The 57671-nt window shown below is 44.0% G+C and carries 48 protein-coding genes and 1 riboswitch (1 of these 49 running past the window's edge); of the genes, 28 read left to right on the top strand and 20 right to left on the bottom strand.

Annotated elements, in window-relative coordinates; translation table 11 throughout:
- Positions 1 to 711, top strand: the final stretch of a protein-coding gene (uvrA, locus tag ACO1R6_RS06460; protein WP_486263199.1) for an excinuclease ABC subunit UvrA. It extends 2196 nt beyond the left edge of the window; only the last 711 of its 2907 coding nucleotides appear in the window; the start codon falls outside the window, past its left edge; the stop codon is at positions 709 to 711.
- 651 nt (positions 712 to 1362) lie between these two features.
- Positions 1363 to 1656, top strand: a complete 294-nt coding sequence (locus ACO1R6_RS06455; protein WP_486263198.1) for a hypothetical protein — start codon at positions 1363 to 1365, stop codon at positions 1654 to 1656.
- A gap of 209 nt (positions 1657 to 1865) precedes the next feature.
- On the opposite strand, the gene ACO1R6_RS06450 is transcribed toward ACO1R6_RS06455, so the two are convergent.
- Positions 1866 to 2468, bottom strand: coding sequence for a DUF4142 domain-containing protein (locus ACO1R6_RS06450; RefSeq protein ID WP_486263196.1), 603 nt, complete (start codon positions 2466 to 2468; stop codon positions 1866 to 1868).
- Between the two features lie 146 nt (positions 2469 to 2614).
- Positions 2615 to 3394 (bottom strand): enoyl-CoA hydratase/isomerase family protein, encoded by a 780-nt coding sequence (locus tag ACO1R6_RS06445; RefSeq protein WP_486263194.1) that lies wholly within the window; start codon positions 3392 to 3394, stop codon positions 2615 to 2617.
- Between the two features lie 116 nt (positions 3395 to 3510).
- On the opposite strand from ACO1R6_RS06445, the gene ACO1R6_RS06440 reads away from it, so the two are divergent.
- Positions 3511 to 4953, top strand: a complete 1443-nt coding sequence (locus ACO1R6_RS06440; protein ID WP_486263192.1) for a DUF6056 family protein — start codon at positions 3511 to 3513, stop codon at positions 4951 to 4953.
- Positions 4954 to 4999: 46 nt separating this feature from the next.
- Here ACO1R6_RS06440 and asnS read toward each other — a convergent pair whose 3' ends face one another.
- Positions 5000 to 6388, bottom strand: a complete 1389-nt coding sequence (gene asnS, locus ACO1R6_RS06435; RefSeq protein WP_486263190.1) for an asparagine--tRNA ligase — start codon at positions 6386 to 6388, stop codon at positions 5000 to 5002.
- A 274-nt stretch (positions 6389 to 6662) separates the two neighbouring features.
- Between asnS and rpoN the strand changes: the two genes are divergently transcribed.
- Positions 6663 to 8180 carry an RNA polymerase factor sigma-54 gene (gene rpoN, locus ACO1R6_RS06430; protein ID WP_486263189.1) on the top strand — a complete coding sequence of 506 codons (1518 nt, stop codon included), beginning with the start codon at positions 6663 to 6665 and terminating at the stop codon, positions 8178 to 8180.
- Between the two features lie 175 nt (positions 8181 to 8355).
- The gene (locus tag ACO1R6_RS06425) at positions 8356 to 8976 is read left to right on the top strand and encodes a hypothetical protein (RefSeq protein WP_486263187.1); all 621 of its coding nucleotides are present in this window, start codon (positions 8356 to 8358) and stop codon (positions 8974 to 8976) included.
- A gap of 62 nt (positions 8977 to 9038) precedes the next feature.
- Here ACO1R6_RS06425 and ACO1R6_RS06420 read toward each other — a convergent pair whose 3' ends face one another.
- From ACO1R6_RS06420 to ACO1R6_RS06405, 4 genes are all read right to left on the bottom strand, one after another.
- On the bottom strand, positions 9039 to 9548 hold the full coding sequence (locus ACO1R6_RS06420) for a hypothetical protein (RefSeq protein ID WP_486263186.1): 510 nt from the start codon (positions 9546 to 9548) through the stop codon (positions 9039 to 9041).
- Positions 9548 to 10933, bottom strand: coding sequence for an FAD-dependent oxidoreductase (locus ACO1R6_RS06415; protein ID WP_486263184.1), 1386 nt, complete (start codon positions 10931 to 10933; stop codon positions 9548 to 9550). Before ACO1R6_RS06415 ends, ACO1R6_RS06420 begins: the two co-directional genes overlap by 1 nt.
- Before the next feature lie 488 nt (positions 10934 to 11421).
- Complete coding sequence (locus ACO1R6_RS06410; protein WP_486263182.1) at positions 11422 to 12636, bottom strand: family 1 glycosylhydrolase; 1215 nt, start codon at positions 12634 to 12636, stop codon at positions 11422 to 11424.
- 338 nt (positions 12637 to 12974) lie between these two features.
- The gene (locus tag ACO1R6_RS06405) at positions 12975 to 13571 is read right to left on the bottom strand and encodes an alpha-ketoglutarate-dependent dioxygenase AlkB family protein (RefSeq protein WP_486263181.1); all 597 of its coding nucleotides are present in this window, start codon (positions 13569 to 13571) and stop codon (positions 12975 to 12977) included.
- Between the two features lie 61 nt (positions 13572 to 13632).
- Here ACO1R6_RS06405 and ACO1R6_RS06400 point away from each other — a divergent pair, with 61 nt between their 5' ends.
- The gene (locus tag ACO1R6_RS06400; protein ID WP_486263179.1) at positions 13633 to 14130 is read left to right on the top strand and encodes a methylated-DNA--[protein]-cysteine S-methyltransferase; all 498 of its coding nucleotides are present in this window, start codon (positions 13633 to 13635) and stop codon (positions 14128 to 14130) included.
- Positions 14131 to 14266: 136 nt separating this feature from the next.
- Entirely contained in the window at positions 14267 to 16009 is a 1743-nt protein-coding gene (locus ACO1R6_RS06395; protein WP_486263178.1) for an ABC transporter ATP-binding protein, read from the top strand.
- Positions 16010 to 16132: 123 nt separating this feature from the next.
- On the opposite strand, the gene kynU is transcribed toward ACO1R6_RS06395, so the two are convergent.
- The gene (gene kynU, locus ACO1R6_RS06390) at positions 16133 to 17404 is read right to left on the bottom strand and encodes a kynureninase (RefSeq protein ID WP_486263176.1); all 1272 of its coding nucleotides are present in this window, start codon (positions 17402 to 17404) and stop codon (positions 16133 to 16135) included.
- A gap of 571 nt (positions 17405 to 17975) precedes the next feature.
- On the opposite strand from kynU, the gene ACO1R6_RS06385 reads away from it, so the two are divergent.
- The 12 genes from ACO1R6_RS06385 (at position 17976) to ACO1R6_RS06330 (ending at position 36102) form a co-directional block, all read left to right on the top strand.
- Positions 17976 to 20114, top strand: coding sequence for a nitrite reductase (locus tag ACO1R6_RS06385; protein ID WP_486263175.1), 2139 nt, complete (start codon positions 17976 to 17978; stop codon positions 20112 to 20114).
- A gap of 19 nt (positions 20115 to 20133) precedes the next feature.
- Positions 20134 to 20697, top strand: coding sequence for an NADPH-dependent FMN reductase (locus tag ACO1R6_RS06380; protein ID WP_486263174.1), 564 nt, complete (start codon positions 20134 to 20136; stop codon positions 20695 to 20697).
- A 118-nt stretch (positions 20698 to 20815) separates the two neighbouring features.
- Complete coding sequence (locus ACO1R6_RS06375; protein ID WP_486263172.1) at positions 20816 to 22366, top strand: TSUP family transporter; 1551 nt, start codon at positions 20816 to 20818, stop codon at positions 22364 to 22366.
- Positions 22367 to 22645: 279 nt separating this feature from the next.
- Positions 22646 to 22748: riboswitch (SAM riboswitch) on the top strand.
- 11 nt (positions 22749 to 22759) lie between these two features.
- Positions 22760 to 23926, top strand: a complete 1167-nt coding sequence (locus ACO1R6_RS06370; protein WP_486263170.1) for an O-succinylhomoserine sulfhydrylase — start codon at positions 22760 to 22762, stop codon at positions 23924 to 23926.
- A 427-nt stretch (positions 23927 to 24353) separates the two neighbouring features.
- Positions 24354 to 25256 carry a PhzF family phenazine biosynthesis protein gene (locus ACO1R6_RS06365; RefSeq protein ID WP_486263168.1) on the top strand — a complete coding sequence of 301 codons (903 nt, stop codon included), beginning with the start codon at positions 24354 to 24356 and terminating at the stop codon, positions 25254 to 25256.
- 179 nt (positions 25257 to 25435) lie between these two features.
- Complete coding sequence (locus tag ACO1R6_RS06360; protein WP_486263166.1) at positions 25436 to 26587, top strand: sensor histidine kinase; 1152 nt, start codon at positions 25436 to 25438, stop codon at positions 26585 to 26587.
- Positions 26588 to 26760: 173 nt separating this feature from the next.
- Positions 26761 to 27468 (top strand): LytR/AlgR family response regulator transcription factor, encoded by a 708-nt coding sequence (locus ACO1R6_RS06355; protein ID WP_486263164.1) that lies wholly within the window; start codon positions 26761 to 26763, stop codon positions 27466 to 27468.
- Positions 27469 to 27932: 464 nt separating this feature from the next.
- Positions 27933 to 28550, top strand: a complete 618-nt coding sequence (locus tag ACO1R6_RS06350) for a hypothetical protein (protein WP_486263162.1) — start codon at positions 27933 to 27935, stop codon at positions 28548 to 28550.
- Between the two features lie 380 nt (positions 28551 to 28930).
- Positions 28931 to 32338, top strand: coding sequence for a SusC/RagA family TonB-linked outer membrane protein (locus tag ACO1R6_RS06345; protein WP_486263160.1), 3408 nt, complete (start codon positions 28931 to 28933; stop codon positions 32336 to 32338).
- A gap of 92 nt (positions 32339 to 32430) precedes the next feature.
- Positions 32431 to 33885: a RagB/SusD family nutrient uptake outer membrane protein gene (locus ACO1R6_RS06340; RefSeq protein ID WP_486263159.1), complete on the top strand. Its 1455-nt coding sequence runs from the start codon at positions 32431 to 32433 to the stop codon at positions 33883 to 33885.
- Between the two features lie 24 nt (positions 33886 to 33909).
- On the top strand, positions 33910 to 34755 hold the full coding sequence (locus ACO1R6_RS06335) for a zinc-binding metallopeptidase (protein ID WP_486263157.1): 846 nt from the start codon (positions 33910 to 33912) through the stop codon (positions 34753 to 34755).
- 42 nt (positions 34756 to 34797) lie between these two features.
- A complete protein-coding gene (locus ACO1R6_RS06330; protein WP_486263156.1) occupies positions 34798 to 36102 on the top strand; it encodes a DUF4302 domain-containing protein in 1305 nt (434 codons plus the stop codon).
- Between the two features lie 120 nt (positions 36103 to 36222).
- Here ACO1R6_RS06330 and ACO1R6_RS06325 read toward each other — a convergent pair whose 3' ends face one another.
- Together ACO1R6_RS06325 and ACO1R6_RS06320 are read right to left on the bottom strand one after the other, a co-directional pair.
- Positions 36223 to 36651: an OsmC family protein gene (locus ACO1R6_RS06325; protein WP_486263154.1), complete on the bottom strand. Its 429-nt coding sequence runs from the start codon at positions 36649 to 36651 to the stop codon at positions 36223 to 36225.
- Positions 36652 to 36848: 197 nt separating this feature from the next.
- A complete protein-coding gene (locus ACO1R6_RS06320) occupies positions 36849 to 37379 on the bottom strand; it encodes a 3-hydroxyanthranilate 3,4-dioxygenase (protein ID WP_486263152.1) in 531 nt (176 codons plus the stop codon).
- A gap of 212 nt (positions 37380 to 37591) precedes the next feature.
- On the opposite strand from ACO1R6_RS06320, the gene ACO1R6_RS06315 reads away from it, so the two are divergent.
- Positions 37592 to 38380: an SDR family oxidoreductase gene (locus ACO1R6_RS06315; RefSeq protein WP_486263151.1), complete on the top strand. Its 789-nt coding sequence runs from the start codon at positions 37592 to 37594 to the stop codon at positions 38378 to 38380.
- A gap of 44 nt (positions 38381 to 38424) precedes the next feature.
- A complete protein-coding gene (locus tag ACO1R6_RS06310) occupies positions 38425 to 39291 on the top strand; it encodes a hypothetical protein (RefSeq protein WP_486263149.1) in 867 nt (288 codons plus the stop codon).
- 208 nt (positions 39292 to 39499) lie between these two features.
- Here the strand turns inward: ACO1R6_RS06310 and ACO1R6_RS06305 are convergent, their stop codons facing one another.
- Positions 39500 to 40951, bottom strand: a complete 1452-nt coding sequence (locus ACO1R6_RS06305; protein ID WP_486263148.1) for an OmpP1/FadL family transporter — start codon at positions 40949 to 40951, stop codon at positions 39500 to 39502.
- Positions 40952 to 40979: 28 nt separating this feature from the next.
- Positions 40980 to 42428: a hypothetical protein gene (locus tag ACO1R6_RS06300; protein ID WP_486263147.1), complete on the bottom strand. Its 1449-nt coding sequence runs from the start codon at positions 42426 to 42428 to the stop codon at positions 40980 to 40982.
- Between the two features lie 193 nt (positions 42429 to 42621).
- Between ACO1R6_RS06300 and proS the strand changes: the two genes are divergently transcribed.
- A complete protein-coding gene (gene proS, locus ACO1R6_RS06295; RefSeq protein ID WP_486263145.1) occupies positions 42622 to 44097 on the top strand; it encodes a proline--tRNA ligase in 1476 nt (491 codons plus the stop codon).
- A gap of 279 nt (positions 44098 to 44376) precedes the next feature.
- Here the strand turns inward: proS and ACO1R6_RS06290 are convergent, their stop codons facing one another.
- Positions 44377 to 45954 carry an OmpA family protein gene (locus tag ACO1R6_RS06290; protein WP_486263143.1) on the bottom strand — a complete coding sequence of 526 codons (1578 nt, stop codon included), beginning with the start codon at positions 45952 to 45954 and terminating at the stop codon, positions 44377 to 44379.
- A gap of 151 nt (positions 45955 to 46105) precedes the next feature.
- Positions 46106 to 46978, bottom strand: coding sequence for a hypothetical protein (locus tag ACO1R6_RS06285; RefSeq protein WP_486263141.1), 873 nt, complete (start codon positions 46976 to 46978; stop codon positions 46106 to 46108).
- Positions 46979 to 47083: 105 nt separating this feature from the next.
- On the opposite strand from ACO1R6_RS06285, the gene ACO1R6_RS06280 reads away from it, so the two are divergent.
- The 6 genes from ACO1R6_RS06280 (at position 47084) to ACO1R6_RS06255 (ending at position 52270) form a co-directional block, all read left to right on the top strand.
- Positions 47084 to 48058, top strand: coding sequence for an isopenicillin N synthase family dioxygenase (locus tag ACO1R6_RS06280; RefSeq protein WP_486263139.1), 975 nt, complete (start codon positions 47084 to 47086; stop codon positions 48056 to 48058).
- A gap of 159 nt (positions 48059 to 48217) precedes the next feature.
- A complete protein-coding gene (chrA, locus tag ACO1R6_RS06275) occupies positions 48218 to 49441 on the top strand; it encodes a chromate efflux transporter (protein ID WP_486263137.1) in 1224 nt (407 codons plus the stop codon).
- A gap of 302 nt (positions 49442 to 49743) precedes the next feature.
- Entirely contained in the window at positions 49744 to 50076 is a 333-nt protein-coding gene (locus tag ACO1R6_RS06270) for a hypothetical protein (RefSeq protein ID WP_486263135.1), read from the top strand.
- Between the two features lie 92 nt (positions 50077 to 50168).
- A complete protein-coding gene (locus tag ACO1R6_RS06265; protein WP_486263134.1) occupies positions 50169 to 50849 on the top strand; it encodes a hypothetical protein in 681 nt (226 codons plus the stop codon).
- A 176-nt stretch (positions 50850 to 51025) separates the two neighbouring features.
- On the top strand, positions 51026 to 51547 hold the full coding sequence (locus ACO1R6_RS06260; RefSeq protein ID WP_486263132.1) for a HEAT repeat domain-containing protein: 522 nt from the start codon (positions 51026 to 51028) through the stop codon (positions 51545 to 51547).
- 261 nt (positions 51548 to 51808) lie between these two features.
- The gene (locus tag ACO1R6_RS06255; RefSeq protein WP_486263131.1) at positions 51809 to 52270 is read left to right on the top strand and encodes a hypothetical protein; all 462 of its coding nucleotides are present in this window, start codon (positions 51809 to 51811) and stop codon (positions 52268 to 52270) included.
- Positions 52271 to 52297: 27 nt separating this feature from the next.
- Here the strand turns inward: ACO1R6_RS06255 and ACO1R6_RS06250 are convergent, their stop codons facing one another.
- The 6 genes from ACO1R6_RS06250 to ACO1R6_RS06225 all read right to left on the bottom strand — a co-directional run.
- Positions 52298 to 52774 carry a transposase gene (locus ACO1R6_RS06250; protein WP_486263130.1) on the bottom strand — a complete coding sequence of 159 codons (477 nt, stop codon included), beginning with the start codon at positions 52772 to 52774 and terminating at the stop codon, positions 52298 to 52300.
- A gap of 19 nt (positions 52775 to 52793) precedes the next feature.
- Positions 52794 to 53672, bottom strand: coding sequence for a glucose-1-phosphate thymidylyltransferase RfbA (rfbA, locus tag ACO1R6_RS06245; protein WP_486263129.1), 879 nt, complete (start codon positions 53670 to 53672; stop codon positions 52794 to 52796).
- A 188-nt stretch (positions 53673 to 53860) separates the two neighbouring features.
- Entirely contained in the window at positions 53861 to 54868 is a 1008-nt protein-coding gene (locus ACO1R6_RS06240) for an SDR family oxidoreductase (RefSeq protein ID WP_486263128.1), read from the bottom strand.
- Between the two features lie 112 nt (positions 54869 to 54980).
- Positions 54981 to 56027, bottom strand: coding sequence for a dTDP-glucose 4,6-dehydratase (gene rfbB, locus ACO1R6_RS06235; protein WP_486263126.1), 1047 nt, complete (start codon positions 56025 to 56027; stop codon positions 54981 to 54983).
- Between the two features lie 3 nt (positions 56028 to 56030).
- On the bottom strand, positions 56031 to 57068 hold the full coding sequence (gene galE, locus ACO1R6_RS06230) for a UDP-glucose 4-epimerase GalE (RefSeq protein ID WP_486263125.1): 1038 nt from the start codon (positions 57066 to 57068) through the stop codon (positions 56031 to 56033).
- A 216-nt stretch (positions 57069 to 57284) separates the two neighbouring features.
- A partial coding sequence (locus ACO1R6_RS06225; protein ID WP_486263124.1) for a UDP binding domain-containing protein occupies positions 57285 to 57671 on the bottom strand: 387 nt, incomplete at its 5' end.

The following is a 57671-nucleotide window of genomic DNA, read 5'->3' as shown; positions in this document are numbered from 1 at the left end:
TTTGCCCAATTGCCCGAAGCCAAAATCCGGGGTTACTCGGCCGGGCGTTTCTCGTTTAACGTAAAAGGCGGCCGCTGCGAAACCTGCGAGGGTGCCGGTATGCGGGTAATTGAGATGAATTTCCTGCCCGATGTAAACGTTCCTTGTGAAACCTGCAAAGGCAAACGCTACAACCGCGAAACTTTAGAAGTACGTTTTAAAGGCAAATCTATTACCGACGTGCTGGACATGACCGTAGAAAAAGCCGTTGAATATTTCGAAAGTCAGCCCCGCATTTTGCGCAAAGTAAAAATATTAAATGAGGTAGGTTTGGGTTACATTACGCTCGGGCAGCAGGCTACAACGCTCTCGGGCGGCGAGGCCCAACGGGTAAAACTGGCAACCGAGCTATCAAAAAAAGACACCGGCAAAACCTTTTATATTCTGGATGAACCTACCACTGGTTTACACTTTGAAGACATCCGGCACCTGAGCGATGTAATTCACAAGCTGGTTGACAAAGGCAATACCGTATTAATTATTGAACATAACCTTGATATGATTAAAGTGGCCGACCATATTATTGATATTGGTCCGGAAGGTGGCGAAGCGGGTGGCACCATTGTGGCCGAAGGTACTCCTGAAGAAGTAGCCAAAGTAAAAAAAGGTTATACCAGCCGTTTTTTAAAAGAAGAACTGGCCACCAGCAAATACCGCGAAGTGTCGGCTTAAATAATCTGGTATGCCGGCCGATTACCCAAATGCTGCGCTAGAATAAAACAGTTTTTTCTAACCAGAATAATCTGCCGGGGTATTTACTTTAAAAAGTAAATACCTCGGCAGTTTTGTTACTTATTTGCTTTTTGCGCTTTCCCGAAAAAAAATATATAAAATATCAATCCAGCGTAACTTTTAATTACCCAATTCGTAACATCTACAACTAAAATTGTTTTTTGTTCAGTAAGGGGAGAAAAGGAGAGCATGAACCCAGTTAATACCACTAAGATTATTACGGATTGTGGGAAAGAATTTGAGTTAAATCATTTAGAACCTATTAAAACCGGTAGTCTTAATTCAAATAAAAATTATACGTACACTATTTACAAGGCTCCAACCCAGGAGTATATTCAGAAGAAAAGTTTTTACAATCCTTCTATGAATCATACCTCTATTAATTACGAGTTGATACCAGAAACAGTAATTAAAAACTTTGTTTAATATTTTTTCAAAGCTTTGTTTTATATTTAAATACTAAGATATTAAGCCGCGTAAAGCGGCTTTTTTATTCCTGATTCTTAGGCAATTCCAAAATAATTAACAAAAAGAGCCAACTGGTATTAAATTTGCCGCGTTTAAGCTATATCATTCCTCTGAGGTGTTGTTATGACGGATAAAAAGAATTTAAATCTGATTACCACAGAATGTGGCAAACAGTATGTCATAGATTATTTAGATCAGGTGGCTTTGGGCATTATAGATTCGGCCGATTATACCCGTAACTCCTTATTTATTCCGCCTACTTACTCGCTGTACAAAACAGTAGCCGAAGAGTATTTATTAGAAATCACCCGTTTTAATACGGCTTCGCATTTACTCGAAACCAGCTATAAATTAATTTCCGAGAAAGAGGCCGTTCCATTCCTCGAAAATGGCACCCTTAATGTGTTGCTACATTAAAACTTATTTAATTATTTGCCTGAATACCGGAACTTACTTAAACCAGTACGCTCCGGTAAGCCTGCTTGTGTAAAAATATTACGTGCTCTTTGGGTTGGTACCAGTATGGATTTTAATAACCATAAAAATTAAGAGCCGGTTTAGCTAAGCTAAACCGGCTCTTAATTTTTAACCCCGAGGTAAACCATCAAGGGCAACCGCCTGATTATTTAATCTACTTTATCTTTAAGGGTTTTGGCCATATCCAGGTGCATTTGCAGGTGTGGCAAATGTTTTGCCGCAAATGCTTTTAACTCCGGATCAGCTTCGTTTTTTGAGGCTGTTTCGAACAAGGTAACGGCTTGCCGGTGCGCTAAAACCTGGGCCTCCATATATTCCTCATCAAACTTGTCTGCTTTTTCGGTACTTAAAGCGGCTATCATGCTCTGGTGCATGGGTACCGGAGTCGCTGGCAGCATAATATTTTTGCTTCCCGCAATCGATTTTAGCTCCTCGCTGGTTTTGGTATGGTCAGTAATCATTTGCTGGGCAAACTGTTTTACTTCGGCGTTGGTTGCTTTTTGTTGGGCATCTTTGCTGCTCAATAATTCAAACATATCGCTGCTGGCGGCCATAACCGCAAAACTAGTGGTATCGAGTGACTGGGTAGTAGTGGCCCCGGTTGCCATATCAGAGGCCGCTGTGGCGGCACTATCGCCCGCTACACTTTCGGTATTAGACGAAGTAGCACCCGTATCGGTATTGCTGGAACTACAACTTACACCCCACATGAGAGCAGAAGCCATAATAACACTCATTTTAATTTTCTTCATAGCTTTATTCTTTAAATAATCACTTTTTAAGTTCACAACCTTGCTATACGAACAGTTTAAACAGAGGTTTGTTTAAAAGCCCTGCAAGGCACCTCGAAACGAATTACTTAACTTTAAATAAAACCACTTCTCTCTAAATGAATTAGTTATTTACCAGTAAAATTTGGTTTTCTTTTTTCCCGGAAAGCTGTTACGCCTTCTCGGAAATCTTCTGTTTCTCCGGCTATTTCCTGGAGAGAAGCTTCGAACGCAAGCATTTGCTCTAAAGTAGAAGAAAAAGATTTTTGGAGCATTTTTTTGATTAAACCTATGGCTTTGGTGGGCGCCGCCGCGTAACGCAGGGCTAGTTCTTGTACAGTAGCGGCTAAATTTTCGGGTGGCACTACCTGGTTTACCAAACCTAAGTTTAAAGCTTCCTGGGCCGTTACTTTGGTGCCTAACGTACACAATTCAAAGGCTTTTAAGGCCCCCACCAGCCGGGGCAGAAAAAACGACGAACCCGAATCGGGCACCAACCCAATATTAATAAAAGCTTCGGAAAGATCGGCATTAGAAGCCGCAACAATAAAATCGCAAACCAGGGCCAATGAACAGCCCGCCCCGGCCGCCACCCCGTTAAGGGCACCAATAATGGGGATAGGCAAATCCCGCATGGCCTTTATTAGCGGATTATAACGGGTATGCAAAGCATCGGACAAGGAGCGTTGGCCCAGTTCTGCCACCTCATTTAAATCTTGCCCCGCACAAAAAGCTTTTCCCGCACCCGTTAATACCACCACCCGTACCTGTGCATCTTGGGCTATTTGCTCAAAGGCGTTCTGCAATTCAAAGATAAGTTGGGTATTAAGAGCATTGTAAACTTCCGGCCGGTTTAGGGTAAGGGTAGCAATTCCGTTGTTTATTTCGTAGAGCAGGTGTTTGTACATAACTTTTGGATTTATAAGTTAACCCAGAATTTGAACTAAAACTAATTAAAAATGCAAATCATGGAAGTGAATTTAAATCAATATTTTTACCAAATAGTTTTGGCCTAACTCTCAATATGTCTTTCTTTATCAGGAAACACTTTTCTAAAAATACAGCGGAAAAATGGATTCTTTTTTTATTAGTTGCCGCTATTATTCCTTTTATACTTCTTGCCGCTTTTTGTCATCCATCAGTCGATGATTTCTGGCTTACCAACATGGTTTTGGAGGATAGCGCATGGTCGGCATTTTGGAAAATACGAGAAAGCTGGAGTGGCCGCTACACTTCTATCTTCTTAGGAACATTAAATCCATTGGTTTACCATTCGCTAGTGGGCTACAGAATACTTTCACTAGTTATTTTCATGTTAACCATTGCTGGCACCTACTACTTAGTTAGTTCCTTATTTCCAGCCACAACAGTTCGGCAAAAATTGCTCTTAACACTAATGTTAATAACATTATTTTTAGGTTTTATGCCGGTAGTGGCCCAAGTATTTTACTGGATGTCGGGTGCATTAAATTACCAGACCGGCTGCATTGCATTTTTATTTTTTTGTGGATTACTCTTACAACAGGCCTCAGCTAACAATAAATCTAAATTTAAATATTTCGCAACTTTGCTATTAGCTTTTTTTATTGTGGGCAGCAATGAAACTGTTATGGCTTTTATGTTTTATTTATCTGTATTGTTGTTTGGTTTATATGTATGGCAAAAGCGGCAGGTAAATTTTCAGTTAGCTGGCTTACTATTAACGGTTTGCGTTGGTTGCTACTTGGTAATAGGGGCTCCAGGCAATGCGGTGCGGTCTGCAGAATATCCCGACCAGGGCCAAATATTTTATTCAGCTATGTATGCTACGGCAATTGTGGCGAATAATTCCTTAAACTGGTTTACCTTAACCCCTATTTTATTATTGACCATTTTATTCATTCCGTTTTGTTGCCGACAACCGCCTTTATTTCCATCTCATAACCTTTTACACCCTGTAATATATTGGCTGATATTTTTAGGTGGCCTTGTTACATGTTACTTTGTTTCATACTACAGCAAAGCCGACCATGCCCCCCCTCGGGTTCAAGACACCATTTACTTAATATTTATTCTGGGCTGGTTTTTTAATATTTATTATACCACCGCCTTTCTGACCAATAAAGGCTTATTTATTCCGGCCTTGCCTTATTACGCAAAGGCCTTTATAGGAATAATTTGTTTACTCTGGCTTTTCCACAATAAGCAATCTAATATTCGTACAGCTTACAGCGACTTACTGTCGGGGCGGGCAGCCCGTTATGATAAGGAAATGGATGAGCGTTATACTTACTTAAAAAAAAGTTCCTGCCAAAGCTGTCCTATAAAGCCAGTGCAGAATATTCCCAAAACCATCTTTTTCGAAGAAGTGGACGATGATACCACTGGTTGGCGAAATTTATATACCGCTCAATATTTTGGGAAGCGCGTATTATTGGTCGAGAAAAATCAGGCAAGCAATAAAGCTGACAGTTCTGCTATTAAATAAAAAAGCAGCATAAAAATTATGCTGCCTTCTTGTTAATCTTTTATTTCTAAAACTCAGCGTTTTTGGGGAAACGCGGAAAAGGAATTACATCCCGGATGTTGCCCATGCCGGTTACAAATAATATTAACCGCTCAAAGCCTAAGCCAAAGCCGGAGTGCGGTGCCGTACCAAACTTACGCAACTCCAGGTACCACCACAGTTCTTCTTCGTGAATGCCTAGTTCCTGCACACGCTGGTACAACTTCTCGTAACTTTCTTCCCGTTGCGAGCCACCAATAATTTCGCCGATACCCGGAAACAGCACATCCATGGCGCGTACGGTTTTGCCATCGTCGTTCTGTTTCATGTAAAACGACTTGATGTGCTTGGGATAGTTAACCAGAATAACCGGCTTTTTAAAATGTTTCTCTACTAAATAACGTTCGTGTTCACTTTGTAAATCGGTGCCCCACTCTACCGGAAATTCAAATTTCTGCTTCGCGGTTTTTAATATTTCCACGGCATCAGTGTAGTTGAGGCGCTCAAAGCTGTTTTGTACCACAAAGTTTAACCGGTTGAGCAGTTCTTTGTCGTACATGTCGTTCAGGAACTGCAAATCGTCTTTGCAGTTATTCAGGGCATACATCACCAAAAACTTCAGGAAATCCTCGGCCAGGTCCATGTTGTCTTCCAGCTCGTAAAAAGCCATTTCGGGCTCTATCATCCAGAACTCGGCCAGGTGGCGCGTAGTATTGGAGTTTTCGGCCCGGAAAGTAGGGCCAAAGGTATAAACTTCACCCAGCGCCATAGCCGCTACTTCGCCTTCCAACTGCCCCGATACGGTTAAGTTAGTCGATTTACCAAAAAAATCTTCTTTATAATCTACTTCGCCGGTCTCGGTGGTAGGCGGGTTAAGCGGGTCTAAAGTGGTAACCCGGAACATTTGCCCGGCGCCTTCGGCATCGGAACCGGTAATAATGGGCGTATGCACGTAGTAAAAACCACGGTCGTTAAAAAATTTATGCACCGCAAAGGCCATGGCGTGCCGGATGCGCAGCACCGCTCCAAAAGTATTTGTACGGGGACGCAGGTGAGCTATTTCGCGCAAAAACTCTAAAGAGTGGCCTTTTTTCTGCAAAGGGTATTTTTCCGGATCGGCGGTACCCAACACTTCCAGGGTTTTTACTTGTATTTCTACAGTTTGGCCTTTGCCTTGCGAAGCTACTAACGTGCCGGTAGCCGAAATGCAAGCGCCGGTAGTTACCTCGCGCAGGCTTTCTTCGTTAAACTTTTCGGCATCGGCTACTAACTGAATATTATTTATAGTAGACCCATCGTTGAGGGCAATAAAACTGACAAACTTATTACCTCTTTTGGTACGAACCCAACCTTTTACAGATACTTCCTGGTCTAAATTCGTAGCCGCTAACAATGCTGCAACTTTGCTTCGTTTCATATGTAAAGTAATTAGCGATTAGTTTTTTGAAATATTAAAAACTAACCGCTGTAAAGTTAAATATAAGGCCTTAATTAAATGAAAAGTAATAATCAGAAAGAAAGCAACTAGGTAGTTATAGTTATAAAAGCAATAACTAATTACGAACAACTAATAACTAACAACTTTTCTAACGGCACAAAGTAACGATATTTTAACCTTTTTTGGTAAACAGGAGTAAAAATATCCTAAATTTGAATATCAAATTCGTGCATACCGCCGGTATGTAAACCTTATGCAGCGACTAGATTTAAAGCAACTGTTATCCCAAAAACTGTCTCCTCAACAGATTCAGTTCATCAAGCTGTTGCAAATACCCACCGCCGAACTGGATATGCGGATTAAAGAGGAGATGGAGGTAAACCCGGCTTTGGAAGAAGGGCCGGACGATGAATTTGAGCGAACCGAAGACAACGAAGATTCTGGCGATGATTTTGATGCCGATGATAGCCTGGACGAGGATTTTGACAATAACCGCGGCGACGATGATACCGGCAGTTTGGAAGAAGATTACCGCCAGGACAAAGACGAAATTGACTTAGCCGATTATATTCACGACGACGAAATTGCGGGCTATAAAATGCAGGGCGATGGCCCCGGCGAAGAAGAAGACCGCGATATGCCGCTGGCCGGCACCTCTACCCTGACGGATGCCCTGCTGGATCAGCTTAACTTCCTGAACCTGGACGAGCAGCAACACGCCATTGGCGAACAACTGATTGGCAGCATAGATAACGATGGCTACATCCGGCGCGATTTAAGTGCTATTGCCAACGATTTGGCTTTTTCGCAAAACATAGAAGTAAGCCTCGACGAAATTGAAGTGGTGCTGCGCGAAATTCAGGCTTTTGATCCGCCGGGTATTGCCGCGCGCGATTTACAGGAGTGTTTGCTGTTGCAACTGGAGCGCCGCGAACCCGACCACGCCACCGAAATAGCCGAGCAAATTATTCAGGATTGTTTCGATGAGTTTACGAAAAAACATTATTCTAAAATTCAGTCGCGGTTAGATATTGAGGACGAAGAATTAAAAGAAGCCCTGAATATAATATTAAAGCTAAATCCTAAACCGGGTGGCACATCGGCTGGTTTGGTAAAAGCCCAATATATTGTACCGGATTTTATTATAACCAACGACAACGGCCAGTTAAGCATTACGCTTAATGCCCGCAACGCCCCCGATTTGCGCGTAAGCCGCTCGTATTCCGAAATGTTTGATGCCTACGACAAGGGCGCTAAAAAAGATAAAAAATTAAAAGAAGCCGTAACGTTTGTAAAGCAAAAGCTGGATGCGGCCAAATGGTTTATAGATGCCATCAAACAACGGCAAAATACCTTGCTGCGCACCATGGAAGCTATTGTCCGTTTTCAACACGATTTTTTCCTGGACGGCGACGAAACCAAGTTGCGGCCCATGATTCTGAAAGATATTGCCCAGGAAATTGACATGGATATTTCTACGGTATCCAGGGTGGCTAACAGCAAATGGGTACAAACCGAGTTTGGCGTTTATCCGCTTAAATATTTCTTTTCCGAAGGTATTGCTACCGACTCGGGCGAAGATGCCAGCAGCCGTGAGGTAAAACAAATCCTGAAAGATATTATTGATAAGGAAAACAAAAAGAAACCTCTCTCGGATGATAAACTGGAAAAAATGCTGAACGAGAAAGGCTATAATATTGCCCGCCGCACCGTAGCTAAATACCGCGAACAATTAAATATACCGGTAGCCCGGCTGCGCAAAGAATTATAATTATTAATTAGAAATTATGAATTAATTAAAGTTTAATATCTTTGAATTGTAATTCCTAAATACCTATTTGCACCGGTTAAAAAACTGCACCAATTTGCACCAGCTAGCTCTAATTACTTCCTCCACCAATTACAATTCATAATTTATAATTTGTAATTCATAATTTCCTTAAACCGTGAACCGCACACTGGCGCTGGCCTTATCTGTATTGTTTCATCCGCTTTTAATGCCAACTTTTCTGTTTATAGTTGTGCTGTATTTTTTGCCGGAGTCTACGGTTACTTTTCCGCCGGAAAGCCGCTGGCTAATTATATCTATTATATTTTTTACTACTTTTATTATACCGGGCTTAGGCACTTATTTTATGTACCGGTACGGTTTTATCAGCAGTTTGCACGTATCTGACCGGCCCGAAAGAACCTTACCTTTTTTCTTTACTACGGTTTGTTTTGCGGTTACCAGTTACCTTTTTTACCAGGAGCAAATATTCGACCGGTTGCTGTTTTATATAATGTTCCTGACTACTTTATCGGTTTTTGCGACTTTCCTGATTTCTTTCCGTTACAAAATAAGTGCTCACAGTGTAGGCTTAGGCGGCGCTTTAAGTATTTTACTACTACTGCACGCTTACCTGCCCGAAAGTCCGTTACGTTATTTTATTGTAGGTACCGTTTTAGTTACCGGGTCGGTTATGTCGGCGCGGCTGGCCTTAGATGCGCATACGCCCGCCGAAGTGTACAGCGGCTTTGCCGTTGGTTTTCTGGTTGGTTGGGGTTTGTGGCTGCTGGTACCGTAAAGCGGCCGGCTCTGCACCATATACTTTTAATTACCCCGCTCCAGGTTTTAATATTTAAACCGCTAGAATAAATTAGAAACGTTTAGAACGGTCATACAGGTAAAAAACAGGGCTAGTGCATTTAAAGCTAAAAACAGGTAAGTAATGTTTTCGCTGGAAAATTTTAACCGCAATGAAAGCAAGGACAAAAGCAACAAAATCAGCGGAAAAAATATACCAGATAAATACCGCGTATAATAAGTATGCCATTCCTGTTTGCCTTTTAAGCTGTAGGTGTTTACAATTTTAAGCAGGTACGATACTTCCAGCCTTACGGTGTCTCCTACATTAGAATCAGAAAGAAACTCATCGGAAATCGGAAAACGATATTTATCGGTAACTATATTATAAGTAGTTGAGGCACTTCCCCTGGCTTTCACCGAGTTAACTTCATATTCCTTAATAACATTCTGGCTTATGGAACCCGGCAATAAATAATCCAGAAAAAGTACCCAGGAACAAACCAAGGCCAAAACAGCCGCAAATTTATTTAAAGCCCTTAGCGGGGCGGCGGCAGTTTTGGTGGCGTCCATCAGAAGGTAAGTTTCACCTTATTTTCGGAGGCAGTCTCGCTTAATACCTGCTCCCGGATGAGTTGCTGTACTTCGGATTTCTCAAAATCCGCTTCGGTTTGGATGTGCGGCATTAGTTGCGCCATTATCTGGTCCTGGCGGTCGCCGGCCGCTTTGGCCTCGGCGTAAGACATATCGCTAAACGTAACCATAGAATACAGCGGAATCCAGCGGTCGGGATACAAGGCATTGATTTTACTTTCTATTTTCTTTTGCAATAAAAACCGCGGATCGCCTACTTTATCGCGCATTTCCAGAAAATTGTAAATCGCCAAATCGGCCATGGCATCGGTATCGGGCTTACGTAACTTCTGAAACTTATCAAAAATAGTATGCCAATCGCCGGTGTGCTCGTTCAGTAATTCGTTAAACACGGTGCAATCTTCAAAACCGGCGTTCATGCCCTGTCCGTAAAAAGGCACAATGCCGTGCGAGGCATCGCCCAACAATAAAACCTGATCCTGGAATGCCCACGGAAAACAACGGATAGTTACCAAATCGCCAACCGGATTTTTAAAGAACTCTTCTACCAGATTAGGCATCAGAGACACGGCATCGGGGAACTGCTTTTTAAAAAAACGCTTTACATCGTTTTCGTTTCTAAGGTTAGCAAACGATTCGTGGCCTTCGTAGGGGTAAAACAAAGTACAGGTAAAACTCCCGTTTAAATTGGGTAAGGCAATCATCATAAAATTACCGCGCGGCCAAATGTGCAGGGCTTCTTTCTCCAGCATCCACCGGCCAAAAGGGCCCGGGGCAATGGTTAACTCTTTATAGCCGTAGTTTAGGTAGCTTTGCGAATAATCAAAGCGTTCGGTTTTCTGCATAGAATAACGCACCATCGAGTACGCCCCGTCTACGCCAAATAAACGGTCGGCTTGTATTACCGATTCTTCACCGGTGCTGGTATCGCGCAAATGTACCTCGTTGGTTTTCAGGTCAACGCTTTGGCACTGTTTGCTAAAATGCAGGTTAATATTGTGTTCGGCTTCTACTAAATCGAGCAAGGCAATATTTAAACCGCCCCTGGATACCGAATAAATGGCTTGTCCTTCTTTGCCGTAAGGCTGAAAACTTAACTTACCCTGCAAATCATGAATCATACGGCCGTACATGGGTATGGCTACTTTCCGGATATCATCGCCAATGCCAATGCCGTTCAAGGCTTTCCAGCCGCGGTCGCTGAGGGCTAAGTTTATAGAACGGCCGTATTCTTTGTAAGCTTTCCGGAGGTCGGGCTTGCGCTCGTATAAATCTACCTTATAACCTTTTTTACCCAGGTATAAACTCATCAGGCAGCCAACCAAACCGCCTCCCATTACCGTTATATGTTCTCTTTTTGACATCCCTTTCGTATGAGCCGGTGCTTTTATTACTAGTAAGTTTTGTTACTGGTAAAGGTATACATTTAAAATATAGAAGAAAGCTGCTAAAAATGGATAAATAAAAATACCCGACCTTTTAAATCGGGTATTTTGAATTTTATGTTTTAAAATATTTCATCTTTCAAGGCTGAGTTGCTAACGGATATTAGAAGCCTAAGTTGGCTCAAGGCCGCGGACCCCGTTTGGTCATTCGGGCGGCCCATCTTCCCTTTGCTCGTACCTTGCAATGCTGCGCACCGGAAATCTGGAAGGCCCTCATCGCCCAAACTGATGTAGTTTACCTGTAGCTTCCGCTTTTCTACTTCTTACCTTATAACAAGTACCTGGATAATAAACACCTAGCAAATATTCAATATTAAGCAAAGCTTTTCCACTAGTATCCGGCAGTAAAAAAGCGTTAGCCAGCCTCCCCTTCTATTTTAGGAGGGGTTGGGGTGGTAAATTGCCGCTTATAAATAATGGTTAAAGTGCAGGCCATAGCTTTCTTCCTGCAGCACGCCTTTCCATTGCTTAATAATTTTTTTGTACTCCTGCCCTACGGCCCTAATTTTGCGGTCCATGTCGTATAAGCCCAGGGCGTTTACATTACCGGCATCGTTGCGCAGCGCCGAGTCCCAGTCGACCTGGTCGATGAGGCTGTACCAGGTAAAACCAACCAGCGGAATACCATCGCGTTTCAGGCGTTTGGCATTGGCCCACTCTTTGCGCAACCAGGCCACGGAGTTGGGTTCTATCATGTTGGTTTCGGTGTGCATTACCGGCAAACGGTAGCGACGATAATATTGATTCGTAATTACATAGTAACCAAATATTTCGCCGGAGGCGCTGGTAGTACCGTTGGGGTGTACCATGTGCTCGTTGGTATAATAATAATCGTTACCCATAATACAGTGGGCTTTTACCTGGTTTTCGCGGAACCACTGGTACTCCTCCCGGGTCATGCCGTTGTCTTGCAGGTATAAAAACATTTCGGCCGAGATAGGATAGCCGTAAGTTAAATCGAGCGATAAAAACCGTTTTTGGTTTAAGAAATGCGCCAGTTTAGAGCAACTTGGGTCTTCGGCATGAAAATATTCCGACGATTCGCTCTGAATAAAGATAGCATCGGGCTGCACGCTCATAATCGCCGACATGGCTAGTACATTGGCTTTACACAAGTGCTTCAGGGCAGTAACGTAAGCCCGGTCGCTGGCTAAACATTCGTTCCACCACCCGTACTGGGCCGAAAACATGGCTGTAATAAATATTTCGTTAATAGGCGTGTAAAATTGCAAATACGGGTACCGGCGGGCAAAAGCCAAAGCGTACTCGGCAAAATATGCCGGAAAATCAGGGTTCTGGAAGTTACCTAACCAGTTGGGCAGCCCAAAATGGCATAAATCTACTATCGGATTAATACCCATTTCGCGCATGGCGTTAAAGGTTTCGTCGGTAAAATCCCAATTGTAGCGGCCGGGGCCTTCAAAAGTAGAGTAAAAAGGCGGCCCGTAGCGCAGGAACTCAATGCCCATTTCTTTTACCAGGTTAAAATCTTCCTGCCAACGGGCATAATGGCCGGCTTTTTCCATTTCATCTACCCGCTTTACAGTACCATCCGGCAGAATAATATTAGGATAACTATTCTCGATGCCCGTGGCAAACATGAATTGACTAATTTGTTTCATAGAGAAAACTTTAAGTAAATAGCCGACGGCTTTTATTTGCAAAAGCACCGGCTGTTTTAATATTAGTTTAAAGCAATTCTGGTTTTTAATTAAGGTATGCTACAAAAGCAGCGGCTGGTTTTGTTCTTTATGTTATTAAACCTAAACCCGCGGTTGCTTTGTTTAAACGAAAAGCTGTTTTTATTTTGGATTTAAAACTGCACATACGTTAGTAAGTTTTAAACGGGTTACAAATAACTAAAATTAGTAGTGGGGCAAAGCCACAACTATGTATATTACAATTGAACCCCTGTATTCGGGAAAATGACAGAATAAGTTTAGGGATGTTGCCGAAAGCCTTATTTTACAGCCCGAAAAGTTAAATTTAGCCGGGGCTGGTTTAGTTTAGCGGCTTTGGGTACCTGGTGCTGCCAATTGTGCTGGGTAGTACCTTGCATTAAGAGCAAACTGCCATGCTCCAGCCAAACCGAGTGTTTGGGTATAGTCCTATCGTGCTTATGCCGGAAATCGAAACGACGTCTTTGCCCCAGCGAAACCGAAGCAATAACCGGATTATGACCTAGTTCGGGTTCATCGTCGCTGTGCCAGCCCATACTGTCCTGGCCCTGGCGGTAATAATTTAGTAGCACACTGTTAAACGATTGGCCTGTCGCCGTTTCTACAGCTTCTTTTAACTTTTGTAAAATCGGCAGCCAGGGCAAAGGTTCATTTACAATACCCGAATAAAGGTACGCTTTACCGGGGTCGCCGTACCAGGCAGTCAGGCGAGGCAACAAAAGTTCTTTACCAAACATCTTGATTTTATCTTGCCGCCAGGGCACTTCTTCGAGCAGTTGCGCGAGTAAAATATTTGCCTGAACCGCGTCTAAAAAGGTTGGCCAAAAATATACTTCGGCATCGGGCAGGGCTAAAAGAACTTGCTTTTCCGGGAGCATCGTGTTTTATTTTTCGTTCAGTTGTTTATCTTTCCGCTTTGTTAAACTAAACCGGTTAGTTATGGATACGCTATTTCGAGCACATTACCTTTCTCCTATCGGCACCATTGAAGTAATGGCCACGCCCACGGCTATAGTATCGGTATTGTTTACAGAAGAAGAACCAACGCCTGCTTCTCCGGATTTACCAGTTTGCCTGCAGGATTGTTTGCAGCAACTAGCCGAGTATTTTGCCGGCGAACGCAAGATATTCGACTTACCCCTTGCGTCTATGGGAACTACTTTTCAGGAGCAGGTTTGGCACCAACTGAGTAAAATAGATTACGGTAAAACTTTATCTTATTACGATTTATCGGTACAATTAGGTAATTTAAGTGCCATCCGGGCGGTAGGTAGCGCCAACGGCAAAAATAAATTATTACTTATCCGACCTTGCCACCGGGTTATTGGCTCCGATGGGCAGCCGGTGGGATACGCGGGCGGTTTGTGGCGCAAAAAATGGCTACTGGCCCACGAACGTAAAATTAACGGCACGCACCAATTAACGTTGTTTGGGTAATATTTATTAGCGCTACTTATGGGCAGTACCGTTTAATATTTATTTAAACCATCATCTTAAAAATAAAGGCCGCTCTATTAATTTATACCAATCTAAAATTCGTGCGTAAGTAGTAGACTTTACAGATAAAGCTCTCATGCGCATACTCTGGAACTACCTGACACCTCACCGGGGATTAGTTATTTTATCGTTGCTGCTGGCCGGTATTAGCCAGGTGCTGGCCTTGCTCGACCCGGTTATCTTTGGCAAAATCATCGACAATTACGCTACCCCACCTTATACTTTGTCGCCGGACGAGCGGGTAAAAGGTGCCCTCTGGCTAATGGGGCTGGCGGTAATTATTGCCTTGCTGTCGCGTTTGGCTAAAGCTTTTCAGGAATACCTGACCAACCTGGTGGTGCAGAAATTTGGGGTTCAGATTTTTAACGATGGCCTGAAACAAACCCTGCGCCTATCTTACCAGGAATACGCTAACCAGAACAGCGGCGAAACCCTTTCTATATTGCAGCGCGTACGCCGCGATACCGAGCGGTTTATCACGGCTTTTATTAATATTTTGTTTTCGTCGGTGGTGGGCGTAGGTTTTTTGGTGTGGTACGCCATAACCAAGCATTGGGCGCTGGTACCAATATTTGTAATTGGCATTCTGGTTTTAGGCGGACTTACCAGTTTGCTTAGTGCCAAAATTAAAACCATGCAACGCTCTATTAACCGGGCCACAAATAAAATGTCGGGGTTTATTACCGAATCTTTACGCAATATTGAACTGGTAAAAAGCCTGGGTCTTACGTTTCAGGAAATAAGGCGGCTGCGAACCCAAACCGAACAAATATTTGGTTTAGAAATGGAAAAAGTCAAGCGGGTGCGCACGTTATCTTTTTTACAGGGCACCGCGCTTAATCTCTTAAAACAATCTATTTTATTTACGCTGCTCTGGCTTATCTTCCGGGATGTGCTTACCACCGGCGAACTGATTTCGATGCAATTTATATCGGTAAGTATTTTTGGGCCGCTGCAGGATTTGGGCACCATTATTCTGGCGTACCGCGAGGCCGAAGCCGCTTTGAGTAACTTTAACGAGCTGCTGCAAAAACCCATTGAGAAACGCCCCGAATCAGCCATTGATATTGGTCCATTACATCAGTTACGCTTCGAAAAGGTGGTATTCCGGCACAAAGATGCTAACCAGAATGCCCTCGATGGCATTTCTTTTGAAGCCAACACCGGCGATACCATTGCTTTTGTCGGGCCTTCGGGCTCCGGTAAATCTACGTTGGTAAAGTTGCTGGTAGGTTTGTATGTGCCGGTCAGCGGCGAGGTGCTGTACAATAATTATTCAGCTAAAACCATCTGGCTAAACGCAGCCCGCCGGCAATTAGGCTTTGTAACCCAGGAAACCAATTTATTTTCGGGCACTATTAAAGAAAATTTGCAATTGGTTAAGCCCGATGCTACCGATGAAGAAATAATGGCAGCCCTGGTAAAAGCCTCCTGTACCAATTTATTGGCCCGCTCCGAGCAAGGCATCTACACCCAAATTGGGGAAGGCGGACTTAAAATGTCGGGCGGCGAAAAACAGCGCTTATCTATTGCCCGCGCCTTAATCCGGAACCCGCGCCTGCTCATTTTCGACGAAGCCACTTCGGCCCTTGATTCCCTGACCGAAGAAGAAATTACGGCTACTGTCCGGGAAATATCGGCGCAGCGCGAGCAAATAACCGTACTAATTGCCCACCGCCTTTCTACCATTATGCACGCCGATATTATTTATGTTCTGGAAAAAGGCAAGATAGTAGAACAAGGCAACCACGAGGAATTACTGGTGCAAAAGGGCCTTTATTTTGCCATGTGGCGCCAGCAGATAGGGGAACGCAAATAAATCGGGAGTTTATACCGCAGTAGCGTAAATGCAAAGGCCTTTTTCTGTTTCATATCTACCAGTTACAACGGCACTTAAATTGGCCATAGCTGATATAAAAATAAGCTAAGTGCTAATCTTTTCTTAGGTAATCAAGCTATTTCTTAAAATCTCACCAAACCGGTAAACATCTGTAAAAGTATTGTACAGCGGTGTAGGCGCCACCCGGATAACGTTGGGCTCGCGCCAGTCCAGAATAACGCCGGCCTGGGTGAGTTTTTCGAATACCTGGCGGCCGTTGCGGTGCACCAGTAACGATAACTGACAGCCACGCCAGGCGGGGTCAGAAGGGGTAATTATTTCGAGCACATCTTCCGAAACCCCGATTTCCTGGATTAAATATGCTAAATAGCCGGTTAGCTGTATGCTTTTCTGGCGCAGGGCCGGCATGGTGGCTTCATCAAAAATTTCCAGAGATGCTTTGTGGATGGCCATCGGGAAAATAGACGCATTGCTCAACTGCCAGCCGGCCGCGCCCGGCATGGGTTTAAAGCCTTTTTGCATCTGGAAACGTTCTTCTTTGTTATGGCCCCACCAGCCGCCAAACCGCGGAATACCCGGCGAGTTGCCGTGCCGCTCGTGCACAAACGTACCCGAAACGCCGCCCGGTCCCGAATTCATGTATTTATAGGTGCACCACACGGCAAAATCTACGTCCCAATCGTGGAGGTTAAGTAAAATATTGCCGGCCGCGTGGGCTAAATCAAAACCAACCTGAGCACCAACTTCGTGGCCAGCGCAGGTAATGGTTGCCATATCAAAAACCTGACCGGTGTAATAATTAATACCACCCATTAAAATTAAAGCCAAATCCTGGGCATTGTTTTTAATGGTTTCCAGAATATCTTCGGTGCGGAGGGAGTGTTCGCCGGCGCGGGGCGTTAACTCAATAATGGCTTCGGCGGGATCCAGGCCGTGGTAGCGCACCTGGGTTTCCAGGGCATATTGGTCCGAAGGGAAAGCGCCGGCTTCCGTAATAATTTTGTAACGGAAAGGCGTAGGCCGGTAAAACGAGACCAGCATCAGGTGTAAATTGGTGGTCAGGTTATTCATAACCACTACTTCGTTGGCTTGGGCACCTACTACCCGGGCTTCGGCATCCTGCAGGTATTCGTGGTAATGCAGCCAGGGGTGCTTACCGTGGAAATGCCCTTCTACCCCCAGATTTTGCCAATCCAGAAATTCCTGTTCGGCGGCCGCACGAGCCGTTTTGGGCTGCAAACCCAACGAGTTGCCACACAAGTAAATAGAATCCCTTCCGTTTACCGGAGGTATAAAAAACTTATCGCGAAAATAACTTAAAACGTCTTGCTGATCGGCAGTTTGGGCAAAAGCCCGGGTATTTTGGTAATCCATAAGCTGGTATTAGAATGATAAAGTAGCGGAAAAAATGGCACCTTTTAAAATATTATACCGGTATATTTTAAAAGGTATTTTTACTTGTAGCTGCTTTTAGGCCGCTTGGTTGCATTTAATATTAAATATTCTGTAAAGAATCTTACAAAAGCTTAAACTTTTTTAGCCTGAAGAGCGGAATATTCGTATATGCCTGTTATCTTTACGCAAATTCTAAATAAAACATGGCTTTATTCTCTTTCTCTTACGTAACAGCTACTAACAACTGTATGGCATGTTGTATGTGTTGTATGGCGCTTGCGTGAGGAAAGGTTGTATTTTTATACAGTTAATAAGAACTTGAAAGAGTCTTTCCTCATGTAACAGGAAAGACTTTTTTGTTTATATAAATCTATTAAAAATTAAGAATGCTGAAAATTAAAAACCAAGTTGCGATGTGTTGTTGCTGCTGTAACCCAGCCGAAAGGTTTGTTTTTGCTTTTTAGTTTTCTAAAGCATTTTAAAACAAAGCCTTTCTGCACCTTCAGAAAGGCTTTATAATTAAATACGTAATTAATAAAAGAAGATAACAATGCTTAGTTTTCGTTCCGAATTAGAAAATCCAATTGTTCAGAAAGAAATTCTGGATCTGGATAAAAAAATACGCTTGTTCCGGGGAGGCCAGATTCCCGAAGAAAAATTCCGGAGTTTGCGCTTAACCCGCGGTGTGTACGGGCAGCGCCAGCCGGGCGTACAGATGGTGCGCATTAAGCTGCCGTTTGGCCGGGTTACCGTAAAACAATTGCTCCGGATTGCCGATGTGTCGGATGAATATGCTTCTAAAAACCTGCACCTTACCACCCGCCAAGACATCCAGATTCACTTTGTGAGCCTGGACCGCACCCCCGAACTATGGGATAAACTGGCCCACGACGATATTACGCTGCGTGAAGCTTGCGGTAATACCGTGCGGAACGTTACGGCTTCGCCCAACGCCGGTATAGACCCGAACGAACCGTTTGATGTGTCGCCGTACGCGTACGAAACTTTCCGGTACTTCTTGCGCAACCCAATTTGCCAGGACATGGGCCGCAAATTTAAAATTGCTTTTTCTTCGAGCGATGCTGATACCGCTTTCTCTTATATTCATGATATTGGTCTAATCCCTAAAATTCAGATCCAGGACGGGGCTGAGGTACGTGGCTTTAAGGTGAAAGTAGGTGGTGGCTTGGGTGCTCAGCCAATGCTGGCCCATACGGCGGCCGATTTTTTACCTGAAGACCAGCTTATTCCGTTTATTGAGTCGGTAATCCGGGTATTCGATCGCCACGGCGAGCGCGTAAGCCGCAACAAGGCCCGCATGAAATACCTGATTCAAAAAATTGGGTTCGATGCTTTTATGGAATTGGTTAACCAGGAGCGCGTGGCCAACAAATCCAAGTCGTACGTAATCGACCGCAACAGTGTACCGCAGGCCGAGCCAGCTCCCGTTAAAGAAGTGCCGGCCGTAGAAATCCAGAACGAGGCACACTACCAGGAGTGGTATAAAACCAACGTAATCGAGCAAAAACAAACTGGTTTTTATTCGGTTTGGGTACGCGTACTAAAAGGCGATATCAGTACCGAGAAAGCCCGCATTCTGGCCCAACTTGTTTCTGACTTTGCCGCCGACGATATCCGGATTACGCCCAACCAAGGTTTATTATTTAAATATATTCGTCAGGAAGCTTTGCCGTACGTGTTCCACGTGCTCAACAGCTTAGGCTTTGCCTTACCGGGCTTCGACAGCACCACCGATATTACTACCTGCCCCGGCACCGATACCTGTAATTTAGGTATTACCAACAGCATGGACTTAGCGGCCGTTCTGGAAAAAATGATGCTGGATGAGTTTCCGGATTTGATTTACAACAACGATATCAAAATAAAAATTAGCGGCTGTATGAACTCCTGCGGGCAGCACGGTCTGGCCCAGATTGGTTTTCACGGCAGCTCTATTAAACACGGTCCTAACGTTATTCCGGCTTTACAGGTAATGCTGGGGGGTGGCACCGTAGGCAACGGCGATGGCCGCGTAGCCGAACGGGTAGTAAAAGTACCCACCAAAAAAGGACCGGATATTCTGCGCACCTTATTCAACGACTTTGAAGCGAATAAACTCGAAGACGAATTATTTAATGCCTACTACGACCGCCAGGGCAAAAACTATTTCTACCAATTGCTTAAGCCTTTGGCCGATTTAACCAAACTGCAGCCCGGCGATTTTGTAGACTGGGGCCACGTAGAAGAATTTGCTACGGCCATTGGCGTAGGCGAATGTGCCGGCGTAATGATTGACCTGGTAGCCACCTTGTTGTTTGAGTCGGAAGAAAAAGCCGAATGGGCTGCGGAAGCGTTAAAACAAGAAACCTATGCCGACGCTATATACCACAGTTACAGCGTTTTTGTGAGCACCGCCAAAGCTTTATTATTGGCCAAAGGCCTGAGTGCAAATACCCAAATTGGTATTATTAACGATTTTGATACGCACTTTGTACAAGATGGCACCTTTACGTTTACGCCCGATTTCCGGACGCACGTGATGCAAATAAACCAAAACGAACCATCGGCTGATTTTGCGGCCACTTACCTGGCCGAAGCTTTTAGCTTCCTGGAAGCCGCTTCTGCTTATCGCGGCGCTGAATTAAAACGGCCGGAAGTTTTAGCCGAAGTATTAAAAGTAAATGCCTAAGTAATTTTCAGCCTTACCAATGGCAGAAAAACGATTTAAAATACTAGCCATCTCAGGGAGTACCAGGAGTAATTCAGTTAATGAATTACTCCTGCATTTTATCGCCACCCAATACCAGCAACATCTGGATATTCAGTCTTATACAGAATTAGCCCAACTACCCCATTTTAACCTGGATCTGGAAAACGAAAGATTGCCGACGTTGGTCACAACTCTGCGGGAGCAAATTGCTGCTGCCGATGGTGTAATTATCTGCACACCAGAGTATGTATTTAGCTTACCGGGTGCTTTGAAAAATGCCTTAGAATGGACCGTATCTACCACTGTATTCTCCGATAAACCGGTAGCCTTAATTGTAGCTTCTGCTTTAGGTGAAAAAGCTTACGAATCCCTGAATTTAATTATGAAAACCTTGGGGGCTCAAGTGGGGGAACATGCCAAACTTTTGATTTCAGGGGCTAAGGGCAAATTAAATGCGCATGGCGAAATAACCGATGAAAATACCAGACTGGCTATTCAGAGGCTAGTAGCATCTTTTCTACAAACGATTACACCGCAAGTTGCTGTGGAGCATATTATTTAAATTTTTTATTCTAAGCTGATATACTTACTTAGTATTTGGGATGTAATCAACCAAAAGTAATATTACTTACCACAGTCTAACTCCTGAACAGCTAATACATTGCCAAAAATATACTTCTGTGTTACCCGAAACTGAGCGCCAGACAACTGCTACTGAAAACCATTTATTCCCGGTTTTTCTGAAACTACACGAACTGCACACCCTGATTGTAGGTGGTGGTTTTGTGGGCGAAGAAAAAGCCACGGCCGTTTTACGCAACAGCCCCGATGCCCGCGTAACCTTGGTTGCACCCGAAATAAGACCCGAAATACAAGCTTTAACGGCGCACCACCCGCACCTGACGCTAATCTATAAGCCATTTGCCGAAAGTGATTTAGATGGTAAAGATTTGGTGATTGCCGCTACCAACGACAAGGCCGTAAACACCTACGTAAAGCAAGTGGCCAGAGCCCGCAAAATATTAGCCAACGTAGCCGATACCCCGCAGGAATGCGATTTTTACCTGAGCTCGATTGTGCAGAAAGGTAATTTAAAAATTGCCATTTCTACCAACGGCAAATCGCCCACGGTAGCCAAACGGGTTAAGGAAGTCTTAAACGAAACGTTTCCGGCCGAAATGGATAACCTGCTCCAGAATATTGAGCGCATCCGCACCACCCTAAAAGGCGATTTTGCCGAAAAAGTAAAACAACTAAATGCCGTTACGGCCTCTCTGGCACCCGATGCACCAGTCCTGCCGGCTCCTACTCCTGCCGCCACCACACCGGTAACACCCGCCAAAGTGCCATTTATTAAACACAGCTGGCGGTATCGCTTGCTGCTGGCTTTTTCGGCGGTGGGTTTTATGGTGCTGGGCCATTTGCTGTTCAGCTTTTTGCCCATGGCGGTAATTGGCGACTACGCTTTGCAAGCGGCCAACAGTATTGATTCCAGTATTTTGTATTTTATACTAGGTGGTTTTATTGCCCAAATGATTGATGGGGCTTTGGGTATGGCTTACGGCGTAAGCGCGACTACTTTTCTGCTATCGTTTGGGGTGCCGCCGGCGGCCGTTAGTGCCAGCGTACACGCCTCCGAAATATTTACCAGCGGCGTATCGGGCCTTATGCACCTGCGTTTTGGTAACGTAAACAACAAATTATTTAAAACTCTTTTGCTACCGGGCGTTTTAGGGGCTATTCTGGGGGCTTATGTTTTATCATCCGCCGAAGAATACGCTTATATTATTAAACCGGTAGTAGCTGTTTATACCTTGTGCTTAGGTTTTATTATCATTCGGAAAGCCATCCGCAAAACCGTACAGAAGCGGCGCATCCGCAAAATGGGTTTATTAGCGGTTACCGGTGGCTTTTTAGATTCAGTAGGCGGCGGTGGCTGGGGCCCCATTGTTTCGTCGTCGCTGATTGCCAGCGGCCGGCACCCGTTGTATACCATTGGCTCGGTAAACCTTACGGAGTTCTTTGTGTCTTTTGCCAGTTCGGTTACGTTTATTACCTTAATTGGCTTCTCGCACTGGCAAGTGGTGCTGGGCTTGGTGTTGGGTGGTATGGTAGCCGCGCCGTTTGCTGCCCTAATTGCCCGCCGCCTACCCGTAAAAACCATGATGATTGTGGTGGGTTTAGTCGTAATTATTCTGAGCCTGCGTAATATTTATACTTCGGTGTTTTAGGTTCCCTAATTACAAGATCCAGAAAAGATAAAGTTAACGCCCTAATTCTTTTTTATCACGCTGATGTTATGTGTAGAGTGCTTCGCTAACTCTACGCACAACCTAGGGCATAAAATAGGTATAACGCCAACCTGAAGCAACAGTATTAAATAAGATAGCTTTTACTCTAAACCAGTTATTTGCTGAATTAAATTACAATTAAATTCTGTTTTAATTCAAAAGTCTTGATAAAAGGTGCTTACTTTGCAGCCAAATTTCCCTTTCCTGATTTTAAGGATTGATTTATAAAGAAGAGGCGAGAGAATAGGCTCGCAGACCCTCTGGCAACCGCAACCTACATGAAAGGTGCCAATTCCTAACCCAGCTATGGGAAATATAAATTATTTAAACTACATGAATAAAGAAACACAAGTAATCCGTACCCAGGCCGAGCGTACCCAAAACCGGGAACATTCCACGCCGCTTTACTTAACCTCCAGTTTTACCTTCGAAAGCGCCGAACAAGGCCGGGCGCTGTTTGCCGACGAACAGGAAGGCAATATTTATTCCCGGTTCTCAAACCCCAATACCTCTGAATTTATCGATCGGCTTTGCGTAATGGAAGGTGCCGAAGACGGTTTTGCCTTTGCTACTGGTATGGGGGCGGTTTTTACCGGTTTTGGCGCCTTATTACAAGCCGGCGACCATATTCTGGCTTCACGATCGGTGTTTGGTTCCACGCACCAGTTGCTTACCAAGGTGTTGCCCAAGTGGGGCATTACCAGCTCTTACGCCGATGCCGCCAAACCCGAAGAATGGGAAAGCCTGATCCAGGAAAACACCAAATTAATATACATCGAAACGCCTTCTAACCCACAGTTAGAACTAATTGATATGGAGTGGCTGGGTAACCTATGCCGCAAGCACAATATTATCTTTAGCGTAGATAATTGCTTTGCCACGCCTTATCTGCAAACGCCCATAGATTATGGCGCCGATTTGGTAATTCATTCGGCTACTAAATATATTGATGGCCAAGGACGTGTTTTGGGGGGAGCCATTGTGGGCCGCAAAGATTTAATCTCCGAGATTCGCTTCTTTTCGCGCCATACCGGTCCGGCTTTGTCGCCGTTTAACGCCTGGGTGTTATCTAAGAGCCTCGAAACCTTGCCGTTGCGTATGGATCGCCATTGTGCCAATGCCTTAGCCTTAGCCCGGCACCTGGAAACCAGTCCCGAAATGGAGTTGGTGTTGTACCCGATGCTGCCTTCGCATCCGCAGCACGAACTCGCCAAAAAACAAATGAAACAAGGCGGTGGCATTGTAACTTTTGTGGTACAGGGTGGTTACGAGCGGGCCCAGAAATTTATGGATTCCCTCAAAATTGCCTCTAAAACCGCTAACCTCGGCGACAGCCGCACTACCGTTACGCACCCGGCTTCTATGACCCACTCTAAACTTACCCCCGCCGAACGGGAAGCCGTAGGTATTTACGATGGCCTTATCCGGATTTCGGTAGGTTTGGAAAACATCGACGATATTATCCAGGATATTACCCAGGCTTTAGAAGCTTCCGCTTAAAACCGCATCTTAGCTTATTTTCTGTTAGAGCTAATCTAAACAGAGCAGCTAGTTAACCTGGTTAGCAGCTACCATGCAATGGTATCCTGAAGTAGACTAAAGAGTTATAATATGTAATCTGTTTCCCCGGCCTGTCTCCTGACAGGCCGGAAGTTTATTAGCCGCTTACCACCCATCACCTACTCGTGTTATCCTGTCGGGGAATAGGCCAAGGTAGAGGAGAAGGATTTGGTAGAAGGCTTTTCAAATAATCGCAAAGTTTTCTCTTCAACGTTAATACCGTACGGTTTAGTTAAGGCTATCTTAAGTATGCCGTCAAAAATATTCCTTTGCCTAGCCATTAACTTTAATCAGTAGCTAAATTTTTCATTTACTACGCCTCCCGCTAAAGCAAGCGGCAAAGCAGTAAAACCCAACCAGTAAACTTATGAAAAAGCTGCATTACTATTTGGCCGATGTATTTACCGACCGTGTTTTTGGCGGCAACCAGTTAGCGATTTTTCCAGCAGGCCAGGAAGTACCGGAACACCTGATGCAAAAAATAGCCAAGGAACTCAATCTTTCCGAAACAACTTTTGTATTGCCACCCACTAACCCGAGCAATGATATTAAACTGCGCATTTTTACCCCTGGTGCCGAGCTGCCCATGGCGGGCCACCCCACTATAGGTACGGCGTTTGTGTTGCTGCAAAAAGAATATTTAAAACCCACCGGCAATCGCTTAATATTTGAAGAAGGTGTGGGCAATATTTGGGTTGATTTCCAAATGCATGAGAATCAGTTAGGACTGATAACCATGACCCAGCCCCTACCGCAATTTGGCACCACCGTTACCCAACCCCAAGTTCTGGCCGATTTACTGTCGCTAAATCCTACTGATATACTTCCGGGGTTTCCGGCTCAAACTATCTCGTGCGGGGTGCCTTTTTTCTACGTGCCCCTTAAATCTATTGCTGCGGTAAAAAGAGCCAAGCTGCGGCTGGATGTTCTGGAAAATCAACTTAACTACCTGGGTACGCAAAATGTATTTATATTTTCTACCGAAACCGAACAGGCTACCAGCACGGTACACGGCCGCATGTTTTCGCCGGCTCTGGGTATTCCCGAAGATCCCGCTACTGGTAGTGCCTGCGGCCCGCTGGGCTGTTACCTGGTACACTACGGCTTGGTGCCGGCCCAGCCGCAAGCGCAAATTGTTTGCGAACAAGGTTTCGAGATGGGCCGCCCCAGTTTGTTGCATATTACCATTGGGCAGGCAAATGAGCAGATTAACCTGGTAAAAGTAGGTGGTAAAAGTGCTTTGGTGGGCGAAGGCTACCTGTACTTGTAATTATTTAGCCGGCCAAAACCAGCGCAATATTTTAGGTCAGGTTGCAGGCCTTCTATTCCGGTAGATGCCTGCTCCTTTTATCCTGGTTTTTCATTATTTTGCATGTAATAATTGCCTGTTTGTAAACTGCCTTATTTTACTTTGCCAACCAGGTGTAGCTTTACCTAAACCTTAAAGTTATGAACAAATTTCCGCACCTGTCGCGCTACCTAGAATTATTGCTGCACCTGTTATTCTGGCTTTTTATCAGCGGCATAATCTGGCATACCTACCAAAACTACTGGCAAAACCAGTTTAACAGCACTTATGTAGAGATACCCGGCATAGACGGCGAAACAAAAAGTATGATGGAGGCCATGCGCCCCAACCGGAACCTAGACCTGCTGATCCGATATTTTATTTTAATATTTTTTAAGGCTGTTTTCTTTTACCTAAACGTTTTCCTGATTTTTCCGCGCTACCGGCAATCCGAGTCCAAATGGAAATTAATACTGTCGGTGGGTATCAATTTATTCTGGGCGTCTTTGGCTGAATTACTGCTGATGAAATTTTTTCAGCGGGAAGTTTTTGCCCTGCATTTTAATTACGACTGGCGCGAACGCTATGATTTTGTTGATGAAGGACTAATTCCTTTTCTGGCCGTTTTGGGGGGCAGCTATATTTATTGGGCTGCCCGGCAATGGCTTTTGGTAAAAGACGATGTGCAGAAGCTAGGCAAAACCAACGCCGAATTGGCTTTGCTCAAAAACCAGGTAAATCCGCATTTTTTGTTTAACACGCTTAATAATTTGTTCTCGATGGCCATTGAGCGCCACGCCGACGATTTAGCAGAGAGCATTTCGCAACTTACCCATTTAATGCGCTACTCTATTTACGATAGCCAGGTACAGTACATTGAGTTGCACCGCGAAGTAGAATATTTAGAGAACTATATAAAACTACAGAAACTGCGGTTTGCTTCCGAAGATGCGGTTGCCATTAGGTTTAATGTTTACGGCGATACCCAAAGCGTAAGGATAGCGCCCATGCTGCTCATTAATTTTGTAGAGAACGCTTTTAAACACGGCGTTAGCCTTAAACAACCATCGGTTATAAATATTGCCTTAACCACCACCGACGACCAGATTTCTTTTACCGTCGAGAACTCTATTTACCGGCAAAACAAAGAAAGTGCGGTGCAACACGCCGGCTTTGGCCTGGACCACACCAAAAAGCTACTGGAAATGCAGTACCCGCTCCGGCACCAACTCCAGATAACCGAAGAAAATGGTTTGTACAAAGTAGCTTTAACTTTAAAACTCCAGAAAACCAAAGTAGAAGTAATGGCGTGAGAGAGTTATGAGTGAAGAGTTAAAAGTTATGAGTTATGAGTTAAAATATTCTGATAAAAGCTAGCAGAAAACAAAACGCAAATATCTATCGCAACTCCTCACAATCTTCTCAAAATTCCGAATTAAAATTATTTAACTTTTAACTCTCAACTTTTAACTTTTCACTCTTCTACATGAAAAGCATTGCTATCGACGATGAACCCAAAGCCCTGGCGGTAATCCGGCATTATGCCGACAAAGTACCGGCGTTGGAACTGGCGCAGGAGTTCAGGAGCAGTTTAGACGCCCTTGACTACTTAACCCACACGCCCGTCGACCTGATTTTTCTGGATATTAACATGCCCGACCTGACGGGCTTGGAGTTTCTGCAGGCCCTGCCGCAGCCGCCGCTCATTATTTTTACCACCGCTTATTCTGAGTACGCCGTGCAAAGCTACGATTGGGATACCGTAGTTGGTTATTTGCTAAAGCCTATCTTGTTTCCTAAGTTTTTAAAGGCCGTTAACAAAGCAGCCAGCCAATTACACTTACTCACCCATTCGGTTAAACAGCAAGCAAATTTGGCCCGCGCGGCAGAATTTATTCTGGTAAAAAGCGGTACCCAAACGCATCAGCTTAAACTTACCGATATTCTTTACCTGGAGGCCTCGGGCAACCACGTATTTTTTGTAACCAAAGAGCGCAAAGTAATAACCCTGAATACCCTGCAGGAAGTAGCCAAATTATTGCCGCCGCATTTATTTTACCGGGTGCACAAATCTTTTATTATTGGCCGGCAACATTTAGAAATAATAGAATCGTACCAGGTAAAAATTAACGGCCACGAAATACCTTTGGGTAAAACGTTCCGGGAGGCATTTCTGGAAGAATTTAAAAAATAAGCTTTTGCAATTTTCTTAAGCTAATTTACCTCTGCTTGCCGGGCAAATATTTAACTAACCTACACGCGGGTTAGCAAAAATGTCTGCGGTGCAATATTAAAACACAACCTTTTTCCATGCCGGTGTTCCGCCGGTTATTACTTACTGCCGGCTTCTGGCCGCTAATTACAAATAATCAACTTAGAATTTCAGAAACGCACCGTTAATTTAAGGTAGCTATATACTATTATCCGGTATAAACCTTACGGCAGCCTTGTGTCTGGATAATATAGCGTGTATGCAAAAGAATAACAGCGAGCAAATAATTTGTACCCTACAAAGGCACCATAACTATTAAATAAAAAGTAATTTGCCCAATATTATAACTGCTTAAATTACAGATATGATAAAGTTTAATTTAAAACTTTTTTTTTTCGTATTTGTTCGTTAATATACCTACACATTTCCCAGAAAACTCTATTACTATGAAACGATTATTACATTTTATCCTGATTCTGGCCTTGGCGTTAGGACAGGCATGTGAGGGCCCCGAAGGGCCGCAAGGCGAACCAGGACCACAAGGAGCCCCCGGTACACCCGGCGCACCAGGGCCGGCGGGACCTGCTGGACCGGCTGGGACTTCTGTTACAGCAAAGGTTTTTGAGTTTAGAACTACTTTTAATGCTGCAAATGAGTATAGCTCAGGAGTAGGATTTAATAATAGTACTAATAATATAACAGTATCTCCCAATGATGTAGTATTAGTATATCTTTTGGCAGATGTTGCACAGGATGCTGGTGGAAATCAGATACCGTTTTGGTCTGCCCTACCTCAAACATATTATTTTAATAATAATCCTATCACTTATAATTTTGCTTATGCTTCAGTTGGGGTTTCCGTCTATATTGATGCAGCAGATAATGTTTTACCTACTCTACCTGCCGACTATACTACAGATCAATGGTTCAGAGTTGCAATAATACCAGGAGCTCGCCAAGGCGGAAGAGTAATCAAACCCAATATTGATCTTAAGAACTATAACGAAGTAGCTAAGTATTATAACATTACAGAAGCCAATGTAAAGAAAATAGAACTTCAGTAAACGCCAGAATAATTAATTTTTGGTGTTAAGCTAAAAAGAAAAGAGCTGCTATGGAGGTAGCTCTTTTCTTTTTTTACCGCTATTGTAAAATTAGCTAAACGGTTAATTAATATTTTTAAGCTATTTTACAGACCTGCTGTTCAACCTTTTTATAAATATTCGTTTAAACTGTAAAAGAATTTAATTGGTGCTATTGGGTAATTTACCTCTGTAAAATATAACCACAATACCCGTTTCAAGTGGCTTTCGGCCAATTAGTACAATAATAATCTGGGCTACCCCTAAGAATTTTATTATAGTGTTATTAAAAGAAAATATTGACTATCTTTATTCGTTTTGAGCTAGAATACGATAGAAGCACTTTCCAGGTACCATTGCTTATGAATGAAAAACTTTACCATAAATTTAAGGGTAAATGTACCCTTGCTTTATTTCTGCTTAGTATAACGCCTCCGGTAGTAGCTGCGCCGGGAGCCGTAAATAGTATTTTTCAAACGCCGGCTGCCCAGGCCAATATTGGTGTTAGTGGCACGGTTCGCATTCAGGGCACTGGTGGCAGAGCCGCCGAGCCCTCGCCCGGTATAAACGTTATTGAAAAAGGCACCCAAAACGGCACCACTACCGATGCCCAGGGCAATTTCCGGCTTACGATAAAAGATAATGCCGTCTTGGTTTTTACCATGATCGGTTACAAGCCCCAGGAAATTCCGGTAGGCAACCGCACTACCTTTAATATTACCCTTGAAGAAGAAGGACGCAGCCTCGACGAAGTGGTGGTGACGGGTTACCAAACCATCGATCGGAAAATGTTTACCGGCTCCGCGGCGCTTTTAAAAGGCGATGATGCCAAACGCGAAGGAATAACTGATGTGAGCCGGATGCTCGAAGGCCGCGTGGCTGGGGTATCGGTGCAAAACGTATCGGGTACTTTTGGGGCAGCCCCTAAAATTAGGGTGCGGGGGGCAACTTCTATTACCGGCGATAACAAACCCTTGTGGGTGGTAGATGGCGTAATTCTGGAAGATGTAATTAATATTTCGAACGAGCAATTATCTACCGGCGACCCCTCTACGCTCATTGGCTCTTCGGTGGCCGGCTTAAACCCCGACGATATTGAGAGTTTCCAGATATTAAAACACGCCTCGGCTACGGCCATGTACGGAGCCCGGGCTATGAACGGCGTGGTAGTTATTACCACTAAAAAGGGCAAAGTGGGCAAACCCATTGTATCGTACACCGGCAATTACAGCTCTTACTTAAAACCCAGCTACAGCACTTTCGATATCATGAACTCGGCCGACCAGATGTCGATGTATCTGGAATTGGAACGCAAAGGCTGGCTGAACCATTCGGATGCTTCGCGACGGCAAAATGGCGGTGTTTTTACCAAAATGTACGACCTCATTAATTCTTATAATGAAAACACCGGCACCTTTGGTTTGCAAAATACCCCCGAAGCCCGCGGCGCATTTTTAAACCGCTACGCGCAAGCCAACACCGACTGGTTTGATGTTTTGTTCCGGAACTCTTTCATGCAGGAGCATTCATTAAGTATTTCGTCGGGTACAGAAAAAACGCAGTTATATTTCTCTACGAGTTATTTACAGGACAATGGCTGGAGTGTGGCCGACCAGGTAAAACGCTTTACGGCTAATGCACGGGCCAACTTTAATATTTCTGATAAAATATCGTTGGGTTTAATTACGCAAGGTTCTATCCGGGATCAGCAAGCCCCCGGCACGGTAGGTCGCGTAAGTAACCCGGTAACTGGCCAGTACGATCGCGATTTTGATATTAACCCGTTTAGTTACGCCCTTAATAGCAGCCGCACGCTTACCGCTTACGACGAAAATGGCAACCGTGAATATTTCCGCCGCAATTTTGCTCCTTTTAATATTCTGGATGAGCTAGACAACAACACCCTGGACCTTTCATTGCTCGACCTGAAAATACAAGGCGATTTTTCTTATAAAATTAAAAAGAATTTAAAATATTCGTTCCTGGGGGCGTTGCGCTACGCCAAAAGCGGTCAGGAACACAAGGTGCGCGAAAACTCTAACATGGCTAATGCTTACCGGGCCGCCGGCGACGCTACCGTACAAAATGCAAATAAGTTTCTGTACCGCGACCCCGACAACCCCGAAGCCCAGCCAGTGGTGGTGTTGCCCTACGGCGGCTTTTACAATACCACCGACGACAATATTGTAAGTTATAACTTCCGGAATAATTTAGAATGGGATAAAACCCTGAACGATATTCATACCTTGCGCTTTTTTGCCTCGCAGGAACTGCGCTATGCCAACCGCCAGAACCGGCTATTTAATGGCTACGGCTACCAGTACGATAAAGGTGGTGTACCTTATGTAGATTACCGGCTTATTAAGAAAAACATTGAAGGTAATTTTAATTATTACAGTATGAATATGCGGTACGACCGTTTCTTGGCGTATATGGCCAATGGCGCTTACTCGTACCGGGGTAAATACAACCTAAACAGTACCGTACGCTACGATGGCTCTAACCTGTTGGGCGAGGCCCATACGGCCCGCTGGTTGCCCACCTGGAACGTGAGCGGCTCCTGGAACCTGGATACCGAACCTTTTATGGAGCAGTTTGCCAACGTTGTAAACCGCTTAACTTTACGCGCTACGTATGGGTTAACCGCCAGTATGGGCAGCGCCACTAACTCCAGTTTGGTACTGCAAAACACCAGTACCCGCCGGCCTTACTTATCAGAAGTAGAATCACAGATTTATATCCAATACCTCGAAAACTCAGAGCTTACCTGGGAAAAACAGTACGAAACCAACGTAGGCCTGGATGCTGGTTTATTTAACGAACGCGTAAACGTAACCATAGATGCTTACCGCCGGAACGGGTTTGATTTAATTGGAGAATTACGCACCTCGGGTATTGGCGGCGAAGCCCTTAAAACGGCTAATTATGCCGATATGCGATCGCAAGGTTTAGAACTAACCATAGGCAGCAATATTTTAAATAACCAAACCCTCACCTTCCGGACCCAGTTAACCGGGGCTTACAACCAAGGCAAAATTACCAACCTGAAAAACGAACCCAATATTTGGGCTTTGGTTACACCCGATGGCGGCCCCAAAGAAGGTTACCCGTACCGGGGCTTGTTTTCCATACCCTTCGTGGGTTTAGATCCGGTAAATGGTTCGCCGCTATTTAAAAACGAAAACGGCGAAACTACCGGCAACATTTACCTGCAGGGCCAGGAAACGGCTTTTTTAAAATACGAAGGACCGATTGACCCCATCTTTACCGGTGGCTGGTTTAACTCGGTACGGTACAAGAATTTTTCGTTGTCGGCTTTGGTTACTTACAGCGGCGGCAATAAACTGCGGCTAAACCCGGCTTTTGCTACCAGCTATACCGATGTAGATGCCATGCCCACTGCGTTTAACTACCGCTGGACCTTGCCCGGCGACGAAGAAACCACCAATGTGCCTTCTATTCTGGACCGGATATACGCAGCCAATTTAGGGGGTACTTATCCTTATAACAACTACAATTACTCTTCGGCGCGGGTAGTAGATGGCGATTTTGTACGCCTGAAACAAGTTTCGCTTACTTATAATTTACCGGCGGCCCGCATCAGCACCATTGGCCTGAATAATTTATCGCTAAGCTTAGTGGCCAATAATCCGTGGTTAATTTATGCCGATAAGCGCCTGAATGGCCAGGATCCGGAATTTTTTAGCTCGGGCGGGGTGGCCATGCCTATACCGCGGCAGTTTACTTTATCTTTAAAAATTGGTTTATAGTTGGTAAAAGCAATGGGTAAAATAATTTAATTTTTACTACTACCCGCTTTACCGCTCTTTTAAAAACCTACTGCGTTTACGCCTAATACAAAATGAAAAAAATAACTTTATATATTTCCCTCGGCAGCCTGCTGGCTTTTACCAGTTGCGAGAAATTTCTGGAACAACCCGTCGACCAGCGTACCCAGCTCGATACCGTAGAGAAGGTGAGCGAATTACTCGTTACGGCTTACCCCCAGGCCGATTATGCTACTTTTACCGAATCGATGTCGGATTTGGCGCAAGACCGCGGTATTGGACAAGGCATTGTAGAACCGGAAAACCGGGCACCCTACTTTTTCCAGGATGTACCCTACCGCGAGCAAGGCTCGCCGGATTATTATTGGTATGCCTGCTATAAAGCCATTGCGGCAGCTAACCACGCCTTAGAAGCAATTGCCAAAGCCGCTAACCCCGAAGCTTACCAGGCTTACAAAGGCGAAGCTTTACTCGCCCGGGCCTATTCGCATTTTATGCTGGTAACGCTTTTTTCTAAAGTATACAACCCCCAAACTGCCAACTCCGATCCCGGCATACCCTACGTTACCGAGCCCGAGAAAGTAGTTTTGGGCCAGTATAGCCGGCAAAACGTAGCGTATGTGTACCAGCAAATAGAAAAAGACTTAACCGAAGGTTTGCCTTTAATTAACAACCAGGCGTACCGCATACCTAAATATCATTTTAATACCACTGCGGCGCATGCTTTTGCTACCCGTTTTTATCTGTTTAAAAAAGACTACGCCAAAGTAATTGAGCACGCCAACCTGGCTTTCCCGGGTAATACCCTAGTTTCTAATTTACGGCCCTGGGTAAGTGTATACAGCAACTTAACCGCTAACGAAGGCTTGGCTATTTACACCCAAGCTACGCAAAATGCCAATTTACTCCTCGTAGAGACCCAATCGTTGTGGGCGCGTAATCTGGGGCAATACCGGTTTGGTTTAAACAATGCCGTGGTAAGCCGCTTGTTCCGGAGCTTTAATGTAACAGGTGCACGCTGGGTTTTCCCGATTTACCAGCAAGGCGACGAAAATTACCTAATCTTGAAATTCCGGGAGCATTTTGTACGGGAAGACGTAAACGCTGACATTGGCTTACCCCACACCATTTTTCCGTTGTTTACCGCCGAAGAAGTATTATTTAACCGCGCCGAAGCTTACCTGGAAATGAATAACAATACCGCCGCCCGCGCCGATTTAAACTTGTACGCCAGTACCCGAATCGAGAATTACAATGCTACTACGCATAATATTACCGATGCTAAGCTCCGGAATTATTACAACACCACCAATGTAAAACAAGGTTTACTGGCCGCTTTGCTCGATTTTAAAGCCGCCGAATTTGTACAGGAAGGTATGCGGTGGTTCGATATTTTGCGCCATGGCCTTACCGTAACCCATACCACCGCTGAAGGACAAACCTTAACCCTTGGCCCCGATGATCCGCGCCGCGTTATTCAAATACCACAAGAAGTTGTATTGTCTGGTATCGAGCGGAACCCGCGTTAAAAGCACTTTATTATTTAGCATAAAATGAAAAAGAATTATATAACCTTATTTGCGTTGCTCCTGGGCTTGCACGTATTAACCGGCTGCAACGAAAAAGACGATCTGGATACTGAACTGACCGGTTTAGGCGGCGAGACCTGGGTAAAAGGCCCCGTTGATAATTGGCTCGATCAGAATTATGTTACCCCCTATAACATAGAAGTAAAATACCGCTTCGACCGGTACGAAGTAGCTTTGGGCCGGGTACTTACTCCACCGCGCGAAGACAAAGTTATTCCGGTAATGGAAACTATTCAGAAAACTTGGATTGAACCGTATAACCTGGAAGCCGGACCAAATTTTATCAAGAAACTATCGCCCAAACAATTTGTGCTGGTGGGTAGCGCCTCCTATAACACCAATGGCACCATCGTTTTGGGTACCGCCGAAGGAGGCCGTAAAATTGTGCTGTACGTGGTAAACGATTTTGATAAAAAACTCAAAGGCGAGGTAAAGCAAATGCTGCATACCATCCACCACGAGTTTGGCCACATTTTACACCAAACCATTATGTACCCCGAAGAATTTAAAAGAATTACCACCGGCTATACGGCCAGTTGGAACGACTTTTCTTTGGCCGATGCCCGCTCGCGGGGTTACATAACCGAATACGCCCGCAGCAACCCCGATGATGATTTTGTAGAAATGATTTCGATTATGCTGATAGAAGGCCGGACCGGCTTTAACAATATTGTTTCCAGTGTGCCGGCCAGTGCCCAGCCTTTACTGCGCCGCAAAGAAGAAATAGTGGTACGGTATTTTAAAGAGGCTTGGAACATTGATTTCTACAACTTGCAAGCCCGCACCCAAACGGCTATTGATAATTTATAAGGGTTCCGGAAAGTACCCGTCAAATTTATTTGCGTTATGTATATGAAAAAAATATTACTCCTGAGCTTGGTGCTGGTGACGCTGCTAACGGCCTGCCAGCAGGACGATGAGCTGGATCCCAACGAAAGGCCAGATGCTCGCTTAAATAAAACCCTTACCGATTATAAAAACCAGCTTACCGGTTCAGAACACGGTTGGAAAGCCGTATTGTACCCCGATGGTGGCGCCGGTTACAGTTTCTACATTAAGTTTAATGCCAACGACCGGGTTTCGATGACCAGCGATATAAATGCCACTACGGCTGCTACGGCCCTGGAAAGCACGTACCGCTTAAAAGCCCTGCAACGACCGGCTTTAATATTCGATACCTACAACTACATGCATATTCTGGCCGATCCGGATCCGGCCAAAAGTAACGGCGATGTGGGTGCCGGTAAATATTCGGATTTTGAATTTTCTTTTGCATCGGTAACGCCCGAAACCATAACCCTGACCGGTAACTTGCAAGGTAGCCGTATGATATTAACCAAAGCCACTGCCGATGACGCCGCTAATTTCATCCGGAGAACGGCCGAAACGGCGAGCACCTTCGAGAACCTGCAAAATTTAACGACTTACTTTAAACGGGTAACTTTGGGCAGCACTACTTTCGATGTTAATTTCGATAGTAACCTGAGGCAAATCATGTTTACGTACTTTGAGGGCGGTGCGCTTAAAACTTTTACCACTACTTATTATTATTCAGAAAGCGGGATTATGCTCCTGGAGCCTTTTGTTACAAATGGCGTTACCATTACCAGCCTGAATAATATGCAATACACGGCGGCTACCCGGCGCTTTACCTTAAATATTAATAATACAGCGGCCACTATTCAGGAAGCAACCCGGCCTCTGGGCATAGATTTAAATTTTGCCCGCAGCTTTTTTAACGACCCCGGCGATGACTATTGGGTGGCTGAAACCGGATTTACCGTAAGTGGCAGAATAGATGCCTTAAATGTTGGCTCAATACCAAACTATTACTTTATCGCCTATTGGCCTAAATACGGTACTTCTGGCGGTCGTAATTACGATTTATTAGGCTTTGTTACACTTAATGCGGCCCGTACCGGCTTAGAACTAAACTTTGGCCCGGCCGCAACGCCATCGCTTACTTCTGATGGCCGGCTTGTATTTACCAACTTAGGCATGTTGGGTACCGTACCTACTGGCCAGGAGGCCGTAGTAACCGCTACCCGCCAGGCCTGGACCGATACGCAAGGCTTTTACATTATTCAGACTGGTGCCAACAGCGTAGATTTGGTTAGTGCCCGCGATGCCCGAACGTGGCTTAGCCTGTACCGTTAATATTTTAGAATATTACTAAACACTTCTAAACAAAAAAACTCCTGGCAAATATTTACCAGGAGTTTTTGTTTATACTCGGTTAGTAATCAACCTGGAGTTTTCTCAAATGTAAAATCTCTGTTATACTACACTAACCGGCTCTACCGAAAAAGAATGTGTAATTTCGGCGGTTTTATTCAAGATAGCTGTAACGGAGCAATATTTTTCCATTGATAAATCAATGGCCCGTTTTACTTTATCTTCGTTCAGGTCGCCTTTAAACTGGTAATGCACATGAATGGTTTTAAAAACCGATGGCGTTTCGTTGGGTACCCGTTCGGCCTCAATGGTAATACGCATATCGTCGATTAGCTGGCGCTGCTTTTGCAAAATCAGCACAATATCAATGGCGCTGCAGCCACCCAAACCCATTAAAATCATTTCCATGGGGCGAGCCCCGGCGTTTACCCCACCAATATCCGGCGAGCCATCTATATGCACGGCTACATCAGCCGCACCTACCGCTTCAAAATGAAAGGCATCGTTTACGCGCCTTAATTCTACTTTCATATTTACCAGCTTTTAGTATCAGGTTTCAATATCCCGACAAAATTAAGATTTTCGGTATTATACTTTACAAAGTTTACTTAGCTATTTACTTAAAATGCCAAGTCACCGCCACAACTTAATTTTATCTTATACATACAGAACACTCCGGATTGCCAGAATAATTCAATATTTGTAATCGGCTAAGCGGTTGCCCGCCATTAATCAGCCTGAGGCGGTTTAGGTGGTTCCATAACTGTACCACAGTTTTTACAGGTACGCTTATCGGTATCGGCGTAAAATTTATTCATTACCTCCGGTAGTTGTTTTACAATATCGGTTACTTCTAAATATTCTTCGTACAGTTTTTCGCCGCAGTTTTCGCAAAACCACAAAAAACCGTCCTGCTCGCCGGGTTGCCGGTAACGCTCAATTACCAAACCAATGGTATTGGCGGGGCGTTGCGGCAAATGCGGCACTTTGGCCGGTAACAAAAATATTTCGCCTTCTTTTACCGGCACATCTACAGGTTTACCATTTTCTATAATCCGCACGTTTATATCGCCCTGAATCTGGTAAAAAAACTCTTCACCTTCCTCGTAATGAAAATCTTTCCGGGAATTGGGTCCGCCTACTACCATTACAATAAAGTCTTGGTTATCTTTAAAAACCTGCGCATTGCCTACCGGTGGTTTTAAAATATGGCGGTGTTCATCAATCCATTTCTGAAAATTAAAAGGTCTGGTTATCATGTTATTGTCCGTTATGCGTTAATCGTTGTTCGGTTTAATTACTTTCCCCAATATTAACGTTTTTAAAGAAAGCACATTTTTACGAATAAATATATAAAATAGCCTTTAACGTACGTACAAACCTGACAAATAATAGCCTTTAAATAGCTTTAAACCGAAATACTTTTTTAATAACAAACCACCATTAACGAACAACGCTTAATTTTACGGTCATGGATTTAAATCTGAAAAATAAAAAGGCCTTGGTTTGTGGCAGCACGCAAGGTATTGGCAAAGCTACGGCCCTGGAGCTAGCTTTATTGGGCGCTTCGGTAACTTTAATCGCCCGCAACGAAGAAAAATTAAGAGCCACGCTAACCGAACTGGATGTTAGCCAAGGCCAGCAACATGAATATTTAGTAGCCGATTTCTCGCAGCCCGAAATACTAGCCGAAAAAATACAGCGTTACGTACAACAGCAGGAAGCCATACATATTTTAATAAATAATACTGGTGGGCCAGCCGGCGGACCAATTTTAGACGCCGACTTACTTGCTTTTAAACAAGCTTTAGAAAGTCATCTTTTTTGCAACCATATTTTAGTGCAAGCCGTGGTACCGCTCATGAAAAAAGCCGGCTACGGCCGCATCATAAATATTATATCCACATCGGTAAAGCAGCCTATTGTGGGACTGGGCGTTTCTAATACTACCCGTGGGGCTGTAGCCAGTTGGGCCAAGACTTTATCGTTTGAGTTAGCCGGGTTTGGTATTACCGTTAACAATGTGTTGCCGGGCGCTACAGTTACCGGGCGACATACCTCGTTAATAGAAGCCAAAGTTCAAAAAACCGGGCGCTCTGTTACCGAAATAGAAGCCGAAATGCTGCAAACTATTCCGGCAGCCCGTTTTGGCGAACCTGCCGAAGTAGCGGCTGCGGCCGCCTTTTTAGCCAGCCCAGCCGCCGCTTATATTAACGGCGTAAGCATTGCGGTAGATGGTGGCCGGACGAGCAGTTTGTAAAATAGCGTATTTACCGTGCTGCGTTTTTAGATTTATTTATACGAATGAATAAAATATTTGCTCTTATTCCCTTATTAGGCGTTGTTTGGGTAAGCCTTACCGGTTGCGGCAAAGATCCGGAACCGCGCACCGGTTTGTTATTTGCTGCCGGCAATAATTTAATTACCGGTAACCAAAATGTAACAGGCAGCCAGGTATACGCCACATCGCTGTATGCCCAAACCAACGAAAATAATCCTTATACCCGTTTCCGGATTACACGCACCTACGACGACAGCATATCTATTACTTACCTGGACTCGGCTTTAAACACCACGGAGTTTGGCTTGTACTTAACTTTTGGCACTCGGGGCCGGGTGGGCAGAGAGACCTGGAAATTTGCCATAACCGACAAAGAGAATAAAGAATATAGCCGAGAATTTACCCTGGCAACGTCTTCGGGCAACGGCAAACAACCTTTTAATAATTACAGCAGCTATTTTTATAAAAATTCGGCTTTAGAAAACCTAAAATATTTTTCTTTACGCGATGGCACCGTTTACCCCGGCTTTATTGGTCGCCGGAATCCGCAGGTAGCCCCTTACGTAGATTTTTATTTTGACCAGGATGCCACTAAAAATATTTCGGTAAATGGCGTAGCAACTGCCGGCACCAACTTTAAAACTACCACCCTCGATCCCAAAGCTTTTAATGAAGTTACAAAGCTGGAAGACTTGAAAAACGTTTATACTACCACCAGCAGTGCGCCACTAACCACTGTTTCGGGTTTGCGGAAAAACCAGGTTATTGCTTTTAAAACCAATACCCGGTCGGGCCTGCTCCGGATTAATACCATTAATAAAGGTTGGGATTTAGTTAAAAACGACTCAGTTCTGGTACGCATGACCTACGATATAAAAGCGGAAAAATAATTTAGCTGGCGCTTGATTCTAAGTTAAGAGGTGCCAGGCATAAAAGCATTTTATTCTTGTCTAAACCGTAACTAATGTCTGACATACAAGCTTGATTCATTTGCTGATTACAAGCAAGCGCATTTAATCAACTTTAATATAATTGTATTCAAATAAAAAGGGAGCCGCGAACGCGACTCCCTTTTTATTTGAATACTCTTGTAAATTATCAGAAACTCAGGCCAACGGTAACTACCAGGTTATTATTTTTGTTGGTGGTATTAACTACTGGCTGTTCATTATTATTGAGGGTGTACGGCGAGTAAGCGGTTTTATAATTACCATTTACCAACGCTACATCTACAAAATAGTTAGCTTGTTTTATACCAGCCCCTGCAGTAATAAAGGTTTGTTTCCGATCGATGGAACTATTGGCGTAGGGGTCGCCGAAATGCGCAAAACCGGCCCGCACCCGGAAAATATCAAAGCGGCCTTCGGCTCCCAATTTTACATTAATGGCATTGGTATAAATACTGCTCGTCCGATTGTTGACATCCCGGAACTCACTACTAACACTTGGGTCTTTTAAGCGTGCCCGGCTGTAATCTACATATTCTACATCGCCGGAAACAAAGCCATATTTACCCAACAGCACCGCTACCCCACCATTGGCGCGCCAAGGCGTAGTTAAATTGTACTGGTACTCACCTGGGTCGGTAGAGGCATCGTAGTTTACACCTTTTACATTCGTTTGCAAACGGGTAATATATTGGTCGTTCATGGAGTAGAGCGTAGGTGTCTGGATACTGGCACCTAACCGCACAACATCGGTAGGCCGGAAAATAACCCCTATCCGGGCATTAATACCGTTACCGGTAGTGGTAAATTCGTCGCGCAGGTTCAAATCCGTAAAATCAGTAGTAGGGTCGCTTTCCGATTCGCGATATACCCGTTCCTGCCGGTAACGCAAGGTAGAGAACCCAATGGCCCCACCCAGGTACAATTTATCGCGGTAACTGGCCCCGTACGAAAAATCCCATTGGTTTTGGGCTCCTGTACTCAGCACATCTTCGGCTTGCCTGATTCTGCCTTTCCGATCAATCGCATAAAAGCCTTTGTCGTCTTCGTTAATGAGGTACGTTTCGTAAGCCAAGCCTTCCAGGTTTTCGAAATTAGTTTGCCCAATTCCGTAAGCATCGGCCGTTTCGGCAATAGATTCTAAAATGGTTGATTCGGTTTCGCTGGTTAGGCGGTCGTAATTGAATTTATTCTGAAAGTTATTTTGCCGGGTAAATCCAATCCCAAAAGAACCACCACGCCAGTCGCCTTCTGTACCATCGCTTTTGCGACGGGCAAACACCACGCTAAAACCAGAAACGTTCATATTCTGCCGTTGATCGACAGAAGTACTGCCGCCAACTACACTAGAAGTATTGTTAAAGGTTATACCGGGGGTAAAGGTAAATTCAGAGCGCCGGTACAATCCCAATCCAGCCGGGTTACCAGCTAAATTACCGGCATCGGCTCCTAATGCTACTTGCGACCCACCAATGCCTTGCACCCGGGCGGTACCGCCAATCCCTAGCTGGGAGTAGCGTAAAGCATCGGTTTCGGTTTGGGCCATTACATTACTGGAAAGGCATAGCAATGCCAGGCCGGTTAAAATATTAATCGATTTCATGTTACTTAAACTAATTTAGTAATTACTACTAATTTCTGGGGCGGCCACCGCTGCTCCGGCCACCACCACTGCTGCTACCGCCACCGCCGTTATAAGATGGTGTGGGCCGGCTGCTGGGAGCTTCGTAAGTACGTTGTTGCTGCCGGGGCGCTTCGTAGGTCCGTTCCTGCCGAGGTGCCTCGTACGTACGCTCCTGCCGTTGCGAAGGCTGATACGTTTCGCGGGATTGCCGGCTTGGCCGTGACTCTTGCGGCGTTGCCTGCTCCATGCGCCGTTGCTGGCGCGAGTTAGGAGCCGGGGTATAATTTTCGGTGTTGTTCCGCTCTGGGCTGGGCTGTACCGTGCCCTGGGTATTAGCCGGCTGATCCGGGAAGCTGTAGTTACCGGGCTCTACCTGACGACCACGTCCCCGACGCGCAGGAGTTTCTACACCCGGCGTTGTATTTAACTGCGGGGTTTCGGTTACCCGCTCGGCATTATTATTTATAACCTGACCTTGACGGGCATTCCGGCTGCTTCTGGCTGGCAAATTATCTGCATTCGTTGCACCAGGGTTTACAGTCGTTGTACGGTCGGCATTATTACCGGGGGCAGCTACACCGTTTACGTTATTATTAGGTGTAACAATATCGCTGGCGTTGCGGCTCCGGGATGCACGGCCATCGGCCGGACGGGCAACCCCGCCACCGCCAACACCTGGCGCTACTACACCGCCACCGCCTGAGTTTACCCCACCGGTATTGTTACGGGGCCGCGAACCATTATTAGCGGTATTACTACCGGTAGGCACACTGCTCCGCTCGCGTCTTGGGCCGTATTGTACCCGGGTAGCGTTATTGGTTTCGTTACGGTACCAGCCATTATTGGCGTAGTAATAATTATTGTTATAAAAGCGGTGGTTAAACCCACCATAATACCCCCCACCGTAATACGGCGAACCATACCAGCCACCAAACATAGGCCGGCCAATAACAACCGTTAAGCCCGTGTAAATTCTGGGATAACCGTAAAAGGAGTAAGGACTATAATAAAACGGATCGTAAACCGAGTAAAAAGGATCATAAAAAGCAGAACGGCCGTACATAAACGGATTACGGTTATACCAATAAAAATCGTTATAGGCGTAATCGTAATAAGACAACCCTCCTCGGTAAGGTGTATTGTACCGTCCTAAGCGCGACGACGCATAATCATCTGAATAATAGTTGGCATCGCTGTTATTTATATCGGCATAGGTATTACCGGTTCCACTGTTTTTTTCCGAATATTCCGGATTAGGCACTGCATCTTCTGCAACCGGCACATTGGCATTGTTTTCTGCTTGTGCGGTTACAACTCGGTCCTGAATGATGGTTTTATCTTTAGAAGTATAATACACATCATCGTACTCCGATGACTGAAAAGCAGTCGGGCTGGCACAGCCAACAGCAAAGCCGGCCAACAAGGGTAATAAGAATACTTTGTTTATATTTTTCATGGCCGTGGTGACTAAAAATGGTAACCTGGAACAAAAATTAATTTTATTTAAGGGCAATCGCAGCTCCAAGTAACGGTTTAATTTATTTATTAACGTAATTTGGCGTTGGATTGGTACAACAATTTTTGATAAATAAAGCAAAACTTGTACCAAATAGATATAATTTTGCTATACTACAAATATAATAATAAAAATGAGTAAAAGCCTACCTAAAAGAAGCGAAGATTATTCTCTATGGTATAACGAATTAGTAAAGCGGGCCGGCCTGGCCGAAAATTCGCCGGTGCGCGGTTGTATGGTCATAAAACCGTACGGTTACGCCATTTGGGAAAAGATGCAACGCATTCTGGATGATATGTTTAAGCAAACCGGACATACCAATGCTTACTTTCCGTTGTTTATTCCAAAATCGTTTTTTAGCAAAGAAGCCAGCCACGTAGAAGGCTTTGCCAAAGAGTGCGCTGTAATAACCCATTATCGTTTAAAAAATGCCGAAGACGGTAGCGGGGTAGTAGTAGATCCGGAAGCCAAACTGGAAGAAGAATTAATTGTGCGGCCTACTTCAGAAACGGTAATCTGGAATACGTACAAAAGCTGGATACAATCTTACCGCGATTTGCCGTTACTCATAAACCAATGGGCCAACGTAGTGCGCTGGGAAATGCGAACCCGCCTTTTTTTACGTACCACCGAGTTTTTATGGCAGGAAGGACATACCGCTCATGCCACGGCCGAAGAAGCTATTGCTGAAACCGAACAGATGTTGGGCGTTTACGCCGAATTTGCCGAAAATTATATGGCGGTGCCCGTGGTAAAAGGCATTAAAACGCCTAATGAGCGTTTTGCCGGGGCTATAGAAACCTATTGTATTGAGGGTTTAATGCAAGATGGCAAAGCCTTACAAGCCGGTACGTCGCACTTTTTGGGTCAGAACTTTGCCAAAGCCTTTGATGTAAAATTTGCCACCAAAGAAGGTAACTTAGATTACGTATGGGGCACCTCGTGGGGTGTAAGTACCCGCTTAATGGGTGCTTTAATTATGGCCCACTCCGACGACGAAGGCCTGGTACTCCCCCCTAAATTAGCCCCGATACAGGTCGTAATTATTCCAATCTTTTTTAACGAAACCCAACTGACGCAGATTAGCGAAAAAGCGTTGCAAATTAAAAAAGAACTCGAAGCCAAAGGTATTTCGGTTAAATACGATAACCGCGACACCCAGAAGCCCGGCTGGAAATTTGCCGAATACGAATTACAAGGTGTGCCGGTGCGGATTGCTTTAGGCGCCCGTGACCTGGAAAAAGGCACCGCCGAAGTAGCCCGCCGCGACACCAAAGAGAAAACCATTTACCCGGTAGATAATCTTTCGGAAACGGTAGCGCAGTTATTAGATGCTATCCAGGAGAATATTTACCAAAAGGCTTTCCAGTTCCGGCAGGAAAACACCACCAAAGTAGATTCTTACGATGAGTTTAAGCAGGTACTTGATGGAAAAGGCGGCTTTATTCTGGCGCACTGGGACGGCACTCCTGAAACCGAAGAACGCATAAAAGAAGAAACCAAAGCCACCATCCGGTGTATTGCCCTGGATACCGAACCGGAAAACGGCACTTGTATGGTTACGGGCAAGCCCTCTAACCGGCGGGTATATTTTGCGCGGGCGTACTAACTGATGTTAAGCAACAATAATTCAATTAGCTTAAACCCACTCACCACCGTCATTCCGGAGTTTTTTTTGATTAGCAACCCGGAAGATTCTTGTCAGAATGATGGAAGTGGAAGGGTGAACCCTAAAATTAATATTTAATGCTGCATCTGCGTAAGATCAGTTACTAAGTAAATAGTACCTTTTAGACGCAGCTTAACTAAAATAAATAATACAAAACCAAAAAGGCGACCCGGATAATATTATCCGGGTCGCCTTTTTGGTTTAACCGTTTCTTATTACCTATTTCTTGATGATTACAAAATCCACGCGGCGGTTCATTTTCCGGGTTTCTTCTTTGGCGTTGCTGTAAAGCGGTTTAGAACCACCATAACCTTTCGCTCTGATTCGCTTCTTATCAATACCATTGGCTACCAGGTACTTTTTAACTTCGTTTACCCGATTTTGCGATAATTCCAGGTTCGCCCGGGCATCGCCTTGGTTATCGGTGTGACCCTGAATTTCAATTTCCATGGTTGGGCTTTCTTTCATGTACTGCACAAGTAAGTTCAACTCGTTGAAAGAGCTTTCTAACAGGTCATATTTACCCCGTTCAAAAACTAAATTATTCAGGCTAATCTTTTTACCTACTTCTTTCGCTACCAGTTCCAAATCTTTTGCTTCTTCTTTGTAAGCTTTGGTATCGGTGGCATCAATTTCTTCGTTCATGGCAATGTAGCCATCGGCTTCGGCACGGTAACCATATTTAACCCCTTTGGGCAAGGTAATGGTGTAAGACCCATCTATTGGGTTGGTACGGGCAGTACCAATTTCCTTACCACCCGGATACTCTACGTACACTATTTTAGCGTCGACAGGCTTTTTGGTAATACCGTCTACTACTTTACCGGTAACCAATATAACCGGCTCTGGTTTAAAGCGCTCTTTTAACTCAATCCGGAAAATATCGCGCGAGCCCTGCGTGCCACCCCGCGATGATACCAGGTAAGCATCTCTACCGGCTGCTGATACGGTGTAATAAGCTTCATAATCGGCGGTATTTACCGTAGGGCCCAAATTTACCGGTGCCGACCAGTTTTGCCAGGTATCATCGAGGCGTTTAGAATAGAAAATATCGCTTTTGCCGTAGCCTTTGTGTCCTTCCGAAGCAAAATACAAGGTTTTCTCATCGGCTGCTAAAAACGGCGCAAAATCAGCTTTTTTGGAATTTATCTGGCTGCCTAAGTTCATGGGTTTAGACCAAACACCAAATTGCTTCTGAAAACTAACGTATAAATCCAATTCGCCTACGGCGTCTTCGCGTTCTACCGCCATTAATAAAACTTTACCGGAGTTCGATAAAAAATAATCCACATTGGCTTTATCGGTATTGTAATAATTCAAAATATTAACTTTGGTAGGCAAACTCCACCCCTTCTTGGTGCGGGTAGTAATAGAAGCACCTTCCATGGTCATAGAACCATCGGGGTTATAATTATTAATTAACAACAGGGAGTTACCATCGGGGGTAACCGAACAAACCCCGTTGGGATCGGCGGTATTAATGGGAGCTCCTAAACTTTTTGCCTCCGACCATTTATGTTCCTGGGCATTAAGCAAGGTAGAATACCAGATATCTTGCTCGTCTTGTAGGCCACCTTTGTTTTTAGAATAAAACTGCCGCGCAAAATAAAGCGTTTTTCCGTCCGGCGATATTACCGGCCGTACTTCGGTAAAACGGGTATTTACGGTCGGCCCTAAATTCTGCAGCACCGAATCGTACACCACACCTTCCTTTTCTTCAACTTCGGGGTTCTGTGCCTGCCCCGAAACATAAGCTCCCAACGCTAAAACCAGAACTAAAACTTTTTTATACCACATGACCAGATATTTAAATAATCCTAAAATTAGGAAACAATATTTAAATATCATCGTTTAAGACAAAATATTATTTTACCCAGATGAAGAAACATAAAAAAAGGATTGTATTTATTGGTTAAATACAATCCTACTAGGTAAAATACTGTTTTTATTAAGAAGCTTTCAAGGTGATTTTCCGTTCTACGGTATTAAACGGACCAGGAATTAATTTACCGTCTTTGTCGAGCAATTCCAGTTTAATTGTGTTTTCGCCCATTGGTAAACCTTCAATAGTATAAGGTAACCATTGGTTCAGCATAAACTCGGTACCATTAATGGTAGCGCGCACTTTATTGCCGTTCTCGCCCAAATCAGTGTTTACCAGGTAAAAATCAAGCATTACTTTTTTGGTATCATTACCGGTATAATCGCCTTTGGGGCGGCTGTAAAAAAGATGTTCGCCTTTTGTATCGAAATTAGCGCCCGGGCCGGTAGTACTGTTGCCTACGTTTATTACCCGCAAATCATACGCATCTTTGTGTTTTAAACTTTCGTGGTAAGACCGCGACAAGAAAGACAACACTACGTGGCTACCATCTTTTACCGGTTTGGTAAACGTGGTGGTATAATGCGCGGTATAAGGCTCATTGTCTACTATATTATGAATATGCTGCCCTTCTTTAGAGTTGGCATGGTCATGATGCGCCGGCCCTTCGGTGGTTTGGGCGGTAAGCTGGTAGTTTTCTAATTCGTAAACAAAATTAACTTCGCCCGACGGTACTTTACCATTTTCTTCCGGCTTATCCAGTTCTAAATCAGCATCCGGAAACTTAGGCGAATTATTAAATGAATAAACTTTAAGTCCGTTTTTCTCCATTACCGGCCCCGTGCCACCGGCAGAATCAGTGGGAGCAGTAGTGGCTAAACTATCGGCGTTGGATGTTTCTGTATTATTCTCGGCACCGGCTTGTTTATTACCGGAATTGTTGCAGGCACTTAGGTTTATAACGGCTGCAACCGAAGCAAAAAGCATTAGTTTCTTCATAGTAAGGTTTGGTTAATGTTGGTTTAAAGTAAATCAAATTTATAAAAATTGGCTAAATTGCAGGGTTAAATTACACCTTTATTTTAGGATTATTAAACATACGTTATGAGCGACCAATTAGTAGAAAAAATTCCTTCTCTGGACCTAAACGACTTTGTATTGGGCGATGCCGGGAAGAAAAATAAATTTGTGCAGGATTTAGGCGAGGCGTTCCAATCGATTGGTTTTGTGGCTATTCGTAACCACGGCTTAAGCGATGAGCTTACCGAAAAACTATACGCGGCCGTTAAAAAGTTTTTTGCCTTACCCGAAAATATAAAACAAAAATACGAAAAACCTACTTTAGCTGGGCAACGCGGTTATATTAGCAAAGGCAAAGAGCACGCCAAGGGCCGTAATACCGGCGATTTAAAAGAGTTTTACCACGTGGGCCAGGAATTAGCCGCCGAAGAATTAGCCGCCGAAAACTACCCGGCTAATATTTGGCCCGACGAAGTACCGGAGTTTAAAGAAACAACTTTAACCGCTTACCGGGCCTTAGAAAAAGCCGGACAGAACATGCTCCGGGCCATTGCCCTTTATTTGGGCTTAGACGAAAACTATTTCGACGACAAAGTACATAAAGGCAATAGCATTTTACGGCAAATTCATTATTTCCCGATTGAAGACCCGGATAGCGTACCAGCCGATGCCGTACGGGCTGCCGAACATGGCGATATAAACCTGATAACTTTATTAATGGGTGCCAGCGCCGATGGCTTACAGGTATTGCGGCGCGACGGTAAATGGATACCCATAACGGCTTTACCCGAACAAGTAGTGGTAAACGTAGGCGATATGCTGTCGCGGCACACCAACAACAAATTAAAATCTACCATACACCGGGTAGTAAATCCGCCACGCGAATTAATGAACACCTCGCGCTACTCTATTCCGTTTTTTATGCACCCGCGCACCGAAATGGATTTAACTTGCCTGGAGAGTTGCATTGATGCCGAAAACCCCAAAGCCTATACCGATATTACCGCCGGCGACTTTTTAACGGAGCGCTTAATTGAATTAGGCTTGCTTAAAAAATAGCTTGTTATTTAGGTTACAACTGGCTTGGCAAAGAAATATAACAGCCTTAAAAAAATCTGTTTTATTTCTGATAATTAATTAGTTAATTCACTACAGATACTTTTTAGGCAGAAGCAAAGCCACCACCAACGGCGGCTTTGCTTCTTATTGCTGGTAGTTATGAAGTTACTCTACTCCGAGCCACGGGAAAAAGAAAAAGCCAAAAAAGGTTTTAACCTGCGCTACTACATATTTCTGAAAGATGTGTTAAAGCTGGCGCTAACGGCTTTTGGCGGTCCGCAGGCCCACATTGCCATGATGCTCCGGCTCATGGTAGAGAAACGCCGCTACCTCACCGAAAAAGAACTGATTGAACTTAATGCCTTATGCCAGATATTACCCGGCCCAACCTCTACCCAAACGCTTACGGCTATTGGTTTCCGGGTAGGCGGCCCCAACCTGGCTTACCTTACTTTGCTCGTCTGGATTGCGCCCACCGCCTTGTTTATGACTGCTGTGGGTTTGGCAATGTCGTACCTGGTCCGAAATGATATTTCGCTGCATTTTACCCGGTTTATTCAGCCCATAGCGGTAGGCTTTGTGGCTTTTGCTGCTTACCGCATTAGTTCTAAAGTAGTAGTAACCAAAACCGGTATTGTTTTAATGGTGCTTTCGGCCATTATTTCTTACTTCTCCCGATCGCCGTGGGTTTTTCCGGGTTTATTAATTGCCGGCGCTTTTGTTACCTCGTTCCGGTTTAAAAAACACCCCAAAGAAGTAAACAAAAAACTGCGGATAGACTGGAGCAATTTTATTTTATTTGGCGGTACCTTAATATTTGCGGCCGCTTTGGGCGGGGCCACCCGCTTTTTACCCATCCGGCTTTTCGAGAATTTTTACCGCAACGGCAGCCTTATTTTCGGCGGCGGCCAAGTACTGATTCCGTTAATGTACACTGAATTTGTAGAATTTAAACATTATTTAACTTCCGAAGAGTTTTTATCGGGTTTTGCTCTGGCGCAGGTAATTCCGGGACCAACTTTTATCTTTTGTACTTACATTGGCACCCTGGCCATGCGGGGTTATGGCTTCTGGGGGCAAATATTGGGTTCTATAGTAGCTACGGTAGGTATATTTTTGCCCGGCACGTTTCTTATCTTTTTTATAATCCGTTTCTGGGAAGAGTTAAAAAAATACCGGATTATTAAAGCCTCTTTAGAAGGCATTAATGCGGTAAGCTCGGGCATGGTAGTGGCGGCAGCCATTTTGCTTTACCACCCCATAGAATCTACAGCGCTTAACTTTGGCATTGTGGTAGCCACTTTCTCGCTCCTGCTCTGGACCAAAATACCGCCTTATGTACTTATTTTTACGGGCTTGCTGGCCGGTTTAATTCTTAAATAAAAAGGCCACCTAAGCTTTAAGCAGCTTCTTTTCTAATTGCTTAAATAGCGCTGGTTAATTGGTGTTCCACATATATAAGCTTGGGGTTAACCTTATAAATTACTCTTTTTACAGGAACCGTTACTTTAAACCCAAAAGAAGCTAAACGAAGAACTCATTACACTATCTTTTTCTTTATATTCACTCTAATATATAATATATTCGTTAATCAGGTTCTGTTTATGGAATAAACTTCTATATATAGTGCAGATAACCAGAATAACTCCGTTTATCCACTAGTTAGTGGGAATAAATAATTAAAAATGTGGACACCAGCATCCCTAGAAAGAATATTAAAAGATAATGAATATTGTAATGATATTCTTTTCCTTAAACCAGACTGCTTAAGGTTTTGGGAGTTTTTAAAAATTCAGCCTGAAAAATGGACTGAAAAAACAATGGGGGAAGAAGGTGGAGGATTTTGGGTTGTTGGAATAATTGGTAAGTCAGTTATTTATTATAATGATATTGAAGAAGGCTATAATATGTCCTCATATACTAATTATGGCGAAATAGACCACTATTATCCAAATCAAATGGAATTGTATGAAATGATAGAAAGTCTATATGAAGAAATTATTAAGCTTAAAAAATAACTACCACTAACCACACCTATACGGCAGCTTTGCCGCCGCATTGCCCAGTACGTTATAGGGCATTTTAGGACAGACTGCAAATAGACAAACAAATGGGAACTTGGAACACCAAAATAAACGGCAACGACACTTTTCAAGACATATATCAAAACTTCTTTGACTTATACAATCAAGGACAAAATCCTGCGGACATTTCTAAACAAATTCAAGATGACTTTGCTGAAATGTTTAACGACTATGACGACAAAAACAACAGTTTGTTCGGACTTGCATTAGCTCAATGGGAAACAAAGTCGCTTGACCAAAAAGTTTACATACAAGTAAAAGAAATTATTGAAACAGGCAACGACCTTGACGTTTGGAAAGAACTTGGAGCGAACGACAAGACAATAGAAAAACGCAAAAAAGAACTTGACAAATTTCTAACTCAAATCTCAACAGAAAGGGAAAAACCGAAACGCAGAGTTAGACCGAAGTTTGAGTCTGAAATGATAAATCTTGTAAACGCTATTGCACCAGACAATCTAAAAAAGTTTGACATAAACGAAGAATATACAAACAAAAACTATGTTCATACAAGTGGACTTATGATGTGGGGACAAGGTGGTGGTTCAGTTTTATATTTCACAGGACAAGGCAAAAACATTTCAGCAAAATGGCTTGACAGTAAGACAATAGAAATTACTCATGACAAAGACATAGTTTTTACAATGCAAAAAGACAGTGCTTATTTTTGCGGGGACGACATAAAAGTAATTTATAAACCAAAATGACAACGAACAGAAAAAACGCCCTGTAACATCGTATTGGCAATAGGCGGGCAGAACGGCTTCGTATCAACGGAAGTGCAAAATTCAACTTTCGTTCTTCGATTAAAGTTAAGTGCTAAAAATCCCGCCCATCGCCAATACGCGGCACGTTATGTGCCATTATTGACAGTTACCATCCAATGACAGAAAAAGACAAACAATTGCTGACAGATTTTGAGCAGGGACTTTTGGCGCCTATAGAAGTGCTTTACTCGTTTTCTGTTGACTTACAAACTAACTACGATTTTATAAAAAGGGAGATTCGAGAAGCTATCCAAAGCGGTGACGGAGAAAGAATTCAATTATCAATAAGTTTGATTTGGCTATCAGCAGAGATTTCGGAGTTTGTGGAATTATTAAATGAACTTCTAATAAATCCTAATCATCGTAGCCATCAGCAAATCGCAAAAGCATTACAGGACTTTGCGCCGAGTCCGACTACAGTGCCGTTTGTAAGAAAAGCATTGGAGACAAGTTTTGATTATCTTGAATATACTGGTTCAGATTCAGTTGCGATTGCGAAATGGTTCAGTTGGTTATTGTTTGCGATAGGAACTGAGGAAGCAATTGACTTAATGAAAGAATACAGTAATTCTCCTGATGACGGAATTAAAAAGGAGATGATTTATAGGTTGAAAAAGGTTGACAGCGCAAGAGCATAACGGCACATAACAGTGTGTTTATAAAATTGTGGCTGGACATTAAGCATTCAACTATATATCGCTATTTTAGTTTTGTGGTTAATTGAAACTGACGTTTTTCAAATACCACAACTTCATAAACACTTTAACGTTGGGTGTAATTCCCCCTATCAGAAACCGATTAAATTCTTTGCGCTAACGTTAGAATTTGTATTTATAAAAGAGAAAAATTGTATATTCCTTAACGTTAGTCAGAATTAATAAAAATTTAGAATTGGATTAATGAGCTTTAAAAACTCAATTCTATTATTATTCTGTACAGCGCTATTTGGATGCTCTAATTCGCGGGATTGTAAATGCCTTGGTAATAATGAAGTATTAATACAAGAGTTAAAATCGACTGCGAATATCATTAAACTTACAAAAGTTAAACAAGGAGCTTCTGGGAGTACTATAAATTTGAAAGTATGCGATTCTTCTAATATGCTAATAGAAGAGATTGGATTAAGAGGCGAGGATTATTTGCCGACAGTAGATAGCATTGCTGGTAAAAAAATCTTTATACATTATTCATTTCCAGAAAACCACAATTTAGGCCCAACAGAAAAAGGTTTAAAGTTTGAAAGTGTAGTTTTGGGTGAGGCATTACTTGATAGTAGCTCTCTGAAGTTCAACTATACCTTTATGAATAAAAGAAAAACGTCACCCAACACTGGTAGCTATTGCACAACTCGAGACGCTTAAAGTAGCGTTATTGCATCTTCGGAATTGTTAGCAAGCGATATTAGCTACTGATGGGTAGAAAAGCTTAAAAAGTTGAGCTGGTGCAGGTTTAAACAGGGCCATAACGGCGGTTTGGCTCTTTGGGGGTTTAAAGTTTAGCAGTTTTTTGAGGTTATAAGCCGTAGCGGCCAAGAGCATGACTTTGGTGGCCTGCTTTATGCCCCGGGTATTGATTTTTCTAAGTCCTAAAAAGTTAATGAGCGTACCCAGCACCGGCTCCACGGTTGCTTGCCGCAGCCCTTTCATCTGTCGGCCATAACGACTATTGATTCGTTTGATGACCCGCTCGTATTCTTCTTTGTAGTAGGTGATTTCTATTTTACGTTCGTGGCTCTTGCCGATACAGCTATCGCGCCTGGGGCAGCCTTTGCAGTCTTTGCGGGTAGTGAAGTAGATTTTCTTTTTAAGGTGTACTACGACGTCATAGTACGCTCTCGGTCTAAAATCAGCGGTTATTCTGTCCAAACTTAAATAGTAGCTGCTTTTAACTTTCGTATACCTTCTCCTGGGGCAAGCGCATTAAATATTCGCCGTAGCCGCTTTTTACCAGCGGCTTAGCTAAGGCCAATAATTGTGCTTCATCTATGAAATTCATGCGGTAGGCAATTTCTTCTATACAGCCAATTTTTAAACCTTGGCGTTCTTCAATTAATTGCACAAAGGTAGAGGCTTGCATCAACGAGTCGAAGGTACCGGTATCGAGCCAGGCGGTGCCACGACCCAGAATACCTACTTTTAGCTTGCCGCGCCGCAAATATTCCTGGTTAACATCGGTAATTTCGTACTCGCCGCGCGGGCTGGGTTTTAAATCTTTGGCAATCTGGATAACGTTGTTGTCGTAGAAATACAAGCCCGGTACGGCGTAATTAGATTTGGGCTGCTTGGGCTTTTCTTCAATCGATAAGGCTTTCCGGTTTTCGTCGAACTCCACCACGCCGTAGCGCTCGGGGTCGTTTACGTGGTAAGCATACACCACGCCGCCATCCGGATCATTATTGCTTTGCAGCAGTTTAGCTAAACCGGCACCGTAAAAAATATTATCGCCCAGCACCAGCGCTACCTTATCCTGCCCGATAAAATCGGCACCAATTACAAAAGCCTGGGCCAAACCGTTGGGTTGCTCCTGAATGGCGTACTGGAAATTACAACCCAAATTTTGGCCATCGCCCAATAATTTTTGAAATAAAGGATTATCGTGCGGCGTAGTAATAATTAATATTTCCCGAATGCCGGCCATCATTAAAATCGACAATGGATAATAAATCATGGGTTTGTCGTAAACCGGCATTAATTGTTTACTAACGGCCAACGTTAAGGGATGCAACCGGGTGCCCGAACCACCCGCCAGAATAATACCTTTCATGTTATTTATTGTGTTAATGAGTTAATGTGCTTATGCGTTATTTAAAACCGCACTCTAAATCCTGCTCCTAAAAGAAGCAGAATAAATAATTACCCACCTGTTTTTTATACTTTTGAAAATATTGCTGTAAAGAGCGATATACCAAATGCTTACCAGAGCTCTCCTGCAAATCGGAATAAACTACTTACCTACTGCTCGTTATAAATAAATTCCTGGTTATTCCGGAACCAATCTAAGGTAATTTTTAAGCCTTCATTAATTTTAATTTGTGGGTCGTAGCCCAACAGCCGGCGTGCTTTAGAAATATCGGCTAAACTATCCCGAATGTCGCCGGCCCGGTCGGGGCCGTACTCCGGTTCTACGGTGGCACCAGCTTCTTCTCTTAAAATATAGAACAAGTCGTTTAGTGAGGTTCGGTCGCCGACGGCAATATTATACACTTGGTTTATGGCTTCCGGGTTTTGCACCAAAGCGGCCCGGATATTGGCCTCCACGCAATTTTCTACAAACGTAAAATCGCGGGTTTGGCCGCCATCGCCGTTTATGCGCGGCGATTTCCCTTTTAGCACAGCATCGATAAACAAAGGAATAACGGCGGCATACGCGCCGTTGGGGTCCTGGCGCGGACCAAAAATATTAAAATAGCGCAGGCCAATAATTTCCATGCCGTAGGTCTTGCCAAACACATCGGCGTATAATTCGTTGGCGTATTTGGTTACGGCGTACGGCGATAAAGGCTTGCCAATATTTTCTTCTACTTTGGGCAAAGCTTTGCTGTCGCCGTAGGTAGATGACGAAGCCGCGTATACAAATCGCTGCACGCCCTGCTCTTTGGCTGCAACCAACATGTTTACAAAGCCGCCAATATTTACATTGTTAGAAGTAACCGGATCTTTAATGCTGCGGGGCACCGAACCCAAAGCCGCCTGGTGCAGCACCACGTCTATGCCGGCGCAAGCCTCGGTACAGGTAGCCACATCGCGAATATCGCCTTCCAGCACTTCAAAAGCCGGGTTATCCAGGAAAGCCTTGATATTTTTGCGGAAGCCATTTGATAAATCATCCAGTACCCGCACTTTTCCGGCTTCGTATTTGAGCAGGTATTCTACCAGATTAGACCCAATAAAACCGGCACCCCCGGTTATTAAAAACGATTTATCTTGGAGCGGTTGGTTATGAAATGGCTTGTCGTACACTATTTTTTTAATTATGAATTATAAATGATGAATTATGAATTAATTATTGAACCAGAATATACGAAAGACAATATTGTTCATTCATACTTTCTAATTCATAATTCTAAATTTATTACCGGGTGTATTGTTGTTCGTAGTAGGCCTGGTAGCTACCAGAAGTTACATGTTGCAACCACGTTGCGTTCTCCAAGTACCAATCTACGGTTTTAGCCAGGCCTTCTTCAAACGTTACGGAAGGTTTCCAGCCTAATTCGCGCATTATTTTAGAAGAATCGATGGCGTAACGCAAATCATGGCCGGCGCGGTCGGTTACAAAAGTAATTAGCTTTTGGGAAGTACCCTGGGGTTTACCGGTTTTCTCGTCCATAATGTCGCACAGCAACCGAATCAAATCAATATTTTTCCATTCGTTTACGCCACCAATATTATAGGTATCGCCTACTTTGCCTTGGTGGAAAACGGCATCGATGGCCGTGGCATGGTCTTTTACATAGAGCCAGTCGCGCACGTTTTCGCCTTTACCGTATACCGGTACCGGCCGCTCGTTCTGAATATTGTTTATGGCCAACGGAATTAGCTTCTCCGGAAAGTGGTTAGGTCCGTAATTATTGGAGCAGTTCGATACTTTTACCGGCAAGCCGTAGGTTTCGTGGTAAGCCCGCACAAAATGGTCGGAGCTGGCTTTGGAAGCCGAGTACGGCGACCGCGGATCGTAGCTGGTTGTTTCGGTAAACATGCCTTCTTCGCCCAAAGAGCCGTACACTTCATCGGTAGACACGTGGTAGAATAAATGCCCGCTATAGTTATCTTTCCAGAGGTTTTTGGCAGCATTTAATAAATTTACCGTACCAATTACGTTGGTATACACAAAAGCCAGTGGGTCGGTAATAGAACGATCTACATGCGACTCGGCAGCCAGGTGAATAACGGCATCAAACTGGTGCTCCTGGAACAAACTGTTTATAAAATCGGCGTCGACAATATCGCCTTTTATAAAAGAATAATTGGGTGCATCCTCAATATCGCGCAGGTTCTCTAGGTTACCGGCGTAAGTTAATTTATCGAGGTTGTAAATCTGGTATTGGGGATATTTGGTTACAAATAAACGCACCACGTGCGAGCCAATGAAGCCAGCGCCCCCGGTAATAACTATTTTCATAAATTATTTTTTATTTTCTTTCAGGTTCAGTTCCCATTGCCAGGAACTGGCTAAAGCTTCTTCCAGGCCCAACTCGGTTTTAAAACCTAATTCCTGGGTAGCTTTGGTTACATCGGCGTAAATTTTAGGCACATCGCCGGCACGGCGCGGACCTATTTCGTAGTTTAATTTCTGGCCGGCAACTTTCTCGAAGGTTTTTACCACTTCTAATACGCTGTTGCCCCGGCCGGTACCAATATTAAACATTTCGATTGGCTGGGCTTTACCTGCCAGCAACCGATCAATGGCGACTACGTGGGCTTTTGCCAAATCTACTACGTGTATGTAATCCCGGATATTGCTGCCATCGGGCGTATCGTAATCGGTACCAAATACAGTTAACTTTTCGCGGATACCAATGGCCGTTTGGGTAATAAAGGGCACCAGGTTGTTGGGTACGCCCAGCGGTAACTCACCAATTTTAGCCGACGCATGCGCGCCAATGGGGTTAAAGTAACGCAACGCAATGGTATGGATTTTACTATTGCCGCTCTTAGCTAAATCGGTTAAAATATCTTCACAAATTTGTTTGGTGTTGCCGTACGGCGAATTGGCTTTTTTAACCGGGGTTTCTTCGGTAACCGGCAATTGATCAGGAATACCATAAACCGTGCACGACGAGGAGAAAACCAGGTTATCAACCCCAAACTCTTCCATTACCTGCAGCAGGGCCACCAAAGAGCCTAAGTTGTTGTGGTAATATTTTAGCGGTTCCCGTACCGACTCGCCCACGGCCTTGTAAGCCGCAAAATGAATAACCCCGGCAATGCTCCCTTCTTTTTTAAAAACTTCCCGCAGTAAATTAATATCAGTACAATCGTAGCGGTAACACGGAATATCGGTATTTAGAATGGAAGTAATACCCGCCAGTGCCGATTCCTGAGAATTAACAAAATTATCGATAATAATTGGCTCATAACCCGCCTGAAATAATTCTACTACTGCGTGCGAACCAATATAGCCGGCCCCGCCGGTTACCAAAATTTTACCTTTTTTTTCCAACGTTTTATTTTTTAGCTAAAGAACCTGGTTATTATTCGTTTGTTAAAACGATACCTTGGCAATAATTAAATTACCAAGGTATCAGTAATATTTTCTATCTATAAATTTTACGCAAACGCATTTTGTAAGCAGTACGGCAAAATTAAATATTAAGTCTAAAGTAATGCAAACCCACTAGCTTTTACTTGTTGCCTGCTTTTTTTAGCAATATATATATTACAAACTCCAGTAAGTAAGCTTTTGTATTTTGTCGCGGTAAATACCTTTTACATCTATGAGCACCGCTTTCTGGTTGGTGATAGACGTGAAATATGCCTCGGTTAAGGCCAGGTACGGCCGGTGGTTTACCGCCACAATCACCGCATCGTAGTCTTGCCCCGGCTCGGCTACCAGCGCAAAGCCGTACTCATGCTGTAACTCTTTGGAATCGGCATACGGGTCTACTACTTCTACCTGTACCGAAAAGCCTTTCAGCTCCTGTATCACATCGGCTACCTTGGAGTTGCGAATGTCTTCTACGTTTTCCTTGAACGTTGCGCCCATTACCAGCACCTTGGCTTTAGAAATATCTTTGCCTTCTTTTACCATCAGCTGCACCGTCTT

This window comes from Adhaeribacter sp. (assembly GCF_057359045.1).
Note: the sequence above shows the minus strand (reverse complement) of the source record. Positions and strands in the feature narration are given on the sequence as shown.

Bases quoted from the DNA above. Each gene is read 5' to 3' on its own strand.
- ACO1R6_RS06455 (WP_486263198.1), top strand. From the start codon at position 1,363: ATGACGGATAAAAAGAATTTAAATCTGATTACCACAGAATGTGGCAAA.
- ACO1R6_RS06450 (WP_486263196.1), bottom strand. From the start codon at position 2,468: ATGAAGAAAATTAAAATGAGTGTTATTATGGCTTCTGCTCTCATGTGG.
- ACO1R6_RS06445 (WP_486263194.1), bottom strand. From the start codon at position 3,394: ATGTACAAACACCTGCTCTACGAAATAAACAACGGAATTGCTACCCTT.
- ACO1R6_RS06440 (WP_486263192.1), top strand. From the start codon at position 3,511: ATGTCTTTCTTTATCAGGAAACACTTTTCTAAAAATACAGCGGAAAAA.
- asnS (WP_486263190.1), bottom strand. From the start codon at position 6,388: ATGAAACGAAGCAAAGTTGCAGCATTGTTAGCGGCTACGAATTTAGAC.
- rpoN (WP_486263189.1), top strand. From the start codon at position 6,663: ATGCAGCGACTAGATTTAAAGCAACTGTTATCCCAAAAACTGTCTCCT.
- ACO1R6_RS06420 (WP_486263186.1), bottom strand. From the start codon at position 9,548: ATGGACGCCACCAAAACTGCCGCCGCCCCGCTAAGGGCTTTAAATAAA.
- ACO1R6_RS06415 (WP_486263184.1), bottom strand. From the start codon at position 10,933: ATGTCAAAAAGAGAACATATAACGGTAATGGGAGGCGGTTTGGTTGGC.
- ACO1R6_RS06410 (WP_486263182.1), bottom strand. From the start codon at position 12,636: ATGAAACAAATTAGTCAATTCATGTTTGCCACGGGCATCGAGAATAGT.
- ACO1R6_RS06405 (WP_486263181.1), bottom strand. From the start codon at position 13,571: ATGCTCCCGGAAAAGCAAGTTCTTTTAGCCCTGCCCGATGCCGAAGTA.
- ACO1R6_RS06400 (WP_486263179.1), top strand. From the start codon at position 13,633: ATGGATACGCTATTTCGAGCACATTACCTTTCTCCTATCGGCACCATT.
- ACO1R6_RS06395 (WP_486263178.1), top strand. From the start codon at position 14,267: ATGCGCATACTCTGGAACTACCTGACACCTCACCGGGGATTAGTTATT.
- kynU (WP_486263176.1), bottom strand. From the start codon at position 17,404: ATGGATTACCAAAATACCCGGGCTTTTGCCCAAACTGCCGATCAGCAA.
- ACO1R6_RS06385 (WP_486263175.1), top strand. From the start codon at position 17,976: ATGCTTAGTTTTCGTTCCGAATTAGAAAATCCAATTGTTCAGAAAGAA.
- ACO1R6_RS06380 (WP_486263174.1), top strand. From the start codon at position 20,134: ATGGCAGAAAAACGATTTAAAATACTAGCCATCTCAGGGAGTACCAGG.
- ACO1R6_RS06370 (WP_486263170.1), top strand. From the start codon at position 22,760: ATGAATAAAGAAACACAAGTAATCCGTACCCAGGCCGAGCGTACCCAA.
- ACO1R6_RS06365 (WP_486263168.1), top strand. From the start codon at position 24,354: ATGAAAAAGCTGCATTACTATTTGGCCGATGTATTTACCGACCGTGTT.
- ACO1R6_RS06360 (WP_486263166.1), top strand. From the start codon at position 25,436: ATGAACAAATTTCCGCACCTGTCGCGCTACCTAGAATTATTGCTGCAC.
- ACO1R6_RS06355 (WP_486263164.1), top strand. From the start codon at position 26,761: ATGAAAAGCATTGCTATCGACGATGAACCCAAAGCCCTGGCGGTAATC.
- ACO1R6_RS06350 (WP_486263162.1), top strand. From the start codon at position 27,933: ATGAAACGATTATTACATTTTATCCTGATTCTGGCCTTGGCGTTAGGA.
- ACO1R6_RS06345 (WP_486263160.1), top strand. From the start codon at position 28,931: ATGAATGAAAAACTTTACCATAAATTTAAGGGTAAATGTACCCTTGCT.
- ACO1R6_RS06340 (WP_486263159.1), top strand. From the start codon at position 32,431: ATGAAAAAAATAACTTTATATATTTCCCTCGGCAGCCTGCTGGCTTTT.
- ACO1R6_RS06335 (WP_486263157.1), top strand. From the start codon at position 33,910: ATGAAAAAGAATTATATAACCTTATTTGCGTTGCTCCTGGGCTTGCAC.
- ACO1R6_RS06330 (WP_486263156.1), top strand. From the start codon at position 34,798: ATGAAAAAAATATTACTCCTGAGCTTGGTGCTGGTGACGCTGCTAACG.
- ACO1R6_RS06325 (WP_486263154.1), bottom strand. From the start codon at position 36,651: ATGAAAGTAGAATTAAGGCGCGTAAACGATGCCTTTCATTTTGAAGCG.
- ACO1R6_RS06320 (WP_486263152.1), bottom strand. From the start codon at position 37,379: ATGATAACCAGACCTTTTAATTTTCAGAAATGGATTGATGAACACCGC.
- ACO1R6_RS06315 (WP_486263151.1), top strand. From the start codon at position 37,592: ATGGATTTAAATCTGAAAAATAAAAAGGCCTTGGTTTGTGGCAGCACG.
- ACO1R6_RS06310 (WP_486263149.1), top strand. From the start codon at position 38,425: ATGAATAAAATATTTGCTCTTATTCCCTTATTAGGCGTTGTTTGGGTA.
- ACO1R6_RS06305 (WP_486263148.1), bottom strand. From the start codon at position 40,951: ATGAAATCGATTAATATTTTAACCGGCCTGGCATTGCTATGCCTTTCC.
- ACO1R6_RS06300 (WP_486263147.1), bottom strand. From the start codon at position 42,428: ATGAAAAATATAAACAAAGTATTCTTATTACCCTTGTTGGCCGGCTTT.
- proS (WP_486263145.1), top strand. From the start codon at position 42,622: ATGAGTAAAAGCCTACCTAAAAGAAGCGAAGATTATTCTCTATGGTAT.
- ACO1R6_RS06290 (WP_486263143.1), bottom strand. From the start codon at position 45,954: ATGTGGTATAAAAAAGTTTTAGTTCTGGTTTTAGCGTTGGGAGCTTAT.
- ACO1R6_RS06285 (WP_486263141.1), bottom strand. From the start codon at position 46,978: ATGAAGAAACTAATGCTTTTTGCTTCGGTTGCAGCCGTTATAAACCTA.
- ACO1R6_RS06280 (WP_486263139.1), top strand. From the start codon at position 47,084: ATGAGCGACCAATTAGTAGAAAAAATTCCTTCTCTGGACCTAAACGAC.
- chrA (WP_486263137.1), top strand. From the start codon at position 48,218: ATGAAGTTACTCTACTCCGAGCCACGGGAAAAAGAAAAAGCCAAAAAA.
- ACO1R6_RS06270 (WP_486263135.1), top strand. From the start codon at position 49,744: ATGTGGACACCAGCATCCCTAGAAAGAATATTAAAAGATAATGAATAT.
- ACO1R6_RS06265 (WP_486263134.1), top strand. From the start codon at position 50,169: ATGGGAACTTGGAACACCAAAATAAACGGCAACGACACTTTTCAAGAC.
- ACO1R6_RS06260 (WP_486263132.1), top strand. From the start codon at position 51,026: ATGACAGAAAAAGACAAACAATTGCTGACAGATTTTGAGCAGGGACTT.
- ACO1R6_RS06255 (WP_486263131.1), top strand. From the start codon at position 51,809: ATGAGCTTTAAAAACTCAATTCTATTATTATTCTGTACAGCGCTATTT.
- rfbA (WP_486263129.1), bottom strand. From the start codon at position 53,672: ATGAAAGGTATTATTCTGGCGGGTGGTTCGGGCACCCGGTTGCATCCC.
- rfbB (WP_486263126.1), bottom strand. From the start codon at position 56,027: ATGAAAATAGTTATTACCGGGGGCGCTGGCTTCATTGGCTCGCACGTG.